General features: G+C 72.8%; 37 protein-coding genes. 18 read left to right on the forward strand and 19 right to left on the reverse strand.

Annotation, left to right across the window (positions count from 1 at the left end; translation table 11 throughout):
- Window positions 1-156 precede the first annotated feature (156 nt).
- The 3 genes from recA to ABZ342_RS40910 form a co-directional block, all read right to left on the reverse strand.
- Window positions 157-1,203 carry a recombinase RecA gene (gene recA / locus ABZ342_RS40900; RefSeq protein WP_247012292.1) on the reverse strand — a complete coding sequence of 349 codons (1,047 nt, stop codon included), beginning with the start codon at window positions 1,201-1,203 and terminating at the stop codon, window positions 157-159.
- A 238-nt stretch (window positions 1,204-1,441) separates the two neighbouring features.
- Window positions 1,442-1,636: a DUF3046 domain-containing protein gene (locus ABZ342_RS40905; protein WP_155542036.1), complete on the reverse strand. Its 195-nt coding sequence runs from the start codon at window positions 1,634-1,636 to the stop codon at window positions 1,442-1,444.
- A gap of 39 nt (window positions 1,637-1,675) precedes the next feature.
- Complete coding sequence (locus ABZ342_RS40910) at window positions 1,676-3,526, reverse strand: Hsp70 family protein (protein WP_360485218.1); 1,851 nt, start codon at window positions 3,524-3,526, stop codon at window positions 1,676-1,678.
- Between the two features lie 181 nt (window positions 3,527-3,707).
- On the opposite strand from ABZ342_RS40910, the gene ABZ342_RS40915 reads away from it, so the two are divergent.
- The 6 genes from ABZ342_RS40915 to def are packed head-to-tail and all read left to right on the forward strand — an operon-like array spanning window position 3,708 to window position 13,217.
- Entirely contained in the window at window positions 3,708-4,958 is a 1,251-nt protein-coding gene (locus ABZ342_RS40915) for a four-carbon acid sugar kinase family protein (protein ID WP_360485147.1), read from the forward strand.
- Window positions 4,955-5,983: a 4-hydroxythreonine-4-phosphate dehydrogenase PdxA gene (gene pdxA / locus ABZ342_RS40920; RefSeq protein ID WP_360485150.1), complete on the forward strand. Its 1,029-nt coding sequence runs from the start codon at window positions 4,955-4,957 to the stop codon at window positions 5,981-5,983. The genes ABZ342_RS40915 and pdxA overlap by 4 nt, the downstream gene beginning before the upstream one ends.
- The gene (locus tag ABZ342_RS40925; protein WP_360485153.1) at window positions 5,980-7,257 is read left to right on the forward strand and encodes an MFS transporter; all 1,278 of its coding nucleotides are present in this window, start codon (window positions 5,980-5,982) and stop codon (window positions 7,255-7,257) included. Before pdxA ends, ABZ342_RS40925 begins: the two co-directional genes overlap by 4 nt.
- Complete coding sequence (locus tag ABZ342_RS40930; RefSeq protein ID WP_360485156.1) at window positions 7,229-8,029, forward strand: DeoR/GlpR family DNA-binding transcription regulator; 801 nt, start codon at window positions 7,229-7,231, stop codon at window positions 8,027-8,029. Before ABZ342_RS40925 ends, ABZ342_RS40930 begins: the two co-directional genes overlap by 29 nt.
- Window positions 8,007-12,680 carry a DEAD/DEAH box helicase gene (locus tag ABZ342_RS40935; protein WP_360485159.1) on the forward strand — a complete coding sequence of 1,558 codons (4,674 nt, stop codon included), beginning with the start codon at window positions 8,007-8,009 and terminating at the stop codon, window positions 12,678-12,680. Before ABZ342_RS40930 ends, ABZ342_RS40935 begins: the two co-directional genes overlap by 23 nt.
- 36 nt (window positions 12,681-12,716) lie before the next feature.
- Complete coding sequence (gene def, locus ABZ342_RS40940; protein WP_360485162.1) at window positions 12,717-13,217, forward strand: peptide deformylase; 501 nt, start codon at window positions 12,717-12,719, stop codon at window positions 13,215-13,217.
- Between the two features lie 745 nt (window positions 13,218-13,962).
- Here the strand turns inward: def and ABZ342_RS40945 are convergent.
- From ABZ342_RS40945 to ABZ342_RS40960, 4 genes are all read right to left on the reverse strand, one after another.
- On the reverse strand, window positions 13,963-15,042 hold the full coding sequence (locus tag ABZ342_RS40945) for a GNAT family N-acetyltransferase (RefSeq protein ID WP_360485165.1): 1,080 nt from the start codon (window positions 15,040-15,042) through the stop codon (window positions 13,963-13,965).
- Window positions 15,043-15,136: 94 nt separating this feature from the next.
- Entirely contained in the window at window positions 15,137-15,868 is a 732-nt protein-coding gene (locus ABZ342_RS40950) for a VOC family protein (protein ID WP_155542027.1), read from the reverse strand.
- Between the two features lie 58 nt (window positions 15,869-15,926).
- Window positions 15,927-16,697, reverse strand: coding sequence for a maleylpyruvate isomerase family mycothiol-dependent enzyme (locus ABZ342_RS40955; RefSeq protein WP_360485168.1), 771 nt, complete (start codon window positions 16,695-16,697; stop codon window positions 15,927-15,929).
- Window positions 16,687-17,100, reverse strand: coding sequence for an SAV_6107 family HEPN domain-containing protein (locus tag ABZ342_RS40960; RefSeq protein WP_360485221.1), 414 nt, complete (start codon window positions 17,098-17,100; stop codon window positions 16,687-16,689). Before ABZ342_RS40960 ends, ABZ342_RS40955 begins: the two co-directional genes overlap by 11 nt.
- 739 nt (window positions 17,101-17,839) lie before the next feature.
- On the opposite strand from ABZ342_RS40960, the gene ABZ342_RS40965 reads away from it, so the two are divergent.
- On the forward strand, window positions 17,840-18,352 hold the full coding sequence (locus tag ABZ342_RS40965) for a YbaK/EbsC family protein (protein ID WP_155542024.1): 513 nt from the start codon (window positions 17,840-17,842) through the stop codon (window positions 18,350-18,352).
- The gene (locus ABZ342_RS40970; protein ID WP_155542023.1) at window positions 18,349-18,921 is read left to right on the forward strand and encodes a GNAT family N-acetyltransferase; all 573 of its coding nucleotides are present in this window, start codon (window positions 18,349-18,351) and stop codon (window positions 18,919-18,921) included. The genes ABZ342_RS40965 and ABZ342_RS40970 overlap by 4 nt, the downstream gene beginning before the upstream one ends.
- A gap of 18 nt (window positions 18,922-18,939) precedes the next feature.
- Here ABZ342_RS40970 and ABZ342_RS40975 read toward each other — a convergent pair whose 3' ends face one another.
- The 3 genes from ABZ342_RS40975 to metF all read right to left on the reverse strand — a co-directional run bounded on the left by ABZ342_RS40975 (window position 18,940) and on the right by metF (window position 22,828).
- Window positions 18,940-19,812, reverse strand: coding sequence for an EamA family transporter (locus tag ABZ342_RS40975; RefSeq protein ID WP_360485172.1), 873 nt, complete (start codon window positions 19,810-19,812; stop codon window positions 18,940-18,942).
- Between the two features lie 400 nt (window positions 19,813-20,212).
- The gene (locus tag ABZ342_RS40980; protein WP_360485175.1) at window positions 20,213-21,901 is read right to left on the reverse strand and encodes a DUF885 domain-containing protein; all 1,689 of its coding nucleotides are present in this window, start codon (window positions 21,899-21,901) and stop codon (window positions 20,213-20,215) included.
- Window positions 21,902-21,943: 42 nt separating this feature from the next.
- A complete protein-coding gene (metF, locus tag ABZ342_RS40985; protein WP_155542020.1) occupies window positions 21,944-22,828 on the reverse strand; it encodes a methylenetetrahydrofolate reductase [NAD(P)H] in 885 nt (294 codons plus the stop codon).
- Window positions 22,829-22,877: 49 nt separating this feature from the next.
- Here metF and merB point away from each other — a divergent pair, with 49 nt between their 5' ends.
- From merB to ABZ342_RS41010, 5 genes are read left to right on the forward strand one after another with little or no spacing between them, the layout of a single operon-like run.
- A complete protein-coding gene (gene merB, locus ABZ342_RS40990) occupies window positions 22,878-23,567 on the forward strand; it encodes an organomercurial lyase (RefSeq protein WP_360485178.1) in 690 nt (229 codons plus the stop codon).
- A 60-nt stretch (window positions 23,568-23,627) separates the two neighbouring features.
- Entirely contained in the window at window positions 23,628-24,719 is a 1,092-nt protein-coding gene (locus ABZ342_RS40995; RefSeq protein ID WP_360485181.1) for a polyprenyl synthetase family protein, read from the forward strand.
- A 1-nt stretch (window position 24,720) separates the two neighbouring features.
- Entirely contained in the window at window positions 24,721-26,193 is a 1,473-nt protein-coding gene (crtI, locus tag ABZ342_RS41000) for a phytoene desaturase family protein (protein ID WP_360485184.1), read from the forward strand.
- Window positions 26,190-27,116 carry a phytoene/squalene synthase family protein gene (locus ABZ342_RS41005; protein ID WP_360485187.1) on the forward strand — a complete coding sequence of 309 codons (927 nt, stop codon included), beginning with the start codon at window positions 26,190-26,192 and terminating at the stop codon, window positions 27,114-27,116. The genes crtI and ABZ342_RS41005 overlap by 4 nt, the downstream gene beginning before the upstream one ends.
- A complete protein-coding gene (locus ABZ342_RS41010; RefSeq protein ID WP_155542015.1) occupies window positions 27,113-27,892 on the forward strand; it encodes an LLM class F420-dependent oxidoreductase in 780 nt (259 codons plus the stop codon). Before ABZ342_RS41005 ends, ABZ342_RS41010 begins: the two co-directional genes overlap by 4 nt.
- A gap of 3 nt (window positions 27,893-27,895) precedes the next feature.
- Here the strand turns inward: ABZ342_RS41010 and ABZ342_RS41015 are convergent, their stop codons facing one another.
- The 4 genes from ABZ342_RS41015 to ABZ342_RS41030 all read right to left on the reverse strand — a co-directional run bounded on the left by ABZ342_RS41015 (window position 27,896) and on the right by ABZ342_RS41030 (window position 29,903).
- Window positions 27,896-28,414, reverse strand: coding sequence for a CGNR zinc finger domain-containing protein (locus ABZ342_RS41015; protein ID WP_360485224.1), 519 nt, complete (start codon window positions 28,412-28,414; stop codon window positions 27,896-27,898).
- A gap of 360 nt (window positions 28,415-28,774) precedes the next feature.
- On the reverse strand, window positions 28,775-29,074 hold the full coding sequence (locus ABZ342_RS41020) for a hypothetical protein (protein ID WP_360485191.1): 300 nt from the start codon (window positions 29,072-29,074) through the stop codon (window positions 28,775-28,777).
- 6 nt (window positions 29,075-29,080) lie between these two features.
- Window positions 29,081-29,419 carry a hypothetical protein gene (locus ABZ342_RS41025; protein WP_360485194.1) on the reverse strand — a complete coding sequence of 113 codons (339 nt, stop codon included), beginning with the start codon at window positions 29,417-29,419 and terminating at the stop codon, window positions 29,081-29,083.
- 115 nt (window positions 29,420-29,534) lie between these two features.
- The gene (locus ABZ342_RS41030) at window positions 29,535-29,903 is read right to left on the reverse strand and encodes an Rv2175c family DNA-binding protein (protein ID WP_360485197.1); all 369 of its coding nucleotides are present in this window, start codon (window positions 29,901-29,903) and stop codon (window positions 29,535-29,537) included.
- Between the two features lie 103 nt (window positions 29,904-30,006).
- Here ABZ342_RS41030 and pknB point away from each other — a divergent pair, with 103 nt between their 5' ends.
- The 5 genes from pknB to ABZ342_RS41055 all read left to right on the forward strand — a co-directional run bounded on the left by pknB (window position 30,007) and on the right by ABZ342_RS41055 (window position 36,224).
- Entirely contained in the window at window positions 30,007-32,037 is a 2,031-nt protein-coding gene (pknB, locus tag ABZ342_RS41035; RefSeq protein WP_360485200.1) for a Stk1 family PASTA domain-containing Ser/Thr kinase, read from the forward strand.
- Window positions 32,034-32,243 (forward strand): hypothetical protein, encoded by a 210-nt coding sequence (locus ABZ342_RS41040; protein ID WP_155542013.1) that lies wholly within the window; start codon window positions 32,034-32,036, stop codon window positions 32,241-32,243. Before pknB ends, ABZ342_RS41040 begins: the two co-directional genes overlap by 4 nt.
- A 55-nt stretch (window positions 32,244-32,298) precedes the next feature.
- Window positions 32,299-33,804 carry a flotillin family protein gene (locus tag ABZ342_RS41045; protein WP_155542012.1) on the forward strand — a complete coding sequence of 502 codons (1,506 nt, stop codon included), beginning with the start codon at window positions 32,299-32,301 and terminating at the stop codon, window positions 33,802-33,804.
- A gap of 158 nt (window positions 33,805-33,962) precedes the next feature.
- Window positions 33,963-34,664, forward strand: coding sequence for a hypothetical protein (locus ABZ342_RS41050; RefSeq protein WP_155542011.1), 702 nt, complete (start codon window positions 33,963-33,965; stop codon window positions 34,662-34,664).
- Window positions 34,665-34,907: 243 nt separating this feature from the next.
- Window positions 34,908-36,224, forward strand: coding sequence for a wax ester/triacylglycerol synthase family O-acyltransferase (locus tag ABZ342_RS41055; RefSeq protein ID WP_155542010.1), 1,317 nt, complete (start codon window positions 34,908-34,910; stop codon window positions 36,222-36,224).
- 57 nt (window positions 36,225-36,281) lie between these two features.
- Here ABZ342_RS41055 and ABZ342_RS41060 read toward each other — a convergent pair whose 3' ends face one another.
- From ABZ342_RS41060 to ABZ342_RS41080, 5 genes are all read right to left on the reverse strand, one after another.
- Window positions 36,282-37,673, reverse strand: coding sequence for a class II 3-deoxy-7-phosphoheptulonate synthase (locus ABZ342_RS41060; protein WP_360485205.1), 1,392 nt, complete (start codon window positions 37,671-37,673; stop codon window positions 36,282-36,284).
- Window positions 37,674-37,848: 175 nt separating this feature from the next.
- Window positions 37,849-39,240 carry an alpha/beta hydrolase gene (locus tag ABZ342_RS41065; RefSeq protein WP_360485208.1) on the reverse strand — a complete coding sequence of 464 codons (1,392 nt, stop codon included), beginning with the start codon at window positions 39,238-39,240 and terminating at the stop codon, window positions 37,849-37,851.
- An 81-nt stretch (window positions 39,241-39,321) separates the two neighbouring features.
- Window positions 39,322-40,209 carry a peptidase gene (locus ABZ342_RS41070; protein ID WP_360485211.1) on the reverse strand — a complete coding sequence of 296 codons (888 nt, stop codon included), beginning with the start codon at window positions 40,207-40,209 and terminating at the stop codon, window positions 39,322-39,324.
- Window positions 40,210-40,367: 158 nt separating this feature from the next.
- On the reverse strand, window positions 40,368-41,876 hold the full coding sequence (locus ABZ342_RS41075) for a glutamate synthase subunit beta (RefSeq protein WP_155542007.1): 1,509 nt from the start codon (window positions 41,874-41,876) through the stop codon (window positions 40,368-40,370).
- Window positions 41,869-43,530 (reverse strand): glutamate synthase-related protein (locus ABZ342_RS41080; RefSeq protein WP_360485215.1); only part of this gene is annotated, 1,662 nt, incomplete at its 5' end. The genes ABZ342_RS41075 and ABZ342_RS41080, both read right to left, overlap by 8 nt.

Genomic DNA, 43,530 nt, shown 5'->3' on the forward strand with positions numbered 1-43,530 from the left:
CACGTGTCACCACGCAACGCGACCACGCGGGGGGTCCAGGGGGCTTGCCCCCTGGCGGGGGTCCGGGGGTTCGACCCCCGGAGAACACGGCGGAGGGATGGGGGCGAGCGAACTCCGCGAGCACACCCCACCCAATCCCGCAGCCCCCTCCCCCGATCAGAAGTCGACCGGCGCCGGCACGGCTTCGACGGCCTCGGCGTCGACCTGCGCGCCGATGCCCAGCTTCTCCTTGATCCGCTTCTCGATCTCGTTGGCGATGTCCGGGTTGTCGCGCAGGAACTTCCGCGCGTTCTCCTTGCCCTGGCCGAGCTGGTCGCCTTCGTAGGTGTACCAGGCACCGGACTTGCGCAGGATCGCCTGGTCGACACCCATGTCGATGAGCGAACCCTCGCGGGAGACGCCGTGGCCGTACAGGATGTCGAACTCGGCCTGCTTGAAGGGCGGGGCCATCTTGTTCTTCACGACCTTGACGCGGGTGCGGTTGCCGACCGGCTCGCCGCCGTCCTTCAGCGTCTCGATGCGGCGCACGTCGAGGCGGACCGACGCGTAGAACTTCAGCGCCTTACCACCGGTCGTCGTCTCCGGGGAGCCGAACATGACGCCGATCTTCTCGCGCAGCTGGTTGATGAAGATCGCGGTGGTGCCGGAGTTGTTCATCGCGCCGGTCATCTTGCGCAGCGCCTGGCTCATCAGGCGGGCCTGGAGACCGACGTGCGAGTCACCCATCTCGCCCTCGATCTCGGCGCGCGGCACGAGCGCGGCCACGGAGTCGATGACCAGGATGTCGAGCGCGCCGGAGCGGATCAGCATGTCCGCGATCTCGAGCGCCTGCTCGCCGGTGTCCGGCTGGGAGACCAGCAGCGCGTCGGTGTCGACGCCGAGCTTCTTGGCGTATTCCGGGTCCAGCGCGTGCTCCGCGTCGATGAACGCCGCGATGCCGCCGGCCCGCTGTGCGTTCGCCACCGCGTGCAGGGCGACCGTCGTCTTACCGGAGGACTCCGGGCCGTAGATCTCGACGACGCGGCCGCGGGGCAGGCCGCCGATGCCGAGCGCGACGTCGAGGGCGATCGCGCCGGTCGGGATCACGGAGACGGGCGCGCGGCCGTCCTGGCCGAGCCGCATGACCGAGCCCTTGCCGTACTGCTTGTCGATCTGCGCGAGCGCGAGCTCGAGCGCCTTGTCCTTGTCGGGTGCTGCAGGCATGGAAGTCCACCTCGCTGGTCGAAGCCCCCCGTCTCGAGGGCTCTGTGTCGGTTCTTCAGCTGTCCGGTCCGACGCTAGCGGCGGGGACCGACAATTCCAGGCGCGGCGCCCAATCTGTGGATCGCTGGACCCGATGTGGACAACACCTTAGACGAACACCTGTTCGAGGTCCGCAGCGACACACCCTTGCGCTAGGGTTTTCGCCCGCCCGGGTCAGGGCAGCGCACATCCGCCCAGGTCAGCGCCGTTCACGCGGAACGTCGAAGGCGTCGCAGACCTCGCGCCAGACGTCCTTGGCCGGGATTCCGGCGGTCAGCGCCTGGTCGACCGTGCGGCCGCCGAGCGCGCTGAGCACGTGGTCCCTGGCCAGCACCTGGGCCCGCCCGGGCCCGAACTCGTCGGCCATCAGCCGCCGGAAAACCGTGATCCGCATCGGAACCACTCTAACCGGAGGGCGCGAACGGTCCGTTCGCTACCCGCCCGGCTGGACGCTCGCTTCGAAGTAGTTGGCGAGCGTGTCCGGAGTGGTCGCCTCGGCCTGGTCGCTCGAGTTCAGCTGGTAGATGAACCCCACCAGCGGCCGGTCCGACACAGTGAACACGAGCACCGCCGCTGTCCGGCCCGCGGCCGACGAGTAGTGGCCCTTCAGCCCGTTGCCGCCCCAGTCGGCCTCGGTGCGGTCGCCGCCCGCCGAGGAGAGCAGGCCGTCGGTGTACTGCTTGAGCGTGTCGGCGCTGTCGCCCTGGACGTAGGTGACCTGCGTGCCCGCCCGGCCCGGCGCCGAGCAGGTCGAGGCCACCCCGAGGTTCTCCGCCGGCGCCGCCGGGCCGTTGCCCATGCCCGGCTTGCAGTCGCCGGTGTCGGCGATCTTCCCGGCGAGCTGGCGCAGGCAGCCGGTGAGGCCCTTGTCGTCGGCTTGGCCGGGCGTCCTGCACTGGTCGGCGGTGTAGGTGGCCGTCGAGGACGACGACGTCAGGACGAACGTCAGCCCGGCCGCGAGGACCACGACGACCGCGACCGCGATGCCGATGAGCAGCTTCTTCTTCCCGCGCGGCTTCGCCTCGGCTCGCTCCGGCGCGGGCGAGTAGCTGGGGAAGTTCGACGGCGCCGGGTTCTGCACCTGCTGCGGGCCGCTGGGCGGGAAGTTCGCCGGAGCGTAGCCCGGGTACCGCGGCTGCGGCGGCGCGTACTGCGGGCGGTGCGGGGCGCCCGCCGCCACGGCTCCTTCGACGTTCTGGGTGCGCATGCCCAGGCCGTCCCGGGCGACGTGCTGGGCCCCGAGCGCGACGGCGGTCTCCGGCTGGTCGAGGCTGCCCGGCACGACACCGAGCTTCTCCGCGATCATCGTGCCGACCAGCGGCAGCCGGCTCGACCCGCCGACGAGGTAGATGCCGGCCAGCCGGTCCGGGGTCAGACCGGACGAGCGCAGCGTCCGCGAAAGCAGTTCGACGCTGCGCAGCATCGCCGGCCGCACCAGGCCTTCGAGCTCACCGCGCGTGACCAGGACGTCCTTGAACGGCTCGGGCATCGGGACTTCGGTCTGCGGGTGCCGTGACAGTGCCTCTTTGGCCGCCTTGACGTCTTCCTGCAGCGCGCGCCGGGTGCGCCGGTCGCCGGTGGACTCGGGGCGCAGGAGCCGCTGCCAGCGCTGCGGGTCCGAGTGGGAGACCTCGCGCCCGACGTGCACCATCAGTGCCTGGTCGACGTCGAGGCCACCGAGGTCGGGCAGGCCGTCCTCGGCGAGCACGGTGAACCCGTTCTGCGTGGCGCCGACGACGGCGACGTCGAAGGTGCCCGCGCCGAGGTCGTAGACCGCGAGCGCCTGGCCGGGCGCGAGGGACTTGCCGGGGAACGACGCGAAGTGCGCGGCCGCGGCGACGGGTTCGGGCACCAGCAGGATGTTCTGCCCCATCCCGGCGAGCCGGGCGGCGGACATCAGGACGTTGCGGCGGGTCTGGCCCCACTGCGCGGGGTGGGTCAGCCGGACCTCGTCGGGCTGTTCGCCGCCGAGCTGGCGGGAGGTTTCCTCGAGCACGCGGCGCAGGACGGCGGCCAGCGCGTCGGTCACCGGGACGACGTCGGTGCCGAGCAGCAGGGTCTGCTCGTCGATGCGGCGCTTGGGGTTCGGCTCGAAGCGCGTCGGGTCGAGGCGGGCGCGGCGCTCGGCGTCGCGGCCGACCATGATCGTGCCGTCTTCGGAGGCGAACACCGCCGACGGCATGGTGGCCGAGCCGTCCACCTCGACGACCCGGGGCGGCATGCCGTGCGCCGAAAGGACGGCGACGGTGTTGGACGTCCCGAGGTCCACCGACAGGATCCGCACTGCACTCCCCTCACGAAAACCCGCCTCGACGGCGTTCGCCGTGATGCTGCCATGCGCGCGGTCACCGTGCGTGCGGACCCGCGAAAGTCGCCGCTCCTTGACTTCGGCGGTGATCACGGTGCACGATAGTTGCGCAGTTCGATCAATCAAGTTGCGCAGATCGCGCAGAAGGGAGCGTGAAGTGCCGAAGCTGCTCGTCCTCGGGGACGACCTGACCGGCAGCAACGCGACCGGAGCGCTGTACGCCCGCTTCGGGCTGCGCGCGGTTTCCGTCACCGCGCCGCTGGAACCGGACGCGCCCTGCTTCCGCGCGGAGAGCGGGATCGACGCTCTCGTGGTGAACCTGAGTACCCGGCACGCTTCCCCCTCACACGCCGCGCGAGCGGTGCGTGAGGCGGTGGCGCGCGTGGGTCCCGTCGAGCTGACGGTGAAGCGCGTCGACACCACGTTGCGCGGCAACGTCGGCGTGGAGACCGAGGCCGTCCTGGCCACGGCACCGGACGCGCGGGCCCTGGTCGTGCCCGCGTTCCCGGACGCGGGCCGGGTCACCCTCGGCGGCCTGCACCTGGTCGACGGCGTCCCACTGGCCGAAAGCCCCGCGGCGCGCGACCCGCTGGCGCCGGTGAAGACGTCCCGGATCCGCACGCTGCTCCAGCCCACGCGCCGCGAGATCGCCGAGCTGCCGCTGGACGTCGTCGAAGAAGGCGTGGACGCGATCGAGGCGGCGCTGCGGTGCACCGCCGGGATCGTGGTCTGCGACGCCACGACGAACCGGCACCTCACCACCGTCGCCAAGGCCGCGGCCCGGCTGGCGGCCGAAGGCACGCGGTGGATCTCGGTGGACTCCGGGCCCTTCGGTGTCCGGCTGGCGGCCGCGCTCGGGCTCGCGCCCGGCCACGGCACCGTCCCGCCGGTCCTCGCGGTGGTCGGCAGCATCACCGGGCAGACCCACGACCAGCTGCTGGAAACCGAGCTGGTGCTGGACGCGCGGTACGTCGACGTCGACGCGAGCCACCCCGACCCGTCCGCCATCGCCGCCGCTGCCGGGAAGCTGCTCGACGCCGGGCACCGCGTGGTCGGCATCCGGACCCGGGCGCCCGCGCCGGGCACCCCGGTCGACCCGGCGGTGGCGGCCCGGATCCCGCCGGCGCTCGGCGAAGCCGCCCGGCTGGTCCTCGGCACCCACCGGATCGGCGGGCTCTACGCCACCGGCGGCGACATCGCCGTCGAGGTCACGAAAGCACTCGGGGCCGAAGGCTTCGAGATCGACACCGAAGTACTGCCACTGGCGGTCGCCGGGCGGCTCTCCGGCGGCCCGCACGCGGGGCTGCCCTTCGCCACGAAAGGCGGGCTGATCGGCGGGCGCGACGCCGCCGTCGCTTGCCTGGAACACCTGAACCACGTGCTGGCCACCGGAAGGAAGAACCCGTGAGCGACCTCCCCATCCTCGCCGTCACCCTCGGCGACCCCGTGGGCATCGGCCCCGAGATCACCCTCAAGACCCTCGCCGAGCCCGAGTCGCTGCAGCTGGCGCGCGGGGTCGCGGTCGGCGACGCGATCGTGCTGGAACGACTGGTCCGGCACCTCGGTCTGAACCTGGAGATCAACCCCATCGCCACGGTCGCCGACGCGCGGTTCACCACCGGCGTGATCGACATCCTCAACCTCGGCGTGGTCCTGGAAGACCTGCCGTGGGGCGAGGTGAACGCGACCGCGGGTGCCGCCGCCGTGGGCGCGATCGAAGTGGCCACCCGGCTCGCGCTGGCCGGCGAGGTCGACGCGGTCGTGACCGCGCCGATCAACAAGGAGGCGATCTGGGCGGCGGGTTCGCAGCACCTCGGGCACACCGAGATGCTCGGCGAGCTGACCGGCTCGACCCGGTTCAACACCATGTTCTGGGTGTCGGGGCTGAAGATCTTCTTCGCCACCCGGCACCTTTCGCTGCGCGAGGCGATCGGCCAGATCACGCGGGAGAACATCGAGCACGCCATCCGCGAGGCGTACACCGCGCTCGAAGTGTTCGGCACCGAGAAACCGAGACTCGCCGTGGCGGCGCTGAACCCGCACGGCGGGGAGAACGGCAAGTTCGGCGACGAGGAGATCATCGCGATCGCCCCCGCCGTGGCCGCCGCCCGGGTCGCGGGGCTCGACGTCGTCGGCCCGATCCCGGCGGATTCCGTTTTTCACCAAGGGATCCAAGGCCGGTTCGACGGCGTGCTCTCGCTGTACCACGACCAGGGGCACATCGCGTCGAAGACGTACGACTTCGACGGCACGGTGTCGGTGACCGTCGGCCTGCCGATCCTGCGCACCTCGGTCGACCACGGCACGGCGTTCGACATCGCCGGCACCGGCCGGGCCTCGCACGGCACGATGGTCGCCGCGTTCAAGGCCGCGGCGACGCTGGCGCCGTACGCGCGGAAGCTGCCCTCGATCTACCCACCGGGCGTCCGGTGATCCCCCGCAAGCGCTGGGCGTACGTCATCCCGGTCGCGGTGGTCATGTACATGCTGGCCTACCTCGACCGCACGAACGTCGCGGTGATCCTGCCCTACATCGGCGAAGACTTCCCGTTGTCGGCCAGCGCGAAGGGGCTGGCGAGCGGCATCTTCTTCATCGGCTACCTCGTGCTGCAGATCCCGGCGGCGGTACTGGCCGTGAAGTGGAGCGCCCGCAAGACGGTGCTGGTGCTGATGATCGCGTGGGCGTTCGCGGCCGTCCTGTGCGGCCTCGTGCGGAACGAGACCCAGCTGCACCTCGCCCGGCTGCTGCTCGGGCTGTTCGAGGGCGGTGTCTGGCCGGCGGTGCTGATCCTGCTCGCGTCCTGGTTCCCGCAGGCCGAACGGGCCCGCGCGAACGCGCTGTGGATGACGTGCCTGCCGATCTCGGCGATCGTCATGTCCCCGCTGTCCGGGCTCATGCTCGACCACATGTCCTGGCGCTGGGTGTTCGTGCTCCAGGGCCTGCCGCCGCTGCTGTGGGCGGTCGTCTGGTGGTTCGCGGTGGCGGATCGGCCGGCGAAGGCCCGCTGGATCTCCGCCGAAGAGCGGGAGTACCTCGAAACCACCCTGAAGGCCGAAGAAGAGGCGAAGCCCGCGTTCGCGAAGCAGGGCTACCGGCAAGCGCTAGCGAACCGGCAGGTGCTGCTGCTGATCGGCATCTACTTCTTCTGGATCACCGGGTTCTACGGCTTTTCGCTCTGGCTGCCGTCGGTGGTGAAGACGATGACCGGGGGTTCGGCGACCGCCGTCGGGTTCCTGTCGGCCGTGCCGTACGTCCTCGCGCTGGCCGGGATGGTCGCGTGCGCGCACTGGTCGGACCGGACCGGCAACCGGCGGCTCGCCGTCACCATCCCGCTGGTCGTCGCGATCGCCGGGCTGCTGCTCGGCAACCTCGTGCACTGGCCGGCGGCGGTGCAGCTGGTGCTGCTCTGCGTCGTCGCGACCGGCGTCTACATGCCGTACGGGCCGTTCTGGGCCATCCCCAGCCGGATCCTCGGCATCGAGGTCGTCGCCGTGGCGATGGGCCTGATCAACGCGCTGGGCAACCTCGGCGGGTTCGCCGGCCCCTACCTGGTCGGCTGGCTCACCGACGTCACGGGCAGCGCGACCACCGGGTTCGTCGTGCTGGCCGCGTTCCTCGCCGTGGCCGCCGGGCTGGCGTTCTTCGGGCTGAAACCGGTCCCTGTGGAAGGCTTGGCGCATGTCCCAGCCGCGACCAGGAACACGTGACCGGCGCGCGATGCTGCTCGAAGCCGTCCGCGACGGCTCGGGCGCCATCGCGGAACTGGCCGAGGAGTTCGGCGTCTCGGAGTCGACCATCCGGCGCGACCTCGCCTCGCTCGCCGGGGCCGGGCACGTCGTCCGCACCTACGGCGGCGCGCTCGACACCGAACGCAGCCCGCACGAGAAGGACCGGGAGCACGCGGCGGCGAAGGACGCCATCGCCCGGGAAGCCGCCGCGCTGGTGCGTGACGGCGAGGTCGTGCTGCTCGACGCCGGCACGACGACCGGCAGGCTCGCCCGGCACCTCGCCCACCGCGAGGGGCTGACCGTCGTCACGAACGGCGTCACCGCCATCCGCGAGCTCGCCGGCTTCGCCGGGATCGACCTGATCGTCCTCGGCGGCCGGCTGCGGCACCCCAACGAAGCCATCCTGGGCGAGAGCGTGCTGGCCCAGCTGCGGCACATCTCACCCGATCGGGTGTTCCTGGGCGCGGACGGCCTGGTGGCCGAGCGGGGCCTGTGCTGCCCATCACTGGAGCAGTCGGCGGTCAAGCACGCGATGCTGCACGCGGGCGGCGAGGCGTACGTGCTGGCCGACCGCTCCAAGCTGGGCCAGGCCCCTTTTTCGTACTGGGCGCCGCTCGACCGCGACTACCGGCTGATCACCGACGAACCCCGGGTCGACGTCACGTACCCGCAGTTCGCCCAGAGCGTGATCCTGGCGAGCGGGTCCGAAACTGTCGGTGGTGCCGCGCATGATGGACGACGTGGCAGTTGACGTGCTCGACCTCTTCTCCCCCGCGACCCGGGACTGGTTCGCGGGGGCCTTCGCGGCGCCCACCGCGGCGCAGGAAGGGGCCTGGCGGGCGGCGCACGCGGGCGAACACGCCCTCGTCGTCGCGCCGACGGGCTCCGGCAAGACGCTGTCCGCGTTCCTGTGGGCGCTGGACCGGCTGTCGGTGGAGCCGCCACCGGCGGAGGCCACGAAACGCTGCCGGATCCTCTACGTCTCGCCGCTGAAGGCGCTCGCCGTCGACGTCCAGCGGAACCTGCGCGCGCCGCTCGCCGGCATCTCGCAGGCCTCGCGGCGGCTCGGGCTCCCGGTGCCGGAGATCGAGGTCGGCATGCGCACCGGCGACACCACCGCGGCCGAGCGGCGATCGTTCACCAAAACCCCGCCGGACGTGCTGGTGACCACGCCCGAGTCGCTCTTCCTGATCCTCACGTCGTCGGCCCGGGAGTCACTGCGCGGCGTCGAGACCGTGATCGTCGACGAGGTGCACGCGGTCGCCGGCGGCAAGCGCGGCGCGCACCTCGCGCTGTCACTGGAGCGGCTGGACTCGCTGCTCCCGAAGCCGGCGCAGCGGATCGGCCTGTCGGCGACGGTCCGCCCGGTCGACGAGGTGAGCGCGTTCCTCGCCGGCGGCCGTCCGGTGCGGGTGGTCCAGCCGAAGCTGGCGAAGACCATCGAAGTCCGCGTCGAGGTCCCGGTCGAGGACATGAGCAACCTCGACGCGCCGCGCGGCGGACCGGCGCCGAGCCCGCTCGACGCGCTGGAGTCGCTGGAGTCGCTGACCGAGGCGTTCCCGCCCGGCGACATCGCGCCGGGCGGCCTGGGCACCCTGGAGGAGATCGCCGGCAATCCCGTGCAGCGGCCGTCGATCTGGCCGGCCGTCGAAGAGCGCGTGCTGAGCCTGATCCGATCCCACCGGTCGACCATCGTGTTCGCCAACTCGCGGCGGCTCACAGAGCGGATGACAGCGAGGCTCAACGAGCTGGCCGCGGAACAGACGGAGCTGACGCCACAGGACTCGTTCCCGGCCGAAGCCGTCGGGCAGTCCGGGGTCAGCACCGGCGCGCCGCCGGTGATCGCCCGGGCGCACCACGGGTCGATGTCGCGGGAACAGCGCACGCGCGTCGAGGAGGACCTCAAGTCCGGCCGGCTGCCGTGCGTGGTGGCGACGTCGTCGCTGGAGCTGGGCATCGACATGGGCGCGGTCGACCTGGTGGTGCAGATCGAGGCGCCGCCGACGGTCGCGTCCGGGCTGCAGCGCGTCGGCCGGGCCGGGCACCAGGTCGGCGCGGTGTCGTCCGGCGTCATGTTCCCCAAGTTCCGCGGCGATCTCGTCTCGTGCGCCGTGGTCGCCGAACGGATGGCGACCGGTGCGATCGAAGCGGTCCGCTACCCGCGCAACCCCCTGGACGTCTTGGCCCAGCACGTCGTAGCCATGGTGGCGCTGGAGCCGTGGACGGTGACGGACCTCGCTTCGCTGGTGCGGCGGGCGGCGCCGTTCGCGTCGCTGCCGGACGACGCACTGCACGCGGTGCTCGACATGCTCGCCGGCCGGTACCCGAGTGAAGAGTTCGGCGAGCTGCGGGCCCGGATCACCTGGGACCGCATCGCCGGCGAGCTGCGCGGGCGGCCCGGCTCGCAGCGGCTGGCCGTCACCTCCGGCGGCACCATCCCGGATCGCGGCCTGTTCACCGTGATGACGCCGGGCGGGGACGACAAGCCCGGTTCCCGCGTCGGCGAGTTCGACGAGGAGATGGTGTACGAGTCGCGCGTCGGCGACACCATCCTGCTCGGCACGTCGTCGTGGCGGATCACCGACATCACGCACGACCGGGTCATCGTGGTGCCCGCGCCGGGCGAACCGGCGCGGATGCCGTTCTGGAAGGGCGACGCGCCGGGTCGTCCGCTGGAACTCGGCCGGGCGCTGGGGAAGTTCGTCCGCGAACTGTCCACATCGGACGATTTGAAGGCGCGCGAGCGGGCCGCCGCGGCGGGGCTGGACGAGCGCGCGTGCGACAACCTCCTCGCCTACCTGACCGAACAGAAGGCCGCCACCCGGCACGTGCCGAACGACCGGACGCTCCTGCTGGAGCGCTACCGCGACGAGCTGGGCGACTGGCGGATCATCGTGCACTCGCCGTTCGGCGCGCAGGTGAACGCGCCGTGGGCCCTGGCGATCGCCGCGCGGCTGCGGGAAAACCGCGGGGTCGACGCGCAGGTCGCGCACTCCGACGACGGCATCGTGCTGCGCCTGCCGGACGCGCTCGACGCCGAGGGCGGCGACGTCACGATCGGCGCGGACGACATCCTGCTCGATCCCGAGGAGGTCGAGCAGCTGATCGTCGCGGAGGTCGGCGGCTCGGCCGTGTTCGCGGCCCGGTTCCGGGAGTGCGCGGCGAGGTCGCTGCTGCTGCCGCGCCGGGACCCGCGGCGCCGCACTCCGCTGTGGCAGCAACGGCAACGCGCGTCGCAGCTGCTGTCGGTCGCGTCGAAGTACGAGCGGTTCCCGGTCGTCCTCGAAGCAATGCGGGAGGTTCTGCAGGACGTCTACGACGTGAGCGGGCTGCGCGAACTGATGGCCGACGTCCGGGCCCGGAAGGTCCGGCTGGTGGAGGTCGAGACGCCGGCCGCGTCGCCGTTCGCGCGCAGCCTGCTGTTCGGCTACGTCGGGATGTTCCTGTACGAGACCGACGCGCCGCTGGCCGAGCGGCGGGCGGCGGCCTTGTCGCTGGACTCGGCGCTGCTGGCCGAGCTGCTGGGCACGGAGGCGATCCGGGAGCTGCTCGACCCGGAGGCCGTGCGCGAGGTGGAACGGTCGCTGCAGCGGCTCGACCCCGATCGGCACGCCCGCTCTGCCGAGGACGCCGCCGACCTGCTGCGGTTCCTCGGCGACCTGACCGTCGAAGAGGCGGCCGAACGCGGGATCCAGCCGGAGTGGCTCACCGAGCTGGAGGCGGCGCGGCGGGCGATCCGGGTCCGGATCGGCGGCACGGAACGGTTCCTGGCGATCGAAGACTCCGGCCGGGTCCGCGACGCACTGGGCACCGCGCTGCCGGTCGGTGTGCCCGAGGCGTTCACCGAACCGGTCGCGGATCCGCTCGGCGACCTGCTGTCGCGCTACGCTCGCAGCCGCGGGCCGTTCGCGGCGGCGACCGTGGCCGAGCGGTTCGGGCTGGGCATGGCGGTCGTCACCGGCGTCCTCGACCGGATGACCGGCGAAGGCCGCTTGGTGCGTGGCGAGCTGAGCCCGGTCGGGCATCCGGACACGCACGGTGTAGGTGTCGAGTACTGCGATTCCGCGGTACTCCGCCGGTTGCGGCGAGTGTCGCTGGCGAAGCTGCGGGCCGAGGTGGAGCCGGTCGAACCGGCGGCGCTGGGCCGGTTCCTGCCGTCGTGGCACGGGTTCGGTGGCCGCGTCCGGGCGGCGCCGACGGCGGACGACGTGCTGTCGGTGGTCGAGCAGCTCGCCGGGGCGCCGTTGCCGGCGAGCGCGGTCGAGTCGCTGATCCTGCCCGGCCGGCTGCCGGGCTACTCGCCCGCGCTGCTGGACGAGCTGACGACCGCGGGCGAGGTCACGTGGGCAGGCTGCGGCGCGCTGTCCGGCGGGGACGGCTGGATCGCCCTCGCCCCCACGGACGTCGCCGATCTGCTGTTGCCGGAGGTCGTCGAGGACATCCCGACCGGTCCGCTGCACGACGCGCTCGTGTCCACTTTGGAGGGTGGGGCGCTGTTCTTCCGCCAGCTGGTGGACCGCGCGAGCGTGCTGGTGGACAAGGCGCCGAACGACGCCGAAGTCGTGGCGGCGCTGTGGGACCTGGTGTGGGCGGGGCTGGTCACGGGCGACACGCTGGGGCCGTTGCGGGCCCAGGTGGCCGGGCACGGCGCGCACAAGCCGCGGCGCCAGGCGCCGCGCGGCCGGTACGCGCGGTTGCGGGCGGGGCGGCCGCAGATGCCGTCACGGTCGGGGCCGCCGACGGTCGCCGGCCGCTGGGCGCTGACCCCGACCCGCGAAACCGACGCGACCCGGCGCGCCCACGCGCGGACGGAGGCGTTCCTGGAGCGCCACGGCGTCCTGACCCGCGGCGCGCTCGACACCGAACGCGTCACCGGCGGGTTCTCGGGGATCTACAAGGTGCTCCGCGGTATGGAGGACACCGGCCAGGTGATCCGCGGCTACGTCGTCGAAGGCCTCGGCGCGGCCCAGTTCGCGGCGAAGGGGGCGGTGGACCGGCTGCGCGCGCTGTCGGGCCCTGGCCGCCCGGAGCCCGGCCGCGCGGTGGTGCTGGCGGCCGCGGACCCGGCCCAGCCATACGGCGCGGCGCTCCCCTGGCCGGCCGCGACGGGAGACACGAAACACCGTCCGGCGCGCAAGGCAGGGGCGCTGGCGGTGCTGGTGGACGGAGTTCCGGCGTTGTACGTCGAGCGAGGAGGCAGGTCGCTGCTGAGTTTCACGGAAGAACGGCAACCGTTGTCGGACGCGGCGCAGGCGCTGTCGGCCGCGGTCCGGGAAGGCTGGCTGGGTCAGCTGTCGGTCCAGCGAGCGGACGGCGAGCAAGCCCTGACCTCGGAGCTGGCGGAGGTTCTGCGGGACGCCGGTTTCCGGGCCACGCCTTCCGGCCTGCGGCTGCGGGCCTAAGCTGCCAGTCCGACACGCACGAAGGATGTTCTGCTCATGGCCATGCGCGAACTGCGCTATTTCGGGGACCCGATCCTCAAGTCCGTCTGCGACCCGGTCACCGTGTTCGACGAGAAGCTCGAGGCGCTCGTGCGAGACCTGATGGACTCGGTGAAGCCGGCGGGGCGCGCCGGTCTGGCCGCACCGCAGATCGGTGTCGGGCTGCGCATCTTCAGCTACGACGTCGCCGGGCTGGCCGGGTACGTCGTCAACCCGGAGATCGTCGAGCTGTCCGAGGAGACGCACGAGATCGACGAGGGCTGCCTGTCGGTGCCGGAACTGTGGTTCCCCACGAAGCGCGCGAAACACGCGAAGGTCCGAGGCGTCGACATCCGCAACGAACCGATCGAGGTGGAGGGCGAGGACGTGCTGGCCCAGTGCCTCCAGCACGAAACCGACCACCTGGACGGCGTGCTCTACTTGGACCGCCTCACCGCCGAGCGCAAGAAGACGGCCCTGCGCGAAGCCCGCGACAAGGACTGGTTCTGGAAGCGCTGACCAGCCGAGACGGGCGAAAGACCCGGCAACCACCGGCCGGGGAGCGCGCAGGCCGCCACACCGAGCCGTCCTCCCGGCAGCCGAACCCCTTCGGGCAAGCCGCCATGGCCGGCCGTTAGCCGCCAGCCGCCGATGGGAGAACCGCCGCGGGCCGCCACCGCAGCGGGCGCCAGCCGCTAGCCACCAACCGCGGAACCCCTGCGAGCCGCCGCCGCAGTCGGCCGCTAGCCGCGGCGCGGCCGCAGGCCTTCTATGCAGCCGACCGGGCGCGCAAGTTGCCGCACCGAGCCGCCCTCCCGGCAGCCGAACCCCTTCGGCCGAGCGCCATGGCCAGCCGTTAGCCGCCAGCCGCCGATAGAGAAACCGCTGCGAGCCGCCACTACAGCCGGCCGCGAGCCGCGGCGCGGCCGCGGGCCTTCTATACAGCCGGCCGGGCGCGCAAGTTGCTGTACCTAGCCGCCCTCCCGGCAGCCGAACCCCTTCGGCCGAGCGCCGTGGCCAGCCGTTAGCCGCCGATAGGGGAACCGCTGCGGGCCGCCACCGCGGCTGGCCGCGGCGCGGCCGCGGGCCTTCTATACAGCCGACCGGGCGCGCAAGTTCCTGCGCCGAGCCGTCCCCCGGCAGCCGAACCGCTTCGGGCGAGCTGCCGTGGGTCGCCACCGCAACCGGCCGCTACTTGAGTGCGGCCGAACCGCTGCCGGCTTCCGGCGAGCCTCGACCGCCGGCCCGCCATCCCGCCATCCGCTCAAGCCAGCGGGAACATCCGCAGCTGGGTGCCGTCCTCGGTGGGGCGTTCCGTCCGCAAGCCCGCTCGGGCCGCCGTGCGGGCCAGCACCTCGTCGTCGGGGAGGCAGTCCGCTCGCAGCTCCGTGATGCCCTCGGCCTCCGCGAGCGCCGCCACTCTGGCCAGCAGGGCCGTGCCGATGCCCTGGCGCTGCCAGTCGTCCTCCACCAGCAGGGAAATCTCGGCGCCGCCGGTCGAGGACGGGATCAGCTGGGCCAGCCCGATCACCTCGCGGCCGAAGACCGCGAGCACGCTCGTGCCGCGCGGTGGCACCAGCAGCCGGTGCAGCCAGCGGCGCGGGACCGTGCGGACTCCCGTGTGGTAGCGCCGGAAGAGCGTCGCCGTCGAACAACGGCGGTGCAGTTCGGATACCGCTTCCGCGTCGGCGGGGAGGCCCTTGCGCAGGACGATCGCCGCGCCGTCCGGGCGGTTCAGCACCGCCGGGCCCGCGACGTTCCGGGCCGTCGCGGCCAGCAGCGTCACCAGCGCTTCGGCGCGGGTGAGCTCCAGCTGCACGAACGGCGCCCACTGGCGCCGCGCCACCAGCGCCTCGCCGCCGCCCAGCGCGAACACCGCCCGGTGCCCGCTCTCGGTGCGGGCCGGGTTCGCCTCGGCCGTCGGGACGCGCGTGACCACGTCCGCGGCCAGCACGTCCTTCAGCACCTCCGCGAGACGAGCCGGGTCGTCGACCGCCCGGCGGGCCGCGAGCAGCGTCGACGATGCCGGGTCGACCAGCTCGTGGACGTCGGCGTCGATGATCGCCGTGCACTCGCAGCCCTCGGCGCGGATGGCCTCGGCCAGGTGCCGCCGGGGCAGGCCGGTCGCCGGGCGCACGACGATCTCGTCGAGCACGCCGCCGGGCACCGGCAGCACGGTCAGGCCGAGGATGTTGCACTCGAGGTCGGCGAGCCGGATCGCGATGCGGGCCAGGGTGCCGGGGTGGTCGTGCATCCGGATCCGCACCCGCCACGCGGTCGGCGTGCTCGGCACGTCGACCGGGGCCGCCGGATCGAGCTGGGGCACCGCACGGGAAGTTTCCATGCCCCCACGGTCCCCCGCGGTTGTTGCCGCTCCGGGACGTGAGTGTTTCGCGCAGGTCAGCGTTCACCGCGGCTCGGCAACGCGGCCGCAACGGTCAGCGGGGAGTCAGCACGCAGAATTCGTTGCCTTCCGGGTCCATCAGCACGCGCCACGGCAGGTCCGGGCCGCCGAGGTCCGCGGGCGCCGCACCCGCCGCGACGACCTCCGACACCGCCGCCGCGTGGTCGGCCCCCGACGGCGGCGCGACATCGAGGTGCACGCGGTTCTTGACCCGCTTCACGTCGTCGTTGCGGAGGAACTCCAGCCACGGTCCACGCCCCGACGGCGCGCGCAGCCCCACCAGGACGTCGCCCTCGCGAGCGCCGACCGGCCGGCCGGTGAGCCGCGCCCAGAACGCCGCCAGCCGCTCCGGATCGTGGGCGTCGACCACGATGGCGGCCACCGCGCCCGCCTGCGCATACCGGTCGCGGGGCTCGAGGACGCAGAATTCGTTGCCCTCCGGATCCGCCAGCACGACCCACGGCACGGCGCCCTGCCCGAGGTCGACCCGGCTGCCGCCCAGCTCCAAGGCGCGCGACACCAGCTCCTCCTGGTGCGCGAGCGTCGTGCTCGCCAGATCCAGGTGGATCCGGTTCTTCACTTCCTTGGCCTCGGGCACGGGGACGAAAACGAGGTCCAGGTCCCAGCCGTCGGCCTCCGGGGCGCGCACGTCGACCTCGTCCGCCTCCTCGAGCGCGACACGCCAGCCGAGCAGCGCGGCCCAGAAGTCCGCCAGGACCCTCGGCCGCGCCGCGTCGATCACCACGTTCACCAGGCGCGTGTTCATGCGGCGCAGGCTAGCCGCCACCACCGACAGTTCCGGTTCGGCTTCCCCACCGGCCGGGTCATCGGGTCGCGAGCCGCATCAGCGCCCAGAGCTGGGCGGCCTGGTCGTGCACTCCCCGCACGGTCACCGAGGTCAGGGACGACCGGCCCCACAACCACAGGTAGATCCGCCCGGGTTCGGCGGCCGTGACGACGTCGTCCGCGGCCTCGGCCTCCTCGGCCGAACAGCGCCAGGCCTCCGTCGACTCGGGCCCGGCCCGGGCGATCCAGCTGTGCGCACCGCTGCGCACGCCGACCGAGCCCGCTTTCGTGCCGGTCAGCCCCAGCATCGGCAGCTTCTGGCCGAACCAGAGGGTCAGCGCCTCGTCGATGCCGTCGATCGCGAGGTCTTCGGCGATGCCGCCCTCCGGAGTGCCCGCCGCTTGTTCGACGTCGACGCGGTGGACCAGCGTCTCGTGCAGCATCCGCCGTCGCCAGAACCCGTACGTCGGGTCCGCCGGCCACCAGGTGTCGGCGTGCTCTTCCGGGTCGTGCGCGGCCAGCTCGTCGAGCAGCTCGGCCAGGCCGGCCTCCAGGTAAGCCGCCAGGCTCTGGCCCGGTTCGGGGTCGCGCTGCCAGTCTTCGGGGTTGCGGCCGTCGGCCAGCCGGTGCCGGACCATGCGGTAGAGGCTGCCGACGTGCCGGGCCACCTCGCCGAGCGACCAGCCCGGGCAGGCGGGCACCGGCGCTTCGACGGGCGCCGCGTGGACGGCTTCGGCCAGCACCCGGCCTTCGATCCCCAGCGCCGTGAGCAGCCGCCCGCGGTCGACCGGGCCGTGCTCACGCGACATGGGCTTCCCCGGTGATCGGGAGGCCGTGCACCAGGCGGCGGACGAGTTCGAGGAACGACGTGGCGGCGCGCACCAGCCCCTCGGCCGATTCGGCGGTGACCTTGCCGGTGATCCCGGCCTGCGCGGCGGCGCGCGCGGCCGAGTTTCCGGCGAAGAAGGCCGACCATTCCCGCAGCTCGGGGGCGACGGAGTCGAGCAGCACCCAGGTACTGGCCGGCCGCGCACGCCCCCGGTGCGGCCGCCCCCGGGCGGCGAGCACGGCGGCGGCACCGCGCAGGGCGGCGAGGTAGGCGCCGATGAACCGTTCGGCGGGAGCGGGCTCCCGCTCGGCGGCGGCGAGCCCGCGCCGAGCTTGGGCGAGCAGCCCGGCCGCGACGGGCGGAGCGGGCGCGCGCAGGGTCATGGGCAGCTCGGACTGACCGCGATCCGCGCCGGCCGTGGGCGGCGACAGCTCAGGCTGCCCCGAGTCCGCCGCCGACACCGACGAGTGCGGCATGGCCAGCTCGGACTGACCGCGATCCGCGCCGGCCGTGGACGGGGACAGCTCAGGCTGCCCCGAGTCCGCCGCCGGCACCGACGAGTGCGGCATGGGCAGCTGGGCCTGCTCGACCTCCGCGTCCGCGATGGGCGGGCGCAGCGACGTCTCGGACTGACCGGCAACAGGCGAGCGCAGAGTTTCGGAGAGCCGGGCCTGATCGGCGTCCGCACCCTCCGCGGCCGACGGCGACAGCGGCGTCATCGGCAGCTCGGGCTGCCCCAAATCCGCCGCCGACGAGCGGGGGCGAGCCCCGTCCACCGACGGGCGGCGCCGGGGGCGGACGTGGTGGGTGCCGGCCGCTGCCGGGGTGACCGGCGGGCGCAGCGGCATGGGCAGCTGCGGCTGCCCGGACTCCGTGGGGGACACGACCTTGACGGACATGACGACCCTCCTCCTGCGCGGGGTGAGCCCCGATCGAGCACCCGGCGGCGGGACGCTTCCCCCGCCCCGCCGCCGGGCACCTGACCGGTGCGCGCTCACCGATGTCGAACGCCTGTTCGAACGAATTCCAGAGTAACCCCGACCCGGTGTCCGCTCAACCCCACGGGTGGAATCCCCGGACGTGGTGCGGGACACCAGGTCGGTGGCGTGATCTCATAGGTTCATGAGTTCGCTGGACCACCCCGCCGTCGCCAAGGTGGCGGCCGCGCTCGCCGAAGCCGGGCAGCACGCCGCCGCCGAGGGCATCCGCGTGCTGCCCGCCGAGGTCCGGACCGCCGCGCAGGCGGCCGAAGCGCTCGGCGTGCCCGTGGGGGCCATCGCCAACAGCCTCATCTTCCGCCTGGGGTCCGACAAAAAAGCGCTCCTCGCGCTGACGTCGGGCGCTCACCGGGCCGATCCGGCCACCCTCGAACGCCTGGCCGGGGCCGAAATCGGGAAGGCCGACGCGACTTTTGTGCGCGAGCACACAGGGCAGCCGATCGGTGGGGTCGCCCCCACCGGGCACCCGGGGCCGCTGCCGACGCTCGTCGACACCGCGCTGCGCGCCCACGACGTCGTGTGGGCCGCCGCCGGGCACCCCAAGACCGTCTACCCCACCACCTTCGCGGAGCTGGTCGCCTTGACCGGGGGCACCCCGGGCGCGCTCAGCGGCGCGGAGGAAGATGGACAGCCGTGACCGCGATGCCCGCCGGCTGCTCCCGCTACGTCCAGCTCTCCACGGACGAGTTCCGCGCACGGCTGCCCGAAGCGCTGGACATCTACGTCCGGGCGATGCGGTACCCGGCAGGCACCGCCGAGCAGCGCGCGCCGATGTGGCTCACCCACGCGCTGCGTGAGGGCTGGCGCTGCATGGCCGCGCTCGACGCCGACGACGTCCTGCTCGGGCTCGCCTACGGCTACCGCGGCCGGGCCGGCCAGTGGTGGCACGAGCAGGTGCGCCACGGTCTGAGCCGCCGGTTCGGGCCCGAAGAGGCCGAGCGCTGGCTTTCGGACTACTTCGAGCTGACCGAAATCCACGTCAAGCCGGAGAACCAGGGCCACCAGATCGGCGAGGACCTGCTGCGGAGCCTGCTGGAGAGCGTGCCGAGCGCGAACGTCCTGCTGTCGACGCCGGAGGGCACCAGCCGGGCGTGGAAGCTCTACCGCCGGACGGGCTTCGTCGACGTCCTGCGCGACTACCACTTCGCCGGCGACCCGCGGCCGTTCGCGATCCTCGGGCGGACGCTGCCCCTCGACCCGCGCTGAGCCGAGGGGCGGCGCCGGTCAGCGCGGCTCGGGGCGCCAGTACCCGATCGCCAGCGCCGCGACCAGGACGGCGGCGCCGCACCAGGCCGTGGCACCGAGCCGTTCCCCGAGGAACGCGGCGGACAGGACCGCGGCCGTCAGCGGCTCGAGCATCGCCGACAGCGCACCCAGGACGGGATGCGCCGTCGCCAGGCCGCGCAGGTAGGCGACGTAGGCGAGCGCGGTCGGCACAGCGCCGAGGTAGCAGGCCGCCGCGAGGACGTCCGCGTGCAGTGGGAGGGCCATGCCCGTCCAGCTCGCCACGGGGATGAGCAGCAGACCGCCGGTCAGGCAGCCGAACGCCGTCGTGGACAGCGGTTCGAGGCCGTCGACCGGCTTCGCGGTGAGCAACGTCAGGGTCGCGAAGCCGACCGCGGCGAGGAGCGCGAAGCCGAGGCCGCCGACGAGGTGGGCGGGATCGTCCGGCGACCAGCGGAGCAGGACCAGGCCGGCGACGGTGCCGGCGAGGGAGAGCACCGTCCAGCGGTGGGGTTTGCGGACCGAGGCGAGCGTGACGACGACGGGTGCCGCGCCGATGGTGGTCATCGTGGCGATGCTGACCGAGCTGAGCGCGACGGCGGCGAAGTAGCTCGCTTGGAAGAGGGCGAACAGCGCGCCGACGGCGAGAAGCCGCTTCGCTGCTTCGGCCGTGCGCGGGAGGGCGCCGCCTCTGAGCAGGACGAAGAGGGTCGCGACGCCACCGCCGACGAGCAGCCGGTAAGCGGCGACGGCGAGCGGGTGGAGGCCGGCTCGGTGGCCGAGAAACGAGCCGGCGAGGCCACCGGTGCCCCAGAGGACACCGGCGAGAACGAGCGCGGCCGACGAACGGGCGCGCGTGGACAGGGTTGTCAAAGGAACGCTCCTGCGTCGAAGGAAGAGGGAGATCGACGACGCGGGGCGGTGTGCAAGAAGAATCAGCCGCGGGCGCTCAGGCCACGCGGCTGGGGACCACCCCGCTCAGACGCGGGGCGGCGGGGTGACGAACAGGATTCGGCGCACGGGAAGAAGTTAACGAGAGACTCGGGGTGGCGCGACGGATTTTCGGCATCCCCCGCCGCTGCGATGCCGTGGGGTCAGCGGCCGGAGCCGACGATTTCGGCGGTTGTCCACACGGTGGCTGCATTGTGGACAGTCGGGCCGGGACGTGGCTTCTCGGCGGGTTTTGCCGGGCGGGGTCGATAAACTGGACGTGGGACGCCCCCCAAGGGAGGGCGGGGGTCCCGCCGGCGAACCGGCGGGGCCGCCAACCACCTCAGTCCAGCTGGGCCAGCTGCTCCCGCAGCGTGTCCAGCCCCATCCCGCCCAGCCGCAGCGCCTCCATGTGGAACTTCTTGATGTCGAACGCTCCGCCCGCGCGGCCCCGGGCCTCGGCGCGGGCCGCCAGCCACAGGCGCTCGCCGATCTTGTACGCCGGGGCCTGGCCCGGCCAGCCCAGGTACCGGTCGATCTCGTCGCGGACGTGGGCCTCGTCCGTGATCGTGCGGGTCAGCATGAACTCCAGGCCCAGCTCCGGCGTCCAGCGGGAACCCTCGTGGAAGCCCGTTCCCGCGGGGATCTCGAGCTCCAGGTGCATGCCCAGGTCGACCACCACCCGCGCCGCGCGGAAGAGCTGCTCCGACAGCATTCCCAGCAGGTCGCCGTCGTCGGACAGGTAGCCCAGCTCCTCCATCAGGCGCTCCGAGTACAGCGCCCAGCCCTCCGCGTGGCCCGACGTGAACGCCATCAGGCGCTGGTACTTGTTCAGCCCCTCGGACTGGTCCACCGCCGTCGCGATCTGGAGGTGGTGGCCCGGCGCGCCCTCGTGGTACACCGTGCTCGTTTCGCGCCACGTCGTGAACTCGTCGCGGCCGGACGGCAGGGACCACCACATCCGGCCCGGGCGGCCGAAGTCCTCGCTCGGACCCGTGTAGTACGCGCCGACGCCGCCGCCCGGCGGGGCGATCTTGCACTCCAGCGCCATCACGCGGTCGGAGATGTCGAAGTGCTTGCCGCGCAACGACTTCAGCGCTTCGTCCGACAAGTTCTGCATCCACGCCTCGAACTCGGCGCGGCCGCGGACGCGGTAGCGGGGGTCGGCGTCCAGGATCGCCGCGGCCTCCGTCAGGGACGCGCCCGCCTTGACGCGGTTCGCGACCGCGCGCATCTCGGACTCGATCCGGGCGAACTCCGCCCAGCCCCACTCGTAAGCCTCGCGCAGGTCCAGCGTCGCGCCGACGAAGTAGCGCGACCACAGGCGGTAGACGTCCTCGCCGACGGCGTCCTTGACCGGGGCCTTCGGCGCCAGCTCGGCCCGCAGGAACCCGGCGAACTCCGCGAACGCCTCCTCGGCGGCCCGCGCGCCGTGCGTCAGGTCGCCCCGCAGCGCTTCACCCTGCGAAGCCGCACCGGCGACGAGCTGGGTGAAGTACCCCTTCTCCTCCTGCAGGCCGGCCCACGTCTCGCACTGCTCCGCCACCTTCGCGACCTGACGCAGCGCCGCGACGTGGCCCGCGTCGGCCGCCGTGAGCAGGCCGCTGCGCACGTTCGCGAGTGCCTGCGGGACCTCGCCGAGCCGGGCCGAGACGACCGACCAGTCCTGCTCGGTGTCGAGGGGCATCAGGTCGAACGCCATCCGCAGCTCCTGGACGGGGCTGGAGATGACATTGAGGTTCGCCACGTCGAGGCCGGCCTCGTGGATCTCCAGCTCCAGGCCGACGCGCTCGGTGAACACGGCCTTGGCGGCGCGCTCCGCGGTGTCCCCCGGCTCGACGGCGGTGACGGCGGCGTGCGCCCGCGAGGCCAGCGCGGCGCGCTCGGCGAACCCGTCCGCCGAGTAGTCGGTCAGCCGGTGGTCGTGACCCTTGATGCCGCAGGCGGTCGCCGTGACCGGGTCCGCGGCCGCGTATTCGTCGACGTAGCGGTCACAGATCCCGTGCACGCCATCGGAAGCAGTAGAAGCCATGCGCCGCACGCTACCGGGCCACCAGCACCCGGTGGTACGTACTTAAGCACGGGCCGGGACGAGCCCCAGCCTCGCGATGACCTCGCGCGTCGCCTTCGAGCGGTTGAACGTGTAGAAGTGCAGGTTCGGCACGCCCTCGGCGATCAGCTTCTCGCACAGTTCCGTGGTCACGTCGATGCCCGCCGCGCGGAACGCCTTGGGGTCCTCGGCCAGTGGTTCGAGCCGGTCCAGGAGCTTCCGGGGCGCCGGCGCGCCGGACAGCTTGATCGTCGACTGCAGGGTCCGCATGGTCGTCAGCGGCATGACGCCCGGCAGCACCGGGACGTCGCAGCCGGTCGCGGCGACCCGGTCGCGCAGCCGCAGGAAGTCCTCGGGGTCGTGGAACAGCTGCGCGATCGCGAAGTCCGCGCCCGCGCGCAGCTTGCGGACCAGGTACTTCGTGTCCGACTCCAGGTCGGACGAGCGCGGGTGGCCGTAGGTGTACGCCGAGACGCCGACGCAGAAGTCGCCCAGCTCACGGACCAGCTGCACCAGCTCTTCGGCGTAGGTGAGGCCCTCGGGATGCGGGATCCACTCGCCGTAGACGTCGCCGGGCGGGTCGCCGCGCAGCGCGAGGATGTTGCGGACGCCGACCGAGGCGTACCAGCCGATCACGTTCCGCAGCTCGGCGACGGAGTGGTTGACCGCGGTCAGGTGCGCCATCGGCACCAGCGTCGTCTCGGTCGCGACGCGGGCGATGCTGCGGACGGTGCCGTCGCGGCTGGAGCCGCCGGCGCCGTAGGTGATCGACATGTAGGCCGGGTCGTACGGCTCGAGCTCCCGGATCGCCTTCCAGAGGACGGCCTCGTCCGCCGCGTCCCGGGGTGGGAAGAACTCGATGGAGAACTTCGGCCCGTCTCCTCGCAACCGCTCGATCACCGACGTCATACCTCGAATGTTAAGGGCCACGGCTCTAGACTCGATACAGGAGTGAGCGATGAGGGATGACGACGCGAGCTGGGACGAGGACGTGCGCCTCGCCGTTTACCACGCTTTCGCCGACCGCGGACGCGCGCCGACCGCGCCGGAGCTGGCCGACGCGGCGGGCGGGTCGCTGGCCGTCGCCAAGCAGGCGCTGCACCGCCTCGCCGCGGCCCACCACCTGGTGCTCGACGAGTCCGAGCACGTCGTGCTGGCCCACCCGTTCGCGGCGAAGTCGCTCGGCTTCTCGGTGATGGGCTCGCACACGCTGTGGTGGGGCGGCTGCGCGTGGGACTCCTTCGCCATCCCCCACCTGGTGGCCGACGAACCCGAGGTGCTCGTCGCGACCCGCTGCCCGGGCTGTGACCAGCCGCACGCACTGGTCGTCGACCGCGCCGCACCGCCCGAGGGCGCGCAGGTGGCGCACTTCCTGGTGCCCGCCGCGGCGATGTGGGACGACGTGCTGCACACCTGCGGGCACCAGCGGCTGTTCTGCTGCGAGTCCTGTGTGGACGCCTGGCTGGCGGCGACCGGGCGGGACAAGGGGTACGTCATGGACCTCGTCACGCTCTGGCGGCTCGCGCGCGGCTGGTACGAGGGCCGGCTCGAGCGCGGCTACCGGCGGCGCGAGCCGGACAGCGCCGTCGCGTACTTCGCCGAAGCGGGCCTGACCGGCCCGTTCTGGGCGGCGACGGCCGGAGTCTGATTCGCCACATCCGGGTGCCCCGGCGGCCCGCGCCGCCGCCGGTTCCGCGAGGATGGCGGGATGAACGCGCCCGTTTCCGACGCCGATCTGCCCGCCAACGTCGAGCGCGCGCTGGCCGGGTTCCTCGGCCGGGCGAGCGACGGAATCGTGGCGACCGAGCCGACCGTGAAGGCCGGGATCGACGCGCTGAGCGGGTTCGTGCTGACCGGTGGCAAACGCTTGCGCCCGACGTTCGCCTGGTGGGGCTGGCGCGGCGCGGGCGGCGACCCGGCGGGCCCGGACGCCGAGGGCGTGCTGCAGGCGGTGTCCAGCCTCGAGCTGATCCAGGCGTGCGCGCTGATCCACGACGACCTCATCGACTCCTCCGACTCCCGCCGCGGTTTCCCGACCGTGCACATCGCGGGCGCGAAGCTGCACGCCGACCAGGGCTGGCTCGGCTCCCCCTCGACGTTCGGCCTGGCCACCGCGGTGCTCGTCGGCGACCTGGCGCTGGCCTGGGCGGACGACATGTTCGCCGACGCGCCGCTGCCGGCCGAGACCCTGGCCGCGGCCCGCCCCGCGTGGCGCGCGATGCGCACCGAGGTGCTCGCCGGGCAGTACCTCGACGTCCGCACGCAGGCCACCGGGGACGCCTCCGTCGAGGCCGCGCTGAAGATCGACCGGCTCAAGACCGCCGCCTACACCGTGCAGCGGCCGCTGCACCTGGGCGCCGCGCTCGGCGGTGCCTCCCCCGAGCTGATCACCACGCTGCTGGAGTTCGGCGGCGAGGTCGGCATCGCGTTCCAGCTGCGCGACGACCTGCTGGGCGTGTTCGGCGACCCGTCGGTCACCGGCAAGCCCGCCGGCGACGACCTGCGCGAGGGCAAGCGCACGCTGCTCGTCGCGCTCGGCCTGCAGCTCGCCGCGGAGAAGGACGAGACCGCCGCGGCCACGGTCATCGCGGACGCGATCGGCGACGCGGACCTCTCCGACGAAGGCGTCGAGACGGTCCGGATGGCGTTGCAGCAGGTCGGTGCGGTCGCCGCGGTCGAGCGGCGGATCGACGAGCTGACCACCGCGGCGATGGCCGCGCTCGAGCGCGCGCACCTGGCCGAGCCGGCGCCCGCCGCGCTGACCGGGCTGGTCGTCAAGGCCACCCAGCGGACGTACTGACGTGCGGCGCGTGGAGGGGGCCACCGACCACGTCGTCGTGATCGGGGCGGGCCTGGCCGGGCTTTCGGCGACCCTGCACCTGCTCGGCGCGGGGCGCCGCGTCACGCTGCTGGAGCAGGCCGCCGTCCCGGGCGGACGCGCCGGGCAGCAGAACTTCGACGGCAACGCCGTGGACACCGGCGCGAGCGTGCTGACCATGCCCGAGCTGCTCGAAGAGGCGTTCGCCGCGGTCGGCGAGTCCCTGGCCAAGAACCTGCGCCTGACCCGGCTCGACCCGGCGTACCGGGCGCGGTTCGCCGACGGCCGCGAGCTGGCGCTGCACACCGACGGCGACGCGATGGAGGCCGAGATCCGCGCCTTCGCCGGCGGCCGCGAGGCGGCGGGCTACCGCGCGCTGCGGCGCTGGCTGACCGAGCTGTACGCCGTGCAGAAGGACCGGTTCCTCGCGACGAACTTCGACTCGCCGCTCGACCTGGCCCGCCCCGAGCTGGCGAAGCTCGCGGCGCTGGGCGGGTTCGGCAGGCTCGGCCCGCGCGTCGGCCGCTACCTGCTCGACGAGCGGGTCCGGCGGCTGTTCACCTTCCAGGCGCTCTACGCGGGTCTCGACCCGGCGAGCGCGATCGGCGCGTACGGCGTCATCGCCTACATGGACACCGTCGGCGGCGTCTACTACCCCGAAGGCGGGATGGGCGAGATCGGCCGGGCGATGACCGGCGCGGCCGCGCGGGCGGGCGCCGACGTGCGGTTCGGCACCGAAGCCGCGTGGCTCGAGCGGGTGAATTCGCGGGTGCGCGCGGTCCGGACGCGCTCGGGCGAGCGGATCGCCTGCGACGCTGTCGTGCTGGCCACCGAGCTGAGCGCGGCCTACCGCCTCATCGGCGCGCGGCCGCGGCGGCCGGTGCCGCTGCGGTACTCGCCGTCCGCCGTGGTGGTGCACGGGCGGACCACCGAGAAGTGGGACCTCGGCCACCACACGATCTTCTTCGGCGACGCCTGGGAGCGGACGTTCGCGGAGATCATCCGCGAGGGGAAGCTGATGAGCGACCCGTCGCTGCTGGTCACGCGGCCGACGGCGACCGACCCCGGGCTGGCCGGGCGCGGTGGCGAAATCGTCTCGGTGCTCGCTCCGGCGCCGAACACCCACCGCGGGCCGGTCGACTGGGACCGCGTGCGCGGGCCGTACCGCGAAGAGCTGTTCCGCACGCTCGAAGCGCGCGGGCTGACCGGGTTCGGCGACGAGTTCACCGTCGACGAGACGATCACCCCCGCGGACTGGGCGGCGCGCGGGCTCGCCGCCGGGACGCCGTTCTCGCTGGCGCACACGTTCGCGCAGACCGGCCCGTTCCGGCCCGCGAACCTGGTGCGCGCGGCGGGCAACGTGGTGCTCGCCGGCTGCGGCACGACGCCTGGTGTCGGCATCCCGCCCGTGCTCATCTCCGGACGACTGGCAGCGGAAAGGATCACCGGCCGGTGAACGAACTCGACGCCGCGGGCATCACCGAGCCCGCTCTGCGCGCCGCGTACACGGAGTGCCGCCGCATCAACGCCCACCACGGGCGCACGTTTTTCCTGGCCACCCGGCTGCTGCCGGCGCGGGCCCGGCCGGCCGCGCACACGCTCTACGGGTTCGCGCGGATGGCCGACGAACTGGTCGACAACCCGGCGCCGGGCAGTGATCCGGCGGCCGAACTGGATCGCGTCGCGGCGATGGTCGACGTCGTCTTCGACGGCGGCACCCCGAACGACCCGGTGCTCGCGGCGCTGGCCGACACGGTGCGCCGGTACGGCATCGAGCGCGGCCTGTTCGACGCGTTCCTGAAGTCCATGCGGCGGGATCTCGACCCGATCGAGTACCGGACGTTCGCCGAGCTGGGTGACTACATGTACGGCTCGGCCGCGGTGATCGGACTGCAGATGCTGCCGGTGTTCGGCACGGTCGGCCCGCTGGCCGACGCCACACCGGGAGCCATCGCGCTCGGCGAGGCGTTCCAGCTGACGAACTTCCTGCGCGACGTCGGCGAGGACCTCGATCGTGGCCGGCTGTACCTGCCGACGCGGGAGCTGGCCGCGTTCGGCGTCACCCGTGAGCTGCTCGAGCGGCGGCGACCCGATCCGCGGATCCGGGCGGCGCTGGCGTACTTCGTCGCGCGGACGCGGGCGGTGTACCGGCGGGCCGAGGCCGGGGTTCCGTTGCTGCGCCCGGAATCGCGGCCGTGCGTGCGGACGGCGTTGACGCTGTACGAAGGCATTCTCGACGAGATCGTGGCGCTGGACTACGACATCCTCACGCGGCGCGCGGTGGTGCCGAAGTCGCGCAGGCTGGTAGTGGCGCTACCACCCTTGGCCACGGTCTGGGCGCGCGAGACGCTCCGGGGCGGTCGTAGGCTGCGTTCATGACCGAACGACGCATCCGGATCGGGCTGCAGCTCCAGCCGCAGCACGCCGACTACGACACCATCCGGCGCACCGCCTCGGCGGCCGAGGACCTCGGCGCCGACATCGTCTTCAACTGGGACCACTTCTACCCGCTGTACGGCGATCCCGAGGGCAAGCACTTCGAGTGCTGGACCATGCTCGGCGCGTGGGCGGAGTCGACGTCGCGCGTGGAGATCGGCGCGCTGGTGACCTGCAACAGCTACCGCAACCCCGAGCTGCTGGCCGACATGGCCCGCACGGTCGACCACATCTCCGGCGGCCGGCTCATCCTCGGCATCGGCTCCGGCTGGTTCGAGAAGGACTACGACGAGTACGGCTACGAGTTCGGCACCGCGGGCGGGCGCCTGGACAACCTGGCGGAGTCGCTCCCCCGCATCGAGGCCCGCTTCGGCAAGCTGAACCCGCCGCCGACCCGCAAGATCCCGGTCCTCATCGGCGGCGGCGGCGAGAAGAAGACCTTGAAGCTGGTGGCCAAGCACGGCGACATCTGGCACGGCTTCGGCGACCCGGAGGTCGTCGAGCGCAAGGTGAAGATCCTCGACCAGCACTGCGCGGACGTCGGCCGCGACCCGGCGGAGATCGAGCGTTCGTGCGGCGTGCAGGGCGAGCCGGACGAGCTGGGCCCGAAGCTGCTGAGCCTGGGCGTCACGACGTTCACGGTCGGCGTGGGCGGCCCGGACTACGACCTGGGCGCGTTGAAGTCCTGGATCGCCTGGCGCGACAAGACCAACGGCTGAGTTTCAGCCTCGCGCCCGGTGCGCGGCGACACGCTCGCGGGTCGCGCACCGGGCCGAGCAGAACCTCCGGGGACTGCCGCCTCCCGTGTGGGCGAACGGCTTCCCGCACGACAGCGACGCGCACAGCCCTCCCGGGACGTCCTGGCGCTCCGCCAGCAGCGAGGCCAGCCCCAGCGCCGAAGACGTCACCAGCCACGCTCCCCACGGCCCGTCGTCCGCCGCGTCCGCGTGCAGGTGCCAGCCGTAACCCTCTTCGTGGTCCGTCAGCCTCGGGGGGCCCGCGTACTCCGCGAACAACGCGTTGAGCACCGAAGCCGCCGAAGCCACGTCGGGCGCCGCGAACACCTCGCGGAGCGAAACCGCCGCCGTCCGCAGTTCCGCCACATCCGAAGGCGACAGCCGGACGTCCGGTTCGCCGTGCGATCGCAAGACCCGCGCCACCGCCTCCGGATCGGCGTCGGACAGCAGGACGCCCAGCAGGTCGACCGCGCGCTGCACGGAATCGCGATGCGGAAAGGCCATCCCCCACTGTAACGTCTTGGCCATGCTGAGGCGTTACCTGGCCGGGGCGACGCTGGCGCGGACCGGGGACGAGCTGTCCGGCCCCGCCCTCCTCCTGCTCGGGCTGCACCAAGGCACGCACGCCGGTTCCGCGCTGCTCGCCGGGCTGACCGCGGCCGCCGCCGTGGGCGGACCCGTCTTCGGGAACTTCCTCGACCGCAGTGCGACGCCCGGGCGGCTGCTGGCGATCGCCCTCGCCGGATACGCGGGCGGGATCGCCCTCATCACCGCCGCCTTCGGGCACCTGCCGCTCGGGACCGTGGTCGCCGGAGCCGTCGCGGTCGGCCTGCTCAACCCGGCCATCGCCGGCGGCTGGACCGCTCAGCTGCCCGCCGTCGCCGGGCCGAAGCTCCCGAGGGCCAGCCGGCTCGACGCGCTCACGTTCACCGCCGCCGCCCTGGCCGGACCTGGGCTCGCCGGGCTCCTCGGCGGCCCGCTCGGGCTCGGGGTGGCCGTCGCCCTGGTCGCCGCCGCGGTCCCGGTGGCCTGGTCCCTCCCCGCGAAGCGACCCGGGACCGCGCCCCGCCTCAAGGACGGCTTCACGGTTCTGGTGCACAACGCCCCGCTGAGGCGCGCCACGCTGGCGTCGGCGATGTCCTGCGCCGGCATCGGCATGGTCACCGTCTGTTATCCCCTGCTGGGCGCGACCCACCTGCGCGGCCCCGCGGACGGCGCGCTCCTGCTCACGGTCCTGGCGGTCGCGTCGCTGCTGGCCAACGGCGTCTTCACGAGATTTCCGCTGCCGTGGTCCCCGGACCGGACGGTCTGGCTGAGCACGCTGGTCCTGGCCGTGAGCGCCACGCTGGCGGCGGCCGCCGACGGCGTGACGCTGCTGGTCGTGGCCGCCGCGGTGGCCGGCTTCGGCGAAGGACCGCAGCTCACGGCGTTGTTCGCGATCCGCCACCGCGAGGCGCCGGAGCACGTCCGGGCGCAGGTGTTCACGACGGCGGCGACCGTGAAGATCACCGGTCTCGCGGCCGGGGCGGCCGCCGCCGGGCCGCTCGCGACCTGGTCGCTGCCGGCGTGCCTGGGTATCGCCGCGGCCGTCCAACTGGCCGCCGCGGCGAGTTATTTCCGCAGGTCAGAACGCCATCGCTTGGGCGCGCCGCTTCACCTCGGTGCCGTGGCTGGTGCGCAGGGCGTTGATCGGGGTGCTGCCCGGCAGGGTCTCGTCGGTCTCGAAGAGCCACCGCAGCATCTCGGTCCGGGAGAACCCGGAGTCGGCGAGCACCGTGATCGTCCCGGCCAGGCCCTTCACCACCCCGTCCTTGACGAAGAAAGCACCGGGAACGCACAGGTCACCGCCTCGCCGGACGGCGATCAGCTGACCGTCGCGCAGCATCTGGCGGACCTTGTTGGCCGACGTCCCGAGAACTTTCGCGACCTCTCCCACCGGGAGGACCGCGATGGCGGTGTCGAGGACGTCGTCGGCGACAGGAATCCCACTCACAGGTGACACTCTGCCACATTCCGCACTCACGCCCGTTAGTGCGCACGGGTGACCCGCGAGGTCTCCTCCACCAACCGTGTGCGGTTCCGTACGATCCATACTCGTGACTCGCACCCAACCCAGCCTGGTCGGCACGCTCCTCGAGCGGCGCTACCGGGTGGACCGGCTGCTCGCGCACGGGGGGATGTCCTCCGTCTACCGGGGGACGGACACCCGGCTGGACCGTCCGGTCGCGATCAAGATCATGGACCCGCGGTTCGCCGACGACCGGTCGTTCGTGGACCGGTTCGTGCGCGAGGCGCAGTCGGCGGCGCAGCTGCACCACCCGCACGTGGTGGCGGTGCACGACCAGGGGTTCGACCTGCCCCAGGGCGCCGAGTCCGGCCTCGCGTTCCTGGTGATGGAGCTGGTCGACGGCGGGACGCTGCGCGACCTGCTGGCCGACCAGGGCCCCCTGGACATCGCGCTGGCGCTGAGCGTGGCCGAGCCGGTGCTCTCGGCGCTGGCCGTCGCACACCGGGCGGGGCTGGTGCACCGCGACGTCAAGCCGGAGAACGTGCTGATCGGCCGGACCGGGCCGCACACCGGCGGCGCGGTGAAGGTCGCCGACTTCGGCCTGGTGCGGGCCGTGGCGAGCGCGGGCACGACGAGCTCGAGCGTCATCCTCGGCACGGTCGCCTACCTGTCGCCGGAGCAGGTCGAGACCGGCTCGGCGTCCGCGCAGGGCGACGTCTACTCGGTCGGCATCCTGCTCTTCGAGATGCTCACCGGGCAGGTGCCCTACACCGGCGACACGGCGATCTCCGTGGCCTACCGCCACGTGAACGACGACGTCCCGCGCCCCAGCGAGCTGCGCCCGGACCTGCCGCCCGCGCTGGACGAGCTGATCACCCGCGCGACCCGGCGCGACGCGGCGCTGCGCCCCGCCGACGCCGGCGAGTTCCTGACCGAGCTGACGGCGGTGCGCGCGCAGCTGGGCCTGCTTCCGGTGAACGTGCCGGTCCCGGTCTCGCGCGGCCAGGGCGACCTCGCCGACACCGAGCGCACGCTGCCGCGGATCCCGCAGGTGCCGGACACCGAGAAGACCATGCCGGTCAACCGCCCGAACGCGACGCGGGCGCTGAGCCACCCGGGCACCCCTCCCCCGGGCTTCACCCAGCAGATCCCGCCCGTGCGGCCGCCGGTGGCCCGGCGCCGCGGCGAGTCCGAGCGGGAGAAGCCGACGGACAACCGGAAGCGGATCGCCATCATCGCCGGCGCGGTGCTGCTGTTCGGCGGGCTGATCACGGCGTTCATCTTCATGATCACCGACACCGGCGGCGCCAAGACCGCGACCGTGCCGAAGCTCGTCGGGCTGAACCAGGCCGCGGCCGGTGACGCGCTGCGGGCGGTGAAGCTGAACCCGCAGTTCAGCCAGGAGTACGACAACTCCGTGCCGTCGAACACCGTGCTGCGGGCCGAGCCCGCCGAAGGCACCTCGCTGCAGCCGAACTCGAACGTGTCGGTCGTGCTGTCGAAGGGCCGCCCGACGGTGCCGGACATCCGGCCTGGCACCGCGCTGCCCGACGCCGAGCAGGCCATCAAGACCGCGCAGCTGACCCCGGCCCGCGGTGGCGAAGACTTCGACGCCGACGTCCCGCAGGGCGCGGTGATCCGCACCGAGCCGTCCGCGGGCAGCCAGCTGAACATCGGCGGCCAGGTCACGATCATCGTGTCGAAGGGCCCGATCCCGCTGCCGCCGGTCCCGGACGTCACCGGCCGGAGCAAGGACGAGGCGTTCCAGCTGCTGCAGCAGGCCGGCTTCGAGCCGTTCCAGGCGGGCGAGGAGTTCAAGCAGGACGTCGCGGGCGGCGCCGTCACCCGGACCGACCCGCCGGCCAACTCGCAGGCCAAGGAGAAGCGGATCGGCGTCTTCGTCAACAACGCCGTGCAGGTGCCGGACGTGCGGTTCCGCTCGTTCGACGACGCCCAGAAGATCCTCGAGCAGGCCGGGCTGAAGGCCGACCGCGACGGTGGCCGGGGCCGCGGCAACGGCGGCGGCGGCGGGTTCGACTTCGTCTTCCAGCAGGACCCGCAGCCGGGGACGTTCGTGCAGAAGGGCTCCAAGGTCAAGCTGAAGGGCTTCGGGGGATGATCGGCAGCCGTGGCCGCGTGACCGGCACGATCGGTCCCGGCCTCATCGGCGAGGTGCTCCTCAACGTCCGGGGCGGCACGGAGGCGTTCTACGCCTACCCGGCCGACCCGGACGCGTCCTTCTCCTCCGGCACCCAGGTGCTCGTGGTCGACTTCGAACCCCCGCGGACGGTTTATGTCGAGCGGTGGCAACCGCTGGGCCGCTGACGGCGTCGAAGGGGCACCAACACCTACAACAGAAAAGAGCGAGGGGGTCGGTGCCATGAGTCTCGTCGAAATCGTGCTGTACGCGGCGGGTGGGCTCATCGTCGTGCTGTTCGTGATCTTCGGCATCCTGCGGCTGCTGTACAAGGTCGCCGAGCCGAACGAAGCCCTGATCATCTCCGGGCTGGGCGTCCGGGTCGATCGCGCGGACACCGCGGACAGCCTGGGCTTCAAGATCATCACCGGCCGTGGGGTGAACGTCCTGCCCGGCTTCCAGACCGCGCGCCGGCTTTCGCTCGACACCCGCGGCGTCAACCTGCAGGTCTCGTGCGTGACCAAGCAGGGGCTGCCGGTCACCGTGCGGGCCGTGGTCATCTACAAGGTCGGCGACGACTTCGCGTCGATCGCCAACGCCGCCCGCCGGTTCCTGGACCAGCAGAAGGGCATGAACGACACCATCCACGAGCTGTTCTCCGGGCACCTGCGCTCGATCGTGGGCGGGCTGACCATCGAAGAGATGATCCACAACCGGGACGCGCTCACCGGCGAGGTGCGCCAGTCGTCGGCGACGGAGATGATCAAGCTGGGGCTGATCGTCGACTCGCTGCAGATCCAGGAGATCGACGACGAGTCGGGCTACATCACCAACCTCGGCAAGCCGCACGCCGCCGCGATCGCCGCGTCGGCCCGCATCGCCGAAGCACGGAGCGACCAGGAAGCCGCCGAGGTCGAGCAGATGTCCGCGGCGAAGAAGGCGGCCGCGGTCCGCGAAAGCCAGATCCAGCAGGCCGGCTACCAGGCCGAGGTCGACCAGGCCCGGGCGAAGATGTCCCAGTCGGGTCCGCTGGCCGAGGCGACCGCGCGCCAGGAGGTCGTCGTCCAGGAGACGCGGGCGGCCGAGCTGGAGGCGGCGCTGGCCGAGCAGCGGCTGCAGTCGCAGGTCCGCAAGCCGGCCGACGCGAAGGCGTACGACACGCGTACGACGGCTGACGCGGCCCGTGACGCTTCGATCGCGAAGGCGCAGGCCGAGGCGAAGGAGACCGAGCTGCGGGCCGCGGCGGACGCGACCCGGGTGAAGACGGCCGCCGAGGCGGAGGCGCAGGCCACGAAGGCGCGGGCCGAGGCGATGGCGGGCGCGACCCGGGCGACCGGCGAGGCCGAGGCCGCCGCGGCCAAGGCCCGCGGTCTGGCCGAAGCGGAGTCGGCGAAGGCGAAGGGTCTCGCCGAAGCCGAGTCGGCCCGGGCGAAGGGCCTCGCCGAGGCGGACGCCATCAAGGCGCGCGCCGCGGCACTGGCGGAGAACCAGGAGGCGGTCGTCGCGCAGCAGCTGGCCGAGCGCTGGCCGGAGATCGTCGAGGCGGGCGCCGGCGCGTTCGGCAACATCGACCACATGGTCGTGCTCAACGGCGCCGAGGGGATGTCCGACATGTTCGCCAAGGCGCTGTCGCTCGGCGGGACCGGCCTCGGCCTGGCCCGCCAGCTGATGGACGCCATGGGCAAGCCGACCGAGAAGGAGCTCGAGAAGCAGGCCCAGTCGAACGGCGAGCTGAAGCTGACCGACTAGCGCATCCGGCTTGCGCGACGGGCGTGTCACGCTGCGTACGGCCTCTGTGTCCCGGATCACGGGAGGCAGGGGCCGTACGCCCGTTCGGGGGCGGCAATTCCCGTGCCGGTGTCCTACCGTGGGCGCATGGTGCCGGACACTGGGTCGCGGGCCGTCCGATGAGCTTCTTCACCGGCGGTCCCCGTGAGCGTCCCCTGTTCCCCGTGCCGGAGCAGGAGCTCTACGCGTTCAACGGCCGGCACTGGACCGATCCCCCGCGCGAGTACATCGTCCCGGCGGTGCTGCCGCTGGCGCAGCCGCTGGGCCGGTCGGAGCGCACGATCGTGGCGCTGCGGTCGGTCGAGGTCTGGCCGCAGGCGCTGACGCTGCGCATCACGGTGTTCTCCCGCGACAGCCTGGTCGACGACCCCGCCGAGGGGCTGATCGACCACCGGCGCAAGCCCGACTACAACGGGCTGCTCATCGGCGTGCTCTACGCCGACGGCAGCCGGGCGAGCTCCGAGACGATCTCGGTGCCGTCGGCGTCCGAGCCGCCGGACCCGGTGCTGCGGGCGCAGCCCGTCGGCGGCACGCGCTTCGCCGTCGAGCACGAAGTGTTCCTGTGGCCGCTCCCGCCGGCCGGCCCGCTGAAGCTCGTCGTCCAGTGGACCGACCGCGAGATCCCCGAGACGCGCACGACGCTCGACGGCGGCGCGATCCGGGCCGCGGCGAAGGACGCCGCGGAAATCTGGCCGGGGCTGCGCAAGCGGCAGGTGAACGGCCTGCCCGTCCGCCGCGTCGGCAAGCAGGCGGCACTCACCCCCGAATGGGGGACCTCGGTGGCGCGAGCGGAAGAACCCGGGTCCACCCCCGCGGAGTAGCGCTTTTCCTGATCTGTGACCCGTAGCACCGGCGCCCGGGGTATCTCGAATGGATGAATGGGGCGGGTAGTTAGCGTCGTGGAAACACTTCGACCACCCGCCCGTCATGTCGGGCTGGTGCAGTGCTAGTACCGGGGCGCCGCCCCGGGCCGGGGGCTCCGCCACCCGGACCCCCGAAAGAGGCTGGTGCCCCCTTCCGAAGCACGTGGCCGTGCACACCCCGCGAACCCGGAAAGGTCGCCCATGGCAGGCTCTCCGCTCAGCGCGCTCGACGTCGCTTTCCTTTGCCTGGAAAGCGAAAAGTCCCCGATGCACATGGGGGCGGTGGTCACGTTCGCCGCCCGCGGCCCGGTGGACCCCGCCGCGCTGACCGCGGTGCTGGCCGAACGGGCCGCCCGGCTGCCGAAGCTGCGCCAGCGGGCCCGCGCGGAGCTGTTCCCGCCCGGCTCGGCCAGCTGGGCCGAGGACCCGGAGTTCGTTGCGGCGGACCACATCCACCACGTGACGCTGAGCTCGCTGTACGAGCCGGACCCCCTTTCCGCGCACGCGTCGCGGTGGATCGCCGAGCCGCTCGACACGTCCCGGCCGCTGTGGGACCTCACCCTCGTCACCGGGCTGCCGGACGGGAACTTCGCGCTGCTGCTCAAACTGCACCACGCGCTCACCGACGGTGCCGGCGCGTACGCGGTCGCGGCCGGCCTGCTCGACGGCGTCGAGCTGCCGGAGCGGACCCCGCCGCGCTCGCGGCCGATCCCGGCCCCGCGGTCCCCTTTGGACACGGTGAAGGACGCACTGGGCTCGGCCTGGGGCCAGGCGAACGAAGCCGCCGGGATCGCGTCGTCGGTGGTGCGGGCGACGCGGCCGGCGCCGTCCCCGGTGTCGGCGCCGTCCTCGGCCGAGCGACGGCTCGGGTTCGTCCGGCTGCCGCTGGCGGAGCTGCGCCGGGTGCGCAAGGCCCACGGCGGCACGACCAACGACGTCGTGCTGGCGGTGCTTTCCGGCGCACTGCGCGAATGGCTGGTGAACCGTGGCCACCGCGCCGACGGCCGCACGCTGCGCGCGCTGATCCCGGTGAGCGTCCGCGGCCGGGCGGGCGACCAGCTCGGCGGCAACAAGCTGTCCGGGTACCTGTGCGACCTGCCGGTCGGCGAGGACGACCCGGTTGAGCGCCTGCGGGTGGTCCGCCGGGCGATGACCCGCAACAAGGCGGCGGGCCCGAGCCGCGGCGCCGGTGCGCTCCCGCTCCTGGCCGACCGCGTGCCCCCGTTGCTGCACCGGCTGGGCACGCGCACGGCGGGGCTGGCCGCGCCGATGCTGTTCGACCTGGTGATCACGACGGTCCCGGTACCCCCGGCCCGGCTGTCCCTCGGCGGCGCCCGGCTGGCGGAGATCTACCCGTTCGTCCCGCTGGCCCCGCGGCACGCGGTCGGCATCGCGGTGGCGACGTACCGCGACTCGGTCCACATCGGACTGCAGGTCAACGGCGAGGCGGTGCCGGACGTGGGCTCCCTGCGGGACGCGGTGCTGAAGTCCGTGGACCGCCTGCTCGACGTTTCCTGACCGAACGCCCCCACTGTGGCCTTGGGCGGTCGCCGGGCCACAGTGGTGCGCCGGGGCTCAGCCGCGGAGCATCTCCGCGACCAGGAAAGCCAGCTCCAGCGACTGCTGCGTGTTCAGGCGCGGGTCGCAAGCCGTCTCGTAGCGGCCCGAGAGGTCGATGTCCGAGATCTCCTGGGCGCCGCCCAGGCACTCCGTGACGTCCTCGCCCGTCAGCTCCACGTGGATGCCGCCCGGGTACGTGCCCAGCTGGTTGTGGACCTCGAAGAAGCCCTGGACTTCGTCGACGATCCGGTCGAAGTGGCGGGTCTTGTAGCCGGTGGACGACTCGTGCGTGTTGCCGTGCATCGGGTCGCACTGCCAGATGACCTTGTGCCCGGACGCCTCGACCCGCTCGACGATGCGCGGCAGCACCTCGCGGACGTTGCCGTTGCCCATCCGCGCGATCAGCGTCAGCCGGCCCGGCTCGAAGCGCGGGTCGAGCCGCTCGACGTACTCCACGGCCTGCTCGGGCGTGGTCGTCGGACCGATCTTCAACCCGATCGGGTTGGCCAGCAGCTCGGCGAACGCGATGTGCGCGCCGTCCAGCTGGCGGGTGCGCTCGCCGATCCACAGGAAGTGCGACGACAGGTTGTACAGCTTCGGGTTCGCCGCGTCGGCGTTGTCCAGGCGGAGCATCGAACGCTCGTAGTCGAGCAGCAGCGCTTCGTGGCTGGCGAAGATCTCGGTGGACTGCAGCGACGTGTCGGTCACGCCGCAGGCCGACATGAACCGCAGGCCGCGGTCGATCTCGTTGGCCAGCGCCTCGAAGCGCTGCGCCGCCGGGGACGCCGAGACGAAGTCCTTGTTCCAGTCGTGCACCTGGTGCAGGTCGGCCATGCCGGCGCCGGTCAGGGCGCGGACCAGGTTCATCGCCGCGCCCGCGTTCGCGTAGGCGCGGATCATCCGGCCGGGGTCCGGCACGCGCAGCTCGGGCTTCGCGACCAGCGAGTTGATGATGTCGCCGCGGTACACCGGCAGGCCCAGCGCGTCCGTCGCGGCCGAGCGCGGCTTCGCGTACTGGCCGGCGATGCGCCCGACCTTGACCACCGGCAGGCTGGCGCCGTAGGTGAGCACGACCGCCATCTGCAGCAGCGTGCGCAGGTTGGCGCGGATGTGCGGCTCGGTGTTGGACTCGAACGTCTCCGCGCAGTCACCGCCCTGCAGGAGGAAGGCCTCGCCGCGGGCGACCATCGCCAGCCGGCTCTTGAGGCGGTCGATCTCGGCCGGGACCGTGATCGGCGGCACGCTCTCCAGGACACCGCGGACGCGCTTGGTCAGCTCGGGATCCGGCCACTCCGGCTGCTGCGCCGCCGGGAGGGCGAGGGCCTTGTCCAGGCGGGCCCTCAGTTCGGGCGGGAGCGGCGGCAGTTCGGGCAGCGTGTCGACGGGGACGTCCACAGTCCAGTTCACGAACACCAGGATAGGGTTCCCGCCCCGCCCGGCTTCGCCCGGTTCGCCCCCTGACTGGCAGATCCCTCGATCTGCGCGCCCGGCCGCCGCCGGTTCTCGCCGCCGAGCTGGGAACTTGCCCGGACCACCACCCCGGCGGCCCGTGCCGGAGTCCGCACGGCGGGAGAACCACGGCTCAGCGGCCGGCCGGGCAGGAGCCGTCCACCTCGGGGAAGACCCCGTCCCGCAGGTAGCCCAGCACCGCGGCGTTCCCGCAAGCGTTCTCGCGCGTGAAGACGCCGTGGCCGCCCGCGTCGACGGTCACCAGCCGGGCCCGGTTCCCGAAAGCGGCTCGCGTTTCGCGTGCGCCCGGCAACGGGGTCGCCGGGTCGCGCAGGTTCTGCACCAGCAGGACGTTCGCCGGGCCGGGGCCGCCCACGCGCACCGGCGGTTCGGTGCGCTCGACCGGCCAGAACGCGCACGGGTTCACGTTCGCCGCGGCCGGGCCGAACATCGGGTGCCGCACCCGTTCGCGCTCGACCGCGCGCCGGTAGTAGCCGAGCTGCCCGGGCCAGTCGGAGTCGTTGCAGATCACCTGGAGCTGCAGCGACGCGCGGGTGTCACCGTCGAGCGGGCCCGCCGCGACGCGTGCGGTGCCCGCCCATTCCGCGGCGAGTTCGGGGAAGCGCGCGTCGTCGTAGAGCCCGTTCCACGTGTCCGAGCGGAACTCCGGGCCTCTCGCGGCGGCCAGCTCGAAGAACTTCGCCGTCACCTGCGCCGGGGTCCGCCCCAGGTGGTAGACGTCGTCGCGGGCGGCCGCCCAGGCGGCGAAGTCCGGGAACCGGTCGTCGAACCCTTCGGCGAACCGCTGGTTGGCGCGGACGTCGAGGCCCCGCGGGCCGAGGACGCTGTCGAGGACGATCCGGTCGCCGCGGGCGGGGAACATCGACGCGTAGGCGGCGCCGAGGTAGCTGCCGTACGAGAGGCCGTAGTAGGAGATCTTCTTCTCCCCCAGCGTTTCCCGGATCCGGTCCAGGTCGCGCGCGGTGTTCGCGGTCGTCATGTGCGGCAGCAGGTCCGCCGTCGCCGCCTCGCCGCACTGCTTCGCGACGACACGCGCTTTCGCCGCGGTGGTCACGACGTCCCGCGGGCCGTCGGCGTACGGGCCGAGCACGGCGCCCCGCTGCTCGGGCGTCAGGTCGCACGTGACCGGTGTGCTGTAGCCGGTGCCGCGCGGGTCGAACCCGATGACGTCGTAGGCGTCCGGGAGGCCGGAGCCGCCCGTCCGCTGCAGCAGCTGGGCCGGCATGGCGAGGCCGGGACTGCCCGGGCCGCCGGGGTTCATCAGCAGCACGCCGCGCCGCTTGCCCGGGACGCCGGCGTGCCGCGAGAGGGTCAGCTCGATGGTGCGTCCCGGGTGCACGTAGTCGAGCGGCACGCGCAGTTTCGCGCAGTCGAGCCCGGCCGTGGGCGACGGCGACATGCCGTAGTCCGGGCAGGGTGTCGTCCACTCGAGACGCGGTGCCGCGTCTGCCGGCGGCGAGGCGAGCAGGGGCAGGAAAGCCAGGAGTACCACCGTTTTTCGCATACTCCGAGCGTGGCCCGGCGGAAGCGCGGAGACGTCAGCCCGGAGGCCGGACCCGGAAGTCCGCCCCCGGGCTGACGACGGTCACCCGGCTTGCGCGCGGTTGTAGAGGTTCTGCGCGTCGGTGCCGAAGTACGGGCCGAACATGTAACCCGGCAGGAACACGTACCCGAAACTGTTCACCGAGGCCTGGACGCCGGTGCCGGTCGCCTCGCTGAACGACAGGAACCACGGGCCACCGCTCGAGCCGCCGGTCATGGTGCAGCGCATGCCGTGGTCCTTGGTCAGCAGGAAGTCGGTGAACGTCGTGCCGCTGCAGTAGTCCAGCTTGGTGCCGTCGTACGGCGCCTCGGCCGGGTAGCCGAAGGTGTACATACTCTGGTTCTTCGGCTGGTTGAAGGCGATTCCCTGCGCGCCGACGACATCGGTGAGCCGCTGGCCGTTCAGCGGGTTCACCACGGCCATGCCGACGTCGTAGTTCATGTCCTCACTGGCTTCCCACTGCGGCGTGGTCAGCGTGGTCTTGGCCGCCCACTGGCCGTAGGGCGCGTTGCCGTTCTCGTAGCCGGGGACGAACGTCCACTGCGTGTGCCAGGTGCCTTGGTACTTCACGCAGTGCCCGGCGGTGACGACGACGCTGCCGTTGGTGCTCGTGACGGCGTCACCCGAACAGGACGCGTTCTGGCCGTTGAAGACGAAGAAGACGCGCCCCGCGGTGTGCGTGACCTGGCCGCCCCCGGTCCACACACCCCCGCCGTTGGGGATGCTCCGGATGATCGCGCTCTGCCCGCGCGCGACGTCCGCCGGAGTGAACGCGGGCGCCTGGACGAGGCGGTCCATCGGGACGGCCGCCCGCATGGCTTCGGGCGTCCAGAAGGGTTTCGGAGCTGCCTGGGCGGGCACGCCGACCAGGGCGAACGCGAGGGAGAGGACCGCGGTGACGACCGCTGCCCGGAAAGCCGTGTGCTTCAAGACGCCCACCTTCCGCCGAGGTGAATTGCCGCGAAACCGGCACAGTTACTCGAAAGTAGTTGCCTGTGTACGCAGAGCACAGCCACCGTTCGGCGTAAAGGGTCGAAACGGGCGAAAGCCCCCTCACCAGCGGCGAGGGGGCTTCCGGACGCGAGAGCTCAGACGACCGCGAGCGGCAGCGCCGTCGGGTGGACCGGGGCCGGGAGGTCCGACGCGCCCGTCAGGAACGCGTCGACCGCGTGGGCCACCGAGCGGCCTTCGGCGATCGCCCAGACCACCAGCGACGCGCCGCGGTGGGCATCGCCGCAGACGAACACCCCCGGGGTCTCCGTCTGCCAGTCCGCGCCGCACGACAGCGTGCCGCGGCGGGTCAGGGACAGGTCGAGGCCGTCCAGCAGCGGCATCTCCTCGACGCCCTCGAAGCCGATCGCCAGCAGGACCAGGTCCGCGGGCAGCGTCTCGATCTCGTCGTTGACCGGGATGACCTCGCGGCGGCCGGTGGCCGGGTCCTTCTGCACCCGCACCTGCTGCAGTTCCACCGCCGTCACGCGGCCATCCGAGGAGCCGACGAACCGCTTGACCGCGACGGCGAACTTCCGCTCGCCCGCCTCCTCGTGCGCCGGGTAGGTGCGGAGGATGTACGGCCAGGTCGGCCACGGCGACCGCTCGTCGTCCCGGACGGACGGCGGCGTCGGGTACTGGTCCAGCTGCGTCACCGAAAGCGCGCCCTGGCGGGTGGCGGTGCCGTAGGAGTCGGCGCCGGTGTCGCCGCCGCCGATGATCACCACGTGCTTGCCGCGCGCGTCGATCGGCGACGGGCCGTCGCCCTCGACGAACTTGTTGGCCGGCACCAGGTGCTCCATCGCCAGGTGGACGCCGGCCAGCTCGCGGCCCGGCGTCGTCGTGTCGTCGCGGCCGCGCAGCGCGCCGACGGCGAGCACGACCGCGTCGTACTGCGCGCGGAGGTCCTCCACCGACAGGTCGACGCCGACCTCGCAGCCGGTGACGAACCGCGTGCCCTCCTTGCGCAGCTGCGCGAGGCGCCGGTCGAGGACCTTCTTCTCCATCTTGAACTCGGGGATGCCGTAGCGCAGCAGCCCGCCGAGGCGGTCGTCGCGCTCGAACACCGTGACCTCGTGGCCGGCGCGGGTCAGCTGCTGGGCGGCGGCGAGCCCGGCCGGGCCGGACCCGACGACGGCGACCCGCTGCCCGCTGGCCACTTCGGACACCTGCGGCTGGACGTAGCCCGCTTCCCACGACTGGTCGGCGATCGTCTGCTCGACGCGCTTGATCGCCACCGGACCGCCGGAGTCCGGCGAGATCGACAGGACGCAGCCCGCCTCGCACGGCGCCGGGCACAGCTTCCCGGTGAATTCGGGGAAGTTGTTGGTGGCGTGCAGCCGGTCGCTCGCCGCGGCCCAGTCGCCGCGACGCACCAGGTCGTTCCACTCGGGGATCAGGTTGCCGAGCGGGCAGCCGGAACCGCCGGAGTGGCAGAACGGGATGCCGCAGTCCATGCAGCGCGACGCCTGCCGGCGCACCTTTTCGTTGCGCTCGCCCGGGTCGACGTCCGCGTAGACCTCGCCCCAGGAGTGCAGGCGGTCCTCTTTGGACTTCTTCTTGGGCTCCTCGCGGTCGTACTTGAGAAAGCCGGTCGGGTCAGCCACGAGCGGCCTCCATGATCGCCTCGTCGACGTCGCGGCCGGCGGCCTTGGCCGCCTTCGCCGCGTCCAGGACCCGCTGGTAGTCACGCGGCATCACCTTGGTGAACGCCACGGAGCGGCGCGGCCAGTCGCCGAGCAGCGAGGCCGCCACCGCGGAGCGGGTGAGATCGTGGTGCTGCTGCACCGTTTTCTTGAGCCAGGCCAGGTCGTCCGCGGTCGGCTTGAGCAGGTCCACCATGTCCTGGTTGACCTTCTTGCGGTCGACGTCGAGCACGAACGCCATGCCGCCGGACATACCGGCCGCCAGGTTGCGCCCGGTCGGGCCGAGCACCACCGCGCGGCCGCCGGTCATGTACTCGAAGGCGTGGTCGCCGACGCCCTCGGCGACGACCGTGGCCCCGGAGTTGCGGACGCAGAAGCGTTCGCCGACCTGGCCGCGCAGGAAGATCTCGCCGCCGGTGGCGCCGTAGGCGATCGTGTTGCCCGCGATCGTCTGCGCCTCGGCGGCGAAGGACGCTTCCGGGTCGGGGCGGACGACGATCCGGCCGCCCGAAAGCCCCTTGCCGACGTAGTCGTTCGCGTCGCCGACCATGTCGAGGGTGATGCCGCGCGGCAGGAACGCGCCGAGCGACTGGCCCGCCGACCCGGTGAGCGTGACGTTGATCGTGCCCTCGGGCAGGCCGTCCCCGCCGTAGCGGCGGGTGATCTCCGAGCCGAGCAGCGTGCCGACGGTCCGGTTGACGTTGCGCACCGGCAGCTCGATGTTCACGTGGTGCGCGTCTTCCAGCGCCGCCTCGGCGAGCTGGATGAGCGTGCGGTCGAGCGCGTGCTCGAGGCCGTGGTCCTGGCCGCGCGTGCGTCGCTTGGCGCCGCCGTACGGGGTCTCCGAAGGCATCTCGAAGATCGGCGACAGGTCGAGACCGGACGCCTTCCAGTGGTCGACGGCCTCGTCGGTGTTCAGCAGCTCGGCGTGGCCGATGGCCTCGTCGAGCGTGCGGAAGCCCAGCGAAGCCAGGGTTTCCCGGACCTCTTCGGCGACGAACTTGAAGAAGTTGACGACGTGCTCGACCTGGCCGGTGTAGCGCTTGCGCAGCTCGGGGCTCTGCGTGGCGACGCCGACCGGGCAGGTGTCGAGGTGGCAGACGCGCATCATGATGCAGCCCGCGACGACGAGGGGGGCCGTCGCGAAGCCGTACTCCTCGGCGCCGAGCAGCGCCGCGATGACGACGTCGCGCCCGGTCTTCATGGCGCCGTCCACCTGCACGGTGATCCGGTCGCGCAACCCGTTGAGCAGCAACGTCTGCTGGGTCTCGGCGAGGCCGATCTCCCACGGCGTGCCCGCGTGCTTGAGCGAGTTCATCGGGGAAGCGCCGGTGCCGCCGTCGTGGCCCGAGATGAGCACGACGTCCGCGTGCGCCTTGGACACGCCGGCCGCGACCGTGCCGACGCCGAGCGAGGACACCAGCTTCACGTGGATGCGGGCGTGCTCGTTGGCGTTCTTGAGGTCGTGGATCAGCTGGGCCAGGTCCTCGATGGAGTAGATGTCGTGGTGCGGCGGCGGCGACCGCGAGCCCCTCGCCCTGCAGGAACGGCAGGTACGACTGGTCCAGGTCGGACGGCCGCCAGGCCAGCGTCCACGTGTCGAGCGTGACGACCA

It is taken from the genome of Amycolatopsis sp. NPDC005961, assembly GCF_040629235.1.
In the GTDB taxonomy this organism is placed as follows: domain Bacteria; phylum Actinomycetota; class Actinomycetes; order Mycobacteriales; family Pseudonocardiaceae; genus Amycolatopsis; species Amycolatopsis camponoti.

Excerpts from the sequence above, each read along its gene's own strand:
- recA (WP_247012292.1), bottom strand. The coding sequence starts at position 1,203 with ATGCCTGCAGCACCCGACAAGGACAAGGCGCTCGAGCTCGCGCTCGCG.
- ABZ342_RS40905 (WP_155542036.1), bottom strand. The coding sequence starts at position 1,636 with ATGCGGATCACGGTTTTCCGGCGGCTGATGGCCGACGAGTTCGGGCCC.
- ABZ342_RS40930 (WP_360485156.1), top strand. The coding sequence starts at position 7,229 with ATGTCCCAGCCGCGACCAGGAACACGTGACCGGCGCGCGATGCTGCTC.
- ABZ342_RS40935 (WP_360485159.1), top strand. The coding sequence starts at position 8,007 with ATGATGGACGACGTGGCAGTTGACGTGCTCGACCTCTTCTCCCCCGCG.
- def (WP_360485162.1), top strand. The coding sequence starts at position 12,717 with ATGGCCATGCGCGAACTGCGCTATTTCGGGGACCCGATCCTCAAGTCC.
- ABZ342_RS40945 (WP_360485165.1), bottom strand. The coding sequence starts at position 15,042 with ATGGAAACTTCCCGTGCGGTGCCCCAGCTCGATCCGGCGGCCCCGGTC.
- ABZ342_RS40950 (WP_155542027.1), bottom strand. The coding sequence starts at position 15,868 with ATGAACACGCGCCTGGTGAACGTGGTGATCGACGCGGCGCGGCCGAGG.
- ABZ342_RS40955 (WP_360485168.1), bottom strand. The coding sequence starts at position 16,697 with ATGTCGCGTGAGCACGGCCCGGTCGACCGCGGGCGGCTGCTCACGGCG.
- ABZ342_RS40960 (WP_360485221.1), bottom strand. The coding sequence starts at position 17,100 with ATGACCCTGCGCGCGCCCGCTCCGCCCGTCGCGGCCGGGCTGCTCGCC.
- ABZ342_RS40965 (WP_155542024.1), top strand. The coding sequence starts at position 17,840 with ATGAGTTCGCTGGACCACCCCGCCGTCGCCAAGGTGGCGGCCGCGCTC.
- ABZ342_RS40980 (WP_360485175.1), bottom strand. The coding sequence starts at position 21,901 with ATGGCTTCTACTGCTTCCGATGGCGTGCACGGGATCTGTGACCGCTAC.
- metF (WP_155542020.1), bottom strand. The coding sequence starts at position 22,828 with ATGACGTCGGTGATCGAGCGGTTGCGAGGAGACGGGCCGAAGTTCTCC.
- merB (WP_360485178.1), top strand. The coding sequence starts at position 22,878 with ATGAGGGATGACGACGCGAGCTGGGACGAGGACGTGCGCCTCGCCGTT.
- ABZ342_RS40995 (WP_360485181.1), top strand. The coding sequence starts at position 23,628 with ATGAACGCGCCCGTTTCCGACGCCGATCTGCCCGCCAACGTCGAGCGC.
- ABZ342_RS41010 (WP_155542015.1), top strand. The coding sequence starts at position 27,113 with ATGACCGAACGACGCATCCGGATCGGGCTGCAGCTCCAGCCGCAGCAC.
- ABZ342_RS41015 (WP_360485224.1), bottom strand. The coding sequence starts at position 28,414 with ATGGCCTTTCCGCATCGCGATTCCGTGCAGCGCGCGGTCGACCTGCTG.
- ABZ342_RS41040 (WP_155542013.1), top strand. The coding sequence starts at position 32,034 with ATGATCGGCAGCCGTGGCCGCGTGACCGGCACGATCGGTCCCGGCCTC.
- ABZ342_RS41045 (WP_155542012.1), top strand. The coding sequence starts at position 32,299 with ATGAGTCTCGTCGAAATCGTGCTGTACGCGGCGGGTGGGCTCATCGTC.
- ABZ342_RS41050 (WP_155542011.1), top strand. The coding sequence starts at position 33,963 with ATGAGCTTCTTCACCGGCGGTCCCCGTGAGCGTCCCCTGTTCCCCGTG.
- ABZ342_RS41055 (WP_155542010.1), top strand. The coding sequence starts at position 34,908 with ATGGCAGGCTCTCCGCTCAGCGCGCTCGACGTCGCTTTCCTTTGCCTG.
- ABZ342_RS41065 (WP_360485208.1), bottom strand. The coding sequence starts at position 39,240 with ATGCGAAAAACGGTGGTACTCCTGGCTTTCCTGCCCCTGCTCGCCTCG.